General features: G+C 60.3%; 58 protein-coding genes and 1 tRNA gene (1 of these 59 running past the window's edge). 18 read left to right on the top strand and 41 right to left on the bottom strand.

The window, feature by feature from the left end; genetic code table 11:
- The 8 genes from NDJ10_RS12845 to NDJ10_RS12810 all read left to right on the top strand — a co-directional run.
- Positions 1–395 carry the 3' end of a tetratricopeptide repeat protein gene (locus NDJ10_RS12845; protein WP_296162871.1) on the top strand. 1342 nt of this gene lie to the left of the window's left edge, so the window shows 395 of its 1737 coding nt (coding positions 1343–1737); the start codon falls outside the window, past its left edge; it ends in the stop codon at positions 393–395.
- Positions 392–898: a lipoprotein insertase outer membrane protein LolB gene (locus tag NDJ10_RS12840; protein ID WP_296162869.1), complete on the top strand. Its 507-nt coding sequence runs from the start codon at positions 392–394 to the stop codon at positions 896–898. Before NDJ10_RS12845 ends, NDJ10_RS12840 begins: the two co-directional genes overlap by 4 nt.
- A 41-nt stretch (positions 899–939) precedes the next feature.
- Entirely contained in the window at positions 940–1773 is an 834-nt protein-coding gene (gene ispE / locus NDJ10_RS12835) for a 4-(cytidine 5'-diphospho)-2-C-methyl-D-erythritol kinase (RefSeq protein WP_296162867.1), read from the top strand.
- A gap of 41 nt (positions 1774–1814) precedes the next feature.
- Positions 1815–1891 (top strand) — tRNA-Gln (locus NDJ10_RS12830).
- A 63-nt stretch (positions 1892–1954) separates the two neighbouring features.
- Positions 1955–2932 carry a ribose-phosphate pyrophosphokinase gene (locus NDJ10_RS12825; protein WP_296162865.1) on the top strand — a complete coding sequence of 326 codons (978 nt, stop codon included), beginning with the start codon at positions 1955–1957 and terminating at the stop codon, positions 2930–2932.
- A gap of 92 nt (positions 2933–3024) precedes the next feature.
- On the top strand, positions 3025–3672 hold the full coding sequence (locus NDJ10_RS12820) for a 50S ribosomal protein L25/general stress protein Ctc (RefSeq protein ID WP_296162862.1): 648 nt from the start codon (positions 3025–3027) through the stop codon (positions 3670–3672).
- An 83-nt stretch (positions 3673–3755) separates the two neighbouring features.
- Positions 3756–4394, top strand: a complete 639-nt coding sequence (pth, locus tag NDJ10_RS12815; protein WP_296162861.1) for an aminoacyl-tRNA hydrolase — start codon at positions 3756–3758, stop codon at positions 4392–4394.
- Positions 4395–4470: 76 nt separating this feature from the next.
- Entirely contained in the window at positions 4471–4869 is a 399-nt protein-coding gene (locus tag NDJ10_RS12810) for a hypothetical protein (protein WP_296162858.1), read from the top strand.
- A gap of 12 nt (positions 4870–4881) precedes the next feature.
- Here NDJ10_RS12810 and NDJ10_RS12805 read toward each other — a convergent pair whose 3' ends face one another.
- Genes NDJ10_RS12805 through NDJ10_RS12780 form a run of 6 tightly spaced genes read right to left on the bottom strand, consistent with a single transcriptional unit; the run spans position 4882 to position 9728 of the window.
- On the bottom strand, positions 4882–5151 hold the full coding sequence (locus tag NDJ10_RS12805; RefSeq protein WP_296162857.1) for a YfhL family 4Fe-4S dicluster ferredoxin: 270 nt from the start codon (positions 5149–5151) through the stop codon (positions 4882–4884).
- Between the two features lie 48 nt (positions 5152–5199).
- Positions 5200–5655 carry a universal stress protein gene (locus tag NDJ10_RS12800; RefSeq protein ID WP_296162855.1) on the bottom strand — a complete coding sequence of 152 codons (456 nt, stop codon included), beginning with the start codon at positions 5653–5655 and terminating at the stop codon, positions 5200–5202.
- 15 nt (positions 5656–5670) lie between these two features.
- On the bottom strand, positions 5671–6177 hold the full coding sequence (coaD, locus tag NDJ10_RS12795; protein WP_296162853.1) for a pantetheine-phosphate adenylyltransferase: 507 nt from the start codon (positions 6175–6177) through the stop codon (positions 5671–5673).
- A gap of 33 nt (positions 6178–6210) precedes the next feature.
- Positions 6211–6852 (bottom strand): 16S rRNA (guanine(966)-N(2))-methyltransferase RsmD, encoded by a 642-nt coding sequence (gene rsmD / locus NDJ10_RS12790; RefSeq protein WP_296162850.1) that lies wholly within the window; start codon positions 6850–6852, stop codon positions 6211–6213.
- 51 nt (positions 6853–6903) lie between these two features.
- Complete coding sequence (locus NDJ10_RS12785) at positions 6904–8268, bottom strand: pitrilysin family protein (protein WP_296162848.1); 1365 nt, start codon at positions 8266–8268, stop codon at positions 6904–6906.
- Between the two features lie 20 nt (positions 8269–8288).
- The gene (locus NDJ10_RS12780) at positions 8289–9728 is read right to left on the bottom strand and encodes a pitrilysin family protein (protein WP_296162846.1); all 1440 of its coding nucleotides are present in this window, start codon (positions 9726–9728) and stop codon (positions 8289–8291) included.
- 29 nt (positions 9729–9757) lie between these two features.
- Between NDJ10_RS12780 and ftsY the strand changes: the two genes are divergently transcribed.
- From ftsY to NDJ10_RS12745, 7 genes are all read left to right on the top strand, one after another.
- Positions 9758–10879: a signal recognition particle-docking protein FtsY gene (gene ftsY, locus NDJ10_RS12775; protein WP_296162844.1), complete on the top strand. Its 1122-nt coding sequence runs from the start codon at positions 9758–9760 to the stop codon at positions 10877–10879.
- A gap of 32 nt (positions 10880–10911) precedes the next feature.
- Positions 10912–11592: a dienelactone hydrolase family protein gene (locus NDJ10_RS12770; RefSeq protein ID WP_296162843.1), complete on the top strand. Its 681-nt coding sequence runs from the start codon at positions 10912–10914 to the stop codon at positions 11590–11592.
- Between the two features lie 128 nt (positions 11593–11720).
- Entirely contained in the window at positions 11721–12938 is a 1218-nt protein-coding gene (locus tag NDJ10_RS12765; RefSeq protein WP_296162841.1) for a type II secretion system F family protein, read from the top strand.
- Entirely contained in the window at positions 12938–13780 is an 843-nt protein-coding gene (locus tag NDJ10_RS12760; protein WP_296162839.1) for an A24 family peptidase, read from the top strand. The genes NDJ10_RS12765 and NDJ10_RS12760 overlap by 1 nt, the downstream gene beginning before the upstream one ends.
- 3 nt (positions 13781–13783) lie before the next feature.
- The gene (gene coaE, locus NDJ10_RS12755; RefSeq protein ID WP_296162837.1) at positions 13784–14410 is read left to right on the top strand and encodes a dephospho-CoA kinase; all 627 of its coding nucleotides are present in this window, start codon (positions 13784–13786) and stop codon (positions 14408–14410) included.
- A gap of 13 nt (positions 14411–14423) precedes the next feature.
- Entirely contained in the window at positions 14424–15179 is a 756-nt protein-coding gene (zapD, locus tag NDJ10_RS12750; protein ID WP_296162835.1) for a cell division protein ZapD, read from the top strand.
- Positions 15176–15382 (top strand): DNA gyrase inhibitor YacG, encoded by a 207-nt coding sequence (locus tag NDJ10_RS12745; RefSeq protein WP_296162833.1) that lies wholly within the window; start codon positions 15176–15178, stop codon positions 15380–15382. The genes zapD and NDJ10_RS12745 overlap by 4 nt, the downstream gene beginning before the upstream one ends.
- A gap of 7 nt (positions 15383–15389) precedes the next feature.
- Here NDJ10_RS12745 and NDJ10_RS12740 read toward each other — a convergent pair whose 3' ends face one another.
- From NDJ10_RS12740 to secA, 4 genes are read right to left on the bottom strand one after another with little or no spacing between them, the layout of a single operon-like run.
- A complete protein-coding gene (locus NDJ10_RS12740; RefSeq protein ID WP_296162831.1) occupies positions 15390–15857 on the bottom strand; it encodes an NUDIX domain-containing protein in 468 nt (155 codons plus the stop codon).
- Positions 15854–16732, bottom strand: coding sequence for an ATP-binding protein (locus NDJ10_RS12735; protein ID WP_296162829.1), 879 nt, complete (start codon positions 16730–16732; stop codon positions 15854–15856). The genes NDJ10_RS12740 and NDJ10_RS12735 overlap by 4 nt, the downstream gene beginning before the upstream one ends.
- Positions 16729–17958, bottom strand: a complete 1230-nt coding sequence (argJ, locus tag NDJ10_RS12730; protein ID WP_296162827.1) for a bifunctional glutamate N-acetyltransferase/amino-acid acetyltransferase ArgJ — start codon at positions 17956–17958, stop codon at positions 16729–16731. The genes NDJ10_RS12735 and argJ overlap by 4 nt, the downstream gene beginning before the upstream one ends.
- Positions 17959–17972: 14 nt before the next feature.
- Entirely contained in the window at positions 17973–20717 is a 2745-nt protein-coding gene (gene secA / locus NDJ10_RS12725) for a preprotein translocase subunit SecA (protein ID WP_296162901.1), read from the bottom strand.
- A 271-nt stretch (positions 20718–20988) separates the two neighbouring features.
- Here secA and NDJ10_RS12720 point away from each other — a divergent pair, with 271 nt between their 5' ends.
- Positions 20989–21309: a hypothetical protein gene (locus NDJ10_RS12720; RefSeq protein WP_296162825.1), complete on the top strand. Its 321-nt coding sequence runs from the start codon at positions 20989–20991 to the stop codon at positions 21307–21309.
- Positions 21310–21334: 25 nt separating this feature from the next.
- On the opposite strand, the gene NDJ10_RS12715 is transcribed toward NDJ10_RS12720, so the two are convergent.
- The 16 genes from NDJ10_RS12715 to NDJ10_RS12640 form a co-directional block, all read right to left on the bottom strand.
- Positions 21335–22453 carry a DSD1 family PLP-dependent enzyme gene (locus NDJ10_RS12715; RefSeq protein ID WP_296162824.1) on the bottom strand — a complete coding sequence of 373 codons (1119 nt, stop codon included), beginning with the start codon at positions 22451–22453 and terminating at the stop codon, positions 21335–21337.
- A complete protein-coding gene (locus NDJ10_RS12710; RefSeq protein WP_296162821.1) occupies positions 22450–23211 on the bottom strand; it encodes an SDR family oxidoreductase in 762 nt (253 codons plus the stop codon). Before NDJ10_RS12710 ends, NDJ10_RS12715 begins: the two co-directional genes overlap by 4 nt.
- 49 nt (positions 23212–23260) lie before the next feature.
- Positions 23261–24694 carry an aldehyde dehydrogenase family protein gene (locus NDJ10_RS12705; RefSeq protein ID WP_296162819.1) on the bottom strand — a complete coding sequence of 478 codons (1434 nt, stop codon included), beginning with the start codon at positions 24692–24694 and terminating at the stop codon, positions 23261–23263.
- A 39-nt stretch (positions 24695–24733) separates the two neighbouring features.
- Positions 24734–25660, bottom strand: coding sequence for an NAD(P)-dependent oxidoreductase (locus tag NDJ10_RS12700; RefSeq protein ID WP_296162817.1), 927 nt, complete (start codon positions 25658–25660; stop codon positions 24734–24736).
- A 40-nt stretch (positions 25661–25700) separates the two neighbouring features.
- A complete protein-coding gene (gene otnI, locus NDJ10_RS12695; protein WP_296162815.1) occupies positions 25701–26495 on the bottom strand; it encodes a 2-oxo-tetronate isomerase in 795 nt (264 codons plus the stop codon).
- A 5-nt stretch (positions 26496–26500) separates the two neighbouring features.
- Positions 26501–27184, bottom strand: coding sequence for an aldolase (locus tag NDJ10_RS12690; RefSeq protein WP_296162813.1), 684 nt, complete (start codon positions 27182–27184; stop codon positions 26501–26503).
- A 46-nt stretch (positions 27185–27230) separates the two neighbouring features.
- Complete coding sequence (gene otnK / locus NDJ10_RS12685; protein WP_296162811.1) at positions 27231–28523, bottom strand: 3-oxo-tetronate kinase; 1293 nt, start codon at positions 28521–28523, stop codon at positions 27231–27233.
- Positions 28520–29410 (bottom strand): L-threonate dehydrogenase, encoded by an 891-nt coding sequence (gene ltnD / locus NDJ10_RS12680; RefSeq protein WP_296162806.1) that lies wholly within the window; start codon positions 29408–29410, stop codon positions 28520–28522. Before ltnD ends, otnK begins: the two co-directional genes overlap by 4 nt.
- Positions 29411–29437: 27 nt before the next feature.
- Positions 29438–30214 (bottom strand): FadR/GntR family transcriptional regulator, encoded by a 777-nt coding sequence (locus NDJ10_RS12675; RefSeq protein ID WP_296162803.1) that lies wholly within the window; start codon positions 30212–30214, stop codon positions 29438–29440.
- 25 nt (positions 30215–30239) lie between these two features.
- Complete coding sequence (locus NDJ10_RS12670; RefSeq protein ID WP_296162800.1) at positions 30240–31517, bottom strand: TRAP transporter large permease; 1278 nt, start codon at positions 31515–31517, stop codon at positions 30240–30242.
- Positions 31514–32008, bottom strand: coding sequence for a TRAP transporter small permease (locus NDJ10_RS12665; protein WP_296162797.1), 495 nt, complete (start codon positions 32006–32008; stop codon positions 31514–31516). The genes NDJ10_RS12670 and NDJ10_RS12665 overlap by 4 nt, the downstream gene beginning before the upstream one ends.
- A gap of 80 nt (positions 32009–32088) precedes the next feature.
- Positions 32089–33060, bottom strand: a complete 972-nt coding sequence (locus tag NDJ10_RS12660; RefSeq protein ID WP_296162791.1) for a TRAP transporter substrate-binding protein — start codon at positions 33058–33060, stop codon at positions 32089–32091.
- 55 nt (positions 33061–33115) lie between these two features.
- Positions 33116–34174 carry a D-erythronate dehydrogenase gene (gene denD / locus NDJ10_RS12655; protein WP_296162789.1) on the bottom strand — a complete coding sequence of 353 codons (1059 nt, stop codon included), beginning with the start codon at positions 34172–34174 and terminating at the stop codon, positions 33116–33118.
- Between the two features lie 22 nt (positions 34175–34196).
- A complete protein-coding gene (locus NDJ10_RS12650; RefSeq protein WP_296162899.1) occupies positions 34197–35633 on the bottom strand; it encodes an aldehyde dehydrogenase family protein in 1437 nt (478 codons plus the stop codon).
- 31 nt (positions 35634–35664) lie between these two features.
- The gene (locus NDJ10_RS12645) at positions 35665–36594 is read right to left on the bottom strand and encodes a dihydrodipicolinate synthase family protein (protein WP_296162786.1); all 930 of its coding nucleotides are present in this window, start codon (positions 36592–36594) and stop codon (positions 35665–35667) included.
- A gap of 25 nt (positions 36595–36619) precedes the next feature.
- Positions 36620–38368: an IlvD/Edd family dehydratase gene (locus NDJ10_RS12640; RefSeq protein WP_296162783.1), complete on the bottom strand. Its 1749-nt coding sequence runs from the start codon at positions 38366–38368 to the stop codon at positions 36620–36622.
- Between the two features lie 132 nt (positions 38369–38500).
- Between NDJ10_RS12640 and NDJ10_RS12635 the strand changes: the two genes are divergently transcribed.
- On the top strand, positions 38501–39448 hold the full coding sequence (locus tag NDJ10_RS12635) for a LysR family transcriptional regulator (protein WP_296162780.1): 948 nt from the start codon (positions 38501–38503) through the stop codon (positions 39446–39448).
- A 78-nt stretch (positions 39449–39526) separates the two neighbouring features.
- Here NDJ10_RS12635 and NDJ10_RS12630 read toward each other — a convergent pair whose 3' ends face one another.
- Both NDJ10_RS12630 and NDJ10_RS12625 read right to left on the bottom strand, forming a co-directional pair.
- Complete coding sequence (locus NDJ10_RS12630; protein WP_296162778.1) at positions 39527–43045, bottom strand: EAL domain-containing protein; 3519 nt, start codon at positions 43043–43045, stop codon at positions 39527–39529.
- A gap of 30 nt (positions 43046–43075) precedes the next feature.
- Complete coding sequence (locus NDJ10_RS12625) at positions 43076–44137, bottom strand: ABC transporter substrate-binding protein (protein ID WP_296162775.1); 1062 nt, start codon at positions 44135–44137, stop codon at positions 43076–43078.
- Between the two features lie 110 nt (positions 44138–44247).
- Here NDJ10_RS12625 and NDJ10_RS12620 point away from each other — a divergent pair, with 110 nt between their 5' ends.
- A complete protein-coding gene (locus NDJ10_RS12620) occupies positions 44248–44856 on the top strand; it encodes a DUF1499 domain-containing protein (protein ID WP_296162773.1) in 609 nt (202 codons plus the stop codon).
- A gap of 60 nt (positions 44857–44916) precedes the next feature.
- On the opposite strand, the gene NDJ10_RS12615 is transcribed toward NDJ10_RS12620, so the two are convergent.
- From NDJ10_RS12615 to NDJ10_RS12555, 13 genes are all read right to left on the bottom strand, one after another.
- Entirely contained in the window at positions 44917–46110 is a 1194-nt protein-coding gene (locus NDJ10_RS12615; RefSeq protein WP_296162771.1) for a phosphoglycerate kinase, read from the bottom strand.
- Between the two features lie 74 nt (positions 46111–46184).
- Positions 46185–46874: an HAD-IA family hydrolase gene (locus tag NDJ10_RS12610; RefSeq protein ID WP_296162769.1), complete on the bottom strand. Its 690-nt coding sequence runs from the start codon at positions 46872–46874 to the stop codon at positions 46185–46187.
- A complete protein-coding gene (gene rpe, locus NDJ10_RS12605; RefSeq protein ID WP_296162767.1) occupies positions 46874–47572 on the bottom strand; it encodes a ribulose-phosphate 3-epimerase in 699 nt (232 codons plus the stop codon). The genes NDJ10_RS12610 and rpe overlap by 1 nt, the downstream gene beginning before the upstream one ends.
- A gap of 126 nt (positions 47573–47698) precedes the next feature.
- Positions 47699–48172 (bottom strand): DsrE family protein, encoded by a 474-nt coding sequence (locus NDJ10_RS12600; RefSeq protein WP_296162765.1) that lies wholly within the window; start codon positions 48170–48172, stop codon positions 47699–47701.
- Positions 48169–48738, bottom strand: coding sequence for a rhodanese-like domain-containing protein (locus tag NDJ10_RS12595; protein WP_296162759.1), 570 nt, complete (start codon positions 48736–48738; stop codon positions 48169–48171). The genes NDJ10_RS12600 and NDJ10_RS12595 overlap by 4 nt, the downstream gene beginning before the upstream one ends.
- A gap of 4 nt (positions 48739–48742) precedes the next feature.
- Positions 48743–49792 (bottom strand): rhodanese-like domain-containing protein, encoded by a 1050-nt coding sequence (locus NDJ10_RS12590; protein WP_296162756.1) that lies wholly within the window; start codon positions 49790–49792, stop codon positions 48743–48745.
- A gap of 98 nt (positions 49793–49890) precedes the next feature.
- Positions 49891–50211, bottom strand: coding sequence for a hypothetical protein (locus NDJ10_RS12585; RefSeq protein ID WP_296162754.1), 321 nt, complete (start codon positions 50209–50211; stop codon positions 49891–49893).
- A gap of 37 nt (positions 50212–50248) precedes the next feature.
- Positions 50249–52060 (bottom strand): DUF3373 domain-containing protein, encoded by a 1812-nt coding sequence (locus NDJ10_RS12580; RefSeq protein WP_296162752.1) that lies wholly within the window; start codon positions 52058–52060, stop codon positions 50249–50251.
- Positions 52061–52104: 44 nt separating this feature from the next.
- Entirely contained in the window at positions 52105–52725 is a 621-nt protein-coding gene (locus NDJ10_RS12575) for a cytochrome b/b6 domain-containing protein (RefSeq protein ID WP_296162750.1), read from the bottom strand.
- 14 nt (positions 52726–52739) lie between these two features.
- Positions 52740–54338 carry a tetrathionate reductase family octaheme c-type cytochrome gene (locus NDJ10_RS12570; RefSeq protein ID WP_296162748.1) on the bottom strand — a complete coding sequence of 533 codons (1599 nt, stop codon included), beginning with the start codon at positions 54336–54338 and terminating at the stop codon, positions 52740–52742.
- Between the two features lie 264 nt (positions 54339–54602).
- Entirely contained in the window at positions 54603–55370 is a 768-nt protein-coding gene (locus NDJ10_RS12565; protein WP_296162746.1) for a ParA family protein, read from the bottom strand.
- A 95-nt stretch (positions 55371–55465) separates the two neighbouring features.
- Positions 55466–56104, bottom strand: coding sequence for a Rieske 2Fe-2S domain-containing protein (locus NDJ10_RS12560; protein ID WP_296162743.1), 639 nt, complete (start codon positions 56102–56104; stop codon positions 55466–55468).
- Between the two features lie 181 nt (positions 56105–56285).
- Positions 56286–56456 (bottom strand): NAD(P)H-dependent oxidoreductase (locus NDJ10_RS12555; RefSeq protein ID WP_296162897.1); only part of this gene is annotated, 171 nt, incomplete at its 5' end.

The following is a 56456-nucleotide window of genomic DNA, read 5'->3' as shown; positions in this document are numbered from 1 at the left end:
TGGAACGACTGTTGCGTCAACTGATGACACTCAAACCGGAAGACCCCCAGGCTTACAACGCCCTGGGTTACGCGCTGGCAGACCGTGGCGAGCGCTTGCCCGAGGCCCGACAACTGATTGAAAAAGCACTGACGCTCTCGCCCGGCGATCCCTTCATCATGGACAGCCTGGCCTGGGTCGCATTTCGCATGGGACAAAACGAAGAAGCTTTGCGCTTGCTGCACAACGCCTTCAAGCAGAAACCAGATGCCGAAATCGCAGCCCATCTGGGCGAGGTATTGTGGGTCACAGCGCAACCCGACGAGGCCAGGAAAATCTGGCGGGAAGGCCTTCAGATCAACCCTGATAACGACACCCTGAAAGCAACGTTGCAACGTCTGCGTGTTGAATTGTGAACAAGCGGCTTGCGTCATCACTGCTGAGCCTGTGCTTGTTATTTGCCGTGGCCGGCTGTGCTGTGCCCAGCCGTATCTCCGAGGAAAAAGCCGCACAGACAGCACGCTGGATTGGCCGCCTGTCGGTGCGGGTCGAGGCCTCTCCGGCGCAAGGCCCCCAGGCCTTTTCGTCAAGCTTTGAACTGCAAGGCGGACCCGCGCAAGGGCAGCTGCTCTTTTTCACCCCCTTGGGCAGTACCGCTGCCGCCATTTCCTGGTCACCCCAACAGGCTCACATGCAATCAGGAACGCAAACGCATGCTTTCAACAGCATCACCGAATTGATCGAGCGCGTCCTGGGCACGCCGGTACCGGTGGCTGCACTGTTCGCCTGGCTCGCGGGCGAACCCTTGAGCCTGGACGGCTGGCAGGTGGATCAGTCGCAATTTGCCGATGGCAAAATTACCGCACGACGCATCAGCCCTTCGCCCAGTGCGGAAATTCGTGTCGTCCTTGAACCCTGAACAGCGGCCTTGGGAGCCCCTACCAAACCTATCACGTCTTGATGAAATCCTTGTTTGACATCCCGGCTCCCGCCAAACTCAACCTTTTTTTACACATTGTTGGCCGTCGACCCGATGGCTACCATCTGCTGGAATCGGTGTTCATGCTGATCGACTTGTGTGACACCCTGCACTTTGAGCTGCGCGCCAACGGCGCCATCAGCCGGGAAGACCTGAACAAGGCACTGCCAACCGACGACCTGATTGTTCGCGCCGCACGCGCCCTGCAAAACCTCAGTGGCACTGCGCAGGGGGTACACATCAGCGTCACCAAATCCATCCCGGAACAGGCCGGCCTCGGGGGGGGCTCCTCGGATGCCGCCTCGACCCTGCTGGCGCTCAACCGTTTATGGGGGCTTGGTCTGAGTCTGTCGCAGCTCCAGCGCATTGGCCTGCAACTGGGCGCCGATGTCCCCTTCTTTTTGAGCGGGCATAACGCCTGGGTCAGTGGCATTGGCGAACACATCACGCCAATTACATTGGCACCGGCCCGCTTCGTCGTGGTCAAACCAGCCGACGGCTTGCAAACACAGCGAATTTTTTCACATCCGGACTTAAAAAGGGATACAAAATCCGCTACAATTTCTGACTTCGCTGCAGACGCATACGGCTTTGGCCACAACGACTTGCAGCCTGTCGCGCAGGCACTTTGCCCCGCCGTCACACAGGCACTTAACTGGTGCAGTGATCGCGGTCTCAATGCCAGAATGTCGGGCTCTGGAAGTTCAGTGTTTGCGCAGGTTGCGGAAAATTTTGAGGCTGGTGATCATGCCGGTTTTCTGGTGAGACAATGCCGCAATCTTGCAGCTCATCCTCTTCAAGGTTGGACTGCTTAGTAAGAGTTATCGGTGGGTCATGTTTCATGATCCACCCGTGTAGGGGAGTCGCCAAGCTGGTTAAGGCACTGGATTTTGATTCCAGCATGCGAAGGTTCGAATCCTTCCTCCCCTGCCAAATTTTCACACATGTCTACTTGAGACATGAATCTGCCACAGCGACTCATAAGTTGGGATTTCCATGCAAGCCGATCAAACCCCTGATTTCATGGTTTTTACAGGCAATGCCAATCCCGCGCTGGCCAACGACATTGCGCATTACCTTCACATTGGTTTGGGTAATGCCGAGGTGGGTCGATTTTCTGATGGTGAAGTGACTGTTGAGATCAAACAAAACGTGCGTGCGCGCGACGTTTTTGTAGTGCAAAGCACCTGTGCTCCCACCAACGAGAACCTGATGGAACTGCTGATCATGGTGGATGCACTCAAGCGTGCCTCCGCCGAACGCATCAGCGCCGTGATTCCCTACTTTGGCTATGCGCGGCAAGACCGCCGTCCGCGCTCCAGCCGCGTACCGATTTCGGCCAAAGTGGTCGCCAACATGCTGCAAGCCGTGGGGGTGGCCCGTGTTTTGACCATGGACCTGCATGCCGACCAGATCCAGGGCTTTTTTGACATTCCCGTGGACAACATTTACGCCTCGCCCGTTTTGCTCGGTGACTTGCGGCAAAAAAACTACGACGATCTGATCGTGGTCTCGCCCGATGTCGGCGGCGTGGTGCGTGCCCGCGCGCTGGCCAAGCAACTGAACTGTGATCTGGCCATTATCGACAAACGCCGCCCCAAGGCCAATGTCAGTGAAGTCATGCATGTGATCGGTGAAATTGATGGCCGCAACTGCGTCATCATGGACGACATGATCGACACTGCGGGCACCCTGGTCAAGGCGGCCGAAGTGCTGAAGGAGCGTGGCGCCAAAAAGGTCTACGCCTATTGCACCCACCCCATTTTTTCGGGTCCGGCCATCGAGCGTATCACCACTGGTGCGGCACTCGATGAAGTGGTCGTGACCAACACCATTCCACTCACAGCCGCAGCCCTGGCCTGCCCCAAGATTCGTCAGCTCAGTGTGGCACCGCTCATTGGCGAGACCATCCAGCGCATCGCCAAGGGCAAATCGGTGATGAGTTTTTTTTCTGATCAGGAAAACCTTTTCTGATCGGATTTCAAGCCGCCGGTGTCGCCGTCAAAAGTGCCCGGCTTTTTTAATCAGGGTCCCACTGGTCGCGGTGGACCCTTCCAGGAGTTTTTATGAAATTTACCGCTTTTGAGCGTCCCAAGCAGGGCACGGGTGCGAGCCGCCGTCTCCGCATCACCGGTCGTACGCCCGGTATTGTCTATGGTGGCACTACGCCCCCCCAAGCGATTGAAATCGATCACAACGCCCTGTGGCATGCGCTGAAAAAAGAAGCCTTTCACTCCAGCGTTCTGACCATGGAAATTGGCGACAGCAGCAGCCCGGTGTTGTTGCGCGACGTGCAGGTTCACCCTTTCAAACAGCTCATCCTGCACGTGGATTTCCAGCGTGTTGACGCCTCCACCAAGCTGCACGCCAAAGTGCCATTGCACTTCTTCGGCGACGAAAATTCGCCTGCCATCAAGACCGAAGGCTGCATTGCCAACCACGTGATCAGCGAAATTGACGTGCTGTGCCTGCCTGCTGACCTGCCCGAATTCATCAAGGTGGACTTGAGCGGCCTGAAGAAAGGCTCCTCCCTGCACCTCGCTGAAATCGCCTTGCCCAAGGGCGTCACAGCCGTCAAGCACGGCAGCGACAAAAACCCGGTGGTGGTTTCCGTGGTCGCTGTTGCCGGCGCCGAGCCAGTCGCTGCTGCCGAACCGGCTGCTGACGCCGCCGCCAAACCGGCTGCCAAGCCAGCCGCCAAAGCCAAGAAATAAGCCTCGCCGCTTATTCAAAGGGCTCACCCAAGGTGAGCCCTTTTTTTTAGCTGAAGACATTCGACAATTCGGATAATAGCGACATGATCAGACTTTTTGTAGGACTGGGCAACCCCGGGCCCGAATACGAACAGACCCGCCATAACGCCGGTTGCTGGTGGCTGGACGCGTTGGCGCGTGAGCTCAAGGTCAATTTGACAGCTGACAAAAGTTACCATGGCCTGGTCGCACGAACCAGCGTTCAGGGCCAATCGGTCTGGCTGCTGGCGCCCCAGACCTTCATGAACCTGAGCGGCAAGTCGGTGGCGGCACTGGCCAATTTTTTCAAGATACCGCCGCAAGAGATCCTGGTCGCCCACGATGACCTGGACATTGCCCCCGGCGAAGCCAAACTCAAGCTGGGCGGCAGCCATGCGGGCCACAATGGCCTGCGTGACATCCACGCCCAATTGGGCACCGACCAGTACTGGCGCCTGCGCTTGGGCATTGGCCACCCTGGCAATCGGGCCGAGGTGCTGCACTGGGTGCTTAAAAAGCCCGTGCTGGACCACCGCATCGCCATTGACCAGGCGATTGACCGGACCCTCAAGGCCCTGCCCCAATTTTTGTCGGGTGATATGGAACAAGCCACGCGCCTGGTGCACACCAGCAAACCGCCGCGCCCCGGCAAGCCCAAACCCGTCACCACTCCAGCCCAGCCACCAGCGGCCAACAACACGTGATACGCTTGGGCCTTGCGCCACGATGCCGGGCGCAGGGGAGATTCAGGTGCAAAAAGTTCACATTCGAGCTGCGTTTATGCTGGTCGGGGCCACACTGGCGTTGGGCGTTCAAGCCCAAACCATTTACCGCTGTGGCAATTTTTACAGTCAGGTACCCTGCCCGGGTGCTGAACCCCTGCAGCTGAGTGACCCACGCCAGCCAGAGCAAAAACAGCAGACAGATGCAGCCTCTGAACAGACGGCCAGGCTGGCACAAACCATGGCGCAAACACGCATCGCAGAAGAAAAACATTTGCTCGCCAGCCAGCAAGCCATCACTGCAACGACACCAGAGAAGCCAGAACCCGGCACCCCCAGGACCACCATCCTGACACCCAAACGGATGCAGCCAAAACACAAAAAACCGGCAGCATTTATTGCAGAAGTGCCGGGCTCCGAAAAGCGAGGGGGGCAGAAAAAGAAACTCAGGCCCTGACCCGGCTGCAGGTCAGGCCGGTGGAACCGACAGACTTTGCGCGTGCAGGCGCCGGTACTTTTGCCACAGGGTTTCCTGGTCTTCGACAAAGTCCGGATTGACTGGAATACAGTTCACCGGGCATACCTGCACACATTGCGGTTCATCAAAGTGGCCCACACACTCGGTACATTTGGCGGGGTCGATCTCATAGATGTCCTGCCCCATGTAAATCGCGTCATTGGGACATTCCGGCTCGCAAACATCGCAGTTGATGCATTCGTCGGTGATTAACAGGGCCATAAACGCAATCAGACAAAAGTAAGTAGGCCCTGATTTTAAAAGTTTGGCTTATTCCGCGGTGTCAACATTGTCTTGCTCGGCACCCTTGACAATCATCACTGGCACCCCAGCAGCATGCAACACCTCATTGGACACCGAACCCAACAGGGCGCTGCGCAGGGCACTGGTGCCACTGGCGCCCATCACCACCAGATCGCAGCCGTAGTTTTCAAGAATGTCCACCAGCGTATGCGCCGGGTCACCCGAGGCCACCTCCTCCTCGTAACCCAGTCTGGCTTCATCCAGCAGTACCCGCGCGGCCTGCAAGGTGTTGGTCCCGGCCGCCGCGCTGACCTGCCCAATCACCTCCGGGTCGTGCGCTACCATTAATTCATACAGGCTGGCAGGCTCCTGAACATTGGCCAGCACCACACTGGTGTCAAGGCCATCTGCAGCCATGCGAATGACGAAACGCACCGCCTCCAGGGCGACAGCAGAGCCATCAAAAGGCAAAAGGATTTTCATGTTTTCTCCAAAAATTCAAAGGGGCCTGCCAGCCAGGCGACTTACTTTTTCCAGCAACCGCTGGTTGACGGCAGGTGAGACAAATTTATCCACTTCACCACCCAGGGTGGCAATTTCACGCACAAAGGTGCTGGAAATAAACTGGTACTTGTCGCCAGGAGTTAAAAATACGGTTTCAACGTCTGGCATCAGGCTGCGGTTCATGCCTGCCAATTGGAATTCGTAATCAAAATCGGTCACGGCGCGCAGGCCGCGCACCATCGCCTTGGCGCCACATGAAACCACAAAGTCACGCATCAATCCATCGAAACTTGCCACTTGCACGCCAGGGTAGGGCTTGACCGCCTCGCGCGCCATGTCGAGTCGTTCCTCAAGTGAAAACATGGCCTTTTTGTGGTGCCCTGCCGCCACCGCCACAATCACATGGCCGAACAATTGGGCCGCGCGGCGCACCACGTCCTCATGTCCCAGGGTGATCGGATCAAAGGTACCCGGATAAACGGCAATCAGATCATTGGCCATGGCGAATAGTGAGTTTCAGTAAGCATGCGGCCATTATGAACCCGCTGGCGCTGCGAGTGGTTCGATGCGCTTGAGCAAATGTGCGTGCACCATGCCCGCCTTCAGATGGCGATGCAGCTGCAAACCCAGCGCCTGCAACTGCTCGTCAGACCAGCGTTTGGACGCTTCCAGATACAAGAAACCATTGGCTGCCAGCGCCGGCGCAGCAACCTGCACAGCGACTTCAAACAGCTCCGAGTCAAAGGGTGGATCCAGAAAGATCAGATCCAGGCTGCCCGCGGATGCATGGCGCAGTGCCGCCACCGCATCGCCCCGGACCACCTGAACCACCTCCGCCTTCAACTGGCTTTGCACGCGTTTGAGTTGCGCCACCAGGGCTGCGTCCTGTTCGACCAGCAACACCTGCGCGGCACCGCGCGACGCCGCCTCAAAGCCCAGGGCGCCCGTGCCGGCAAAAGCATCCAGACAGCGCCAGCCGCCCAGGTCCTGCCCCAACCAGTTGAACAGGGTTTCACGTACCCGGTCTGGCGTGGGGCGCAAGCCCGGCTTGTCGGCCACCTGCAGTTTGCTGCGTTTGTACTGGCCGCCGATGATACGTATTTCATGGCTTTGCACAGCACGCGGACGCGGTGCCCGGGGGGGACGATCTTTAGGTTCGGAGGGGGCTCGTTTCATACCCAGCATCTTACCCGCGGAGGCCCGCCCGGCAGACTCACTGGGACGCGTCTACTGTCCCCCCAGCACCACGGTCACCATCTTCCCGGGCTGGAGCTTGCGCTGGAACGCCGCCTTGATATCAGCCCGCGTGATGCTCTGAACGCGCTGCGCCCAGGCGTCAAGATAATCGAGCGGCAAGTTGTTCCAGGCGATATTGGCCACGTTGTCAAGCAGTTTGCGGTTGCTGTCCAGGCGCAGGGCAAAGCCACCAATCAGGTTGTCCTTGGCGGCCTGAAGCTCGGTCTCGGTCGGGCCTTCGGCCACAAAGCGGGCCAGCACATCGCGTGACACCTGCAAGGCCTGATCGGCCTGGTCGGGACGGGTTTGCAAGCCGATGGTGAAAGCGCCCGCATGCAGCCCGGGTTGAAAGTAGCTGTAGACGCTGTAACTCAAGCCCCGTTTTTCCCGCACCTCATGCGTCAGGCGCGAAACAAAACCACCGCCCCCCAGGATGTAATTCCCCACCAGCATGGCAAAAAAATCAGGGTCGTTGCGTTTGTAGCCAGGCTGACCCAGCAGCACATGGGCCTGGGCCGAGTCAAAAGCGATACGCTGTTCGCTGGCCTGCGTCAAAGGCGCCACTTCAGCCAGCACAGGCAGCGCCGGGCAGGACGCTGCCGCTGCTGTCTCGGGCGCCGCCAGCCTGGCAAGCAGTTGTGTCACCAGCGTGTCGGCCTGCGCACGCGTCAAGGCGCCCACCAGCGTGACCTTGGCGCAACAAGGTTGAATCGACTGCCGATAAAGGAGCGCCATGTGCGAGGTCTCGATGCGCTGCAAACTGGCCTCGGTGGTGTCATACCCATAAGGGTGCGAACCGTAGACAGCCTGGTCGAACGCGCGCTGGGCCAGTGTGGCCGGGCGGGTATTGGCCTCCTTGATGGCTGCGATCATGGTTTCACGCTCACGTTGCCAGACATTTTGGGGGAAAGCCGGCTCAGCGAGTTGCCGCGCCGCCAGTTGCACCGCGCGGGCCAGCAGATCGGGGTAGGTCAGCGAGCGCAGCGTAAAGCTCATGCGGTCATTGCCGGCATGGCCGCCAAAGCTGGCGCCCAGGTCGGCCCAGGCCTCACCCAGCGCGTTTTCGTCCAGCGCCGCTTCGCCCCGCGCCGGGTTGGCCAGCACGCCCATGCCGCTCAGACTGGCGGTCACACTGGCCAGTCCGGCTTGCCCGGCCGGATCGCGGCGGCTGCCGGCGTCAAAGTCAAGTTGCACATCGACCATCGGAATCGCGTGGCTTTGCACCAGGTAGACCTGGGCGCCGCTGGGTTGGGTCCAGTGTTCAATGGCAATACCGGCCATGGCGGCCTGCATATACAGAAGACTGACCAAGGAGGTCAATACCGCGTGGAGCGTTATTTTTTTGAGCGTGATCATGGCGTCAATCTGGAATTGTTTTAATGTCTGCTGCCGGCTGGTACGGTGCGTGGCTTGCCGGTTTTGTTCAGTGGCTGTGGCAACAACTGGGCCACGGTCAACTGGTCGTCGCCAAAGTATTTTCCTGCCACCGCCTTGACCTGTTCCGCCGTCACGGCGCGCAGGCGCTCGATCAAACGCTCATGGGCATCCAGCGGCTGGCCCTGCACCCAACTGGTGCCCAATTCACGCGCCTGGTTAAAGACCGAATCAAGCTTGTACACCGCGCTGGCCACCCACTGGGTTTTGACCCGGGCCAACTCTGATTCGGAGACGCCTTCGGTGGCAATGCGCGTCACCTCGGCGCGCAGGGCGGCCTCCACCTGCCCGGCCGTCTTGCCTTGGGCTGGCACCCCCGATAACACGAACAACTGCGGGCCACGCCCCCACAAACCGTTGTCGGCGCCGGCGCTGTCGGCCACCCGGGCCGGTCCCTGGGTCAGGGCGCGTTCCAGACGGGCGCCGCTGTAGCCGTCCAGCACCGCAGACAACACCGTTAGTGCCAACGCATCGGCATCGTCTGTGCCCCCATCAAATGATTGAAAGCTGGGCACCTTGAACGCCAGCGTCACCATGGCCTGCTCGGCCGGCGCTTTGATGGCGATGCGTTTGAGGCCTGTTTGTGCAGGTTCGACACGTGGTTTGCGCTCGGGCACCGCCCGAGCGGGAATGTGCCCATAGTATTTTTCAGCCAGGCGGCGCACCTCAGCCACATCTACATCACCCGCCACCACCACGGCGGCATTGGCCGGCACATACCAGCGCTGGTAAAAAGCACGGGCATCCCCGGGCGTCAGGGACTCCAGGTCACTCATCCAGCCAACAATCGGGCGGCGATACGGTGAAGCCACGAAAACAGCCGCCTGCAAGGCTTCATTCATGAGCGCCCGCGGGTTGTCTTCGGTACGCATGCGACGCTCTTCCTTGACCACTTCGAGCTCTTTTTTGAATTCCTCGTCAGACCACTGGTTATTCGCAAAACGATCGGCTTCAAGCGCCATCACATCGGCCAGCCGGGCAGCAGGGATTTGCTGGTAATAACCGGTGTAGTCCAGGCTGGTGAACGCGTTGTCGCGCCCGCCCAGGGCTGCCACACGGCGGGAAAACTCCCCGACCGGAACGCTGGGCGTGCCTTTGAACAACATGTGCTCCAGCACGTGCGCCACGCCCGAGCTGCCATCTACTTCGTCCATTGATCCGGCGCGCAGCCACAGCATGTGCACGGCCGTGGGGGCGCGCCGATCGGGTTTGACGATCAAGCTCATGCCGTTGGCCAGCGTGAACTGCTGTGCCTGGACAGGGGGCGACGCGGGCGCAACAGGTGCCTGGGCACTGGCCGTCGAGAGGGTGGCCCAGACCAGCCAGGCAGCGCCGAAACGGGTCAAACCAGGGGGTATCAAAGTAGGTGCGTTGTGTTTCATAGAATGCAGTGATACCACGAACCAACAAAATGTTCAGCTTCTTCAGAAAAAAGCCCCCTGCCCCACACCCTGTCGTCGCCAGCGCTATCCCGGATGCGCTGCCCCAACCCGCCACGACTCCGGTGCCTGATGCCATGTCAACGCCACCGGTTGCGGCACCCGGCCAAGCGTTCACCTCAGAACCGGCGCCAGCCCTTGAACGCCAATCCTGGATCGACAAGCTCAAGGCAGGTTTGCGCAAAACCGGCAATAGCATTGCCACCGTCTTCACCGGTACACAGATTGACGATGCCCTTTATGAAGATCTGGAAACGGCCCTGCTGATGGCCGACACCGGCGTCAAGGCCACCGGGCATTTGCTGCAAGACCTGAAACGCCGCGTCAAGGAAAGCAAAACCACCGACCCGGCTGCCGTCAAGAGCCTGCTGGTGGCGTCCCTCACCGACCTGCTCACGCCTTTGCAGAAATCACTGGTGATTGGTCGCTTCAAACCGACCGTGATCATGGTCGTCGGTGTCAATGGCGCGGGCAAAACCACCTCCATTGGCAAGCTCACACGGCATCTGGCCGTCAACAATGCCAGCGTCCTGCTGGCCGCTGCCGATACCTTCCGGGCGGCGGCGCGCGAGCAATTGGGCGTCTGGGCTGACCGCACGGCAGTGGACATCATCAGCCAGGAAGGCGGCGACCCGGCGGCGGTAGCCTTTGATGCGGTGAGCGCGGGCAAAGCTCGCGGCCGCGACGTGGTGCTGGTGGACACCGCCGGACGTCTGCCCACCCAGTTGCATTTGATGCAGGAACTGGTCAAGATCAAACGCGTGATCCAGAAAGCCGGTCCAACGCTGGACAACCTGAGCGCAGCCGCCAGCACGGCCGATGAAATCGCCATCACCATACCGCCCCACGAGGTGCTGCTGGTGATTGACGGCAACACCGGGCAGAACGCACTCACACAGGTCAAGGCCTTTGACGACGCGCTGGGTCTGACCGGCCTGATCGTGACCAAGCTCGACGGTACGGCCAAGGGCGGCGTGCTGGCCGCCATTGCCCGTGAACGCCCCATCCCCGTGTATTTCATCGGTGTCGGTGAAAAACTGGAAGACCTGGAAACCTTCAACGCCCGTGAATTTGCCCAGGCACTGCTGTCCTAGCGCCTGCGCTGAACCCGCCACACCCAGACCCCATGACGACACTGCTCCCCCATATCCAGATCGACACAGCCCCCAATCCCGACGCCGCCGTAATCTGGCTGCATGGCCTGGGCGCTGATGGCAATGACTTTGCCGGCCTGGTGCCCGAGCTTGACCTCACTGGCTGCCCTGGCATCCGTTTCATTTTCCCGCATGCCCCGGAGATCCCCGTCACCATCAACGGCGGCTATGTGATGCCTGCCTGGTACGACCTGCTCGGCACCGACATGATCAGTCGCCAGGACGCAGCAGGCATTGGTGCATCAGAAAAGGCGATTACGGCACTGATCGAGCGGGAAATCGCACGCGGCATTTCGGCCAAGCGCATTGTGCTGGCCGGTTTCTCGCAAGGCTGTGCCATGGCGCTGCACACCGGGCTACGCTTTCCCCAGGCACTGGCCGGTATCATGGCCTTGTCAGGCTACCTGCCGCTGGCAGAGCGCTTTGCTGCAGAACGCGCTGCGGCCAACGCCCACACCCCGATCTTCATGGCACACGGCAACCAAGACCCGGTGGTGCTCCCCGCCCGTGGCGAAGCGAGTCGCGACCAGCTAAGCAGTCTGGGTTACCCGGTGCAATGGCACAGCTACCCCATGCCGCACAGCCTGCACCCGCGCGAAGTGGTCGATATTTCCATTTTTCTGCGTCAGGTCCTGGCCCCTGAAGTGGCCTGAAAACAAGCTCTTTTTGCCGGCTTCAACAAGTTTCACAAGTGGGACTTGAAAAAAGTGAAAATAGCGCTTGCTTTGCTGAAACGCGGCTGCTCCTGCAGCAACCCTTAACCCAAGCTTTCAATAACTTTATGGCAACCGAAAAAACAAAAGCCGCCAAGGAATTTGTCTTTGAGTGGGAGGGCAAGGACCGCAATGGCAAACAGGTTCGAGGGGAAACCCGCGCCGGGGGCGAAAACCAGGTGCAATCGTCGTTGCGGCGCCAGGGCATCATGCCGCTCAAGATCAAGAAGCGGCGCATGAGCGCCGGCAAGGCTATCAAACCCAAGGACATGGCGATCTTTACCCGCCAGTTGGCCACCATGATGAAAGCCGGTGTGCCGCTGCTGCAGGCCTTTGACATTGTCGGCCGCGGCAACCCCAATCCGAGCGTGACCCGACTGCTCAACGACATCCGCAACGATGTGGAAACCGGTACCTCGCTGAGTGTGGCGTTTCGCAAATACCCGCTCTACTTTGACAACCTGTACTGCAACCTCGTCGAGGCTGGCGAGGCCGCCGGTATTCTGGACCAGTTGCTGGATCGGCTGGCGGTTTACATGGAAAAAACCGAGGCCATGAAATCCAAGATCAAATCCGCCCTGATGTACCCCATCTCGGTGCTGGTCGTGGCTTTTGTCGTGACTGCCGTGATCATGATTTTTGTGGTGCCGGCGTTCAAGGAGGTGTTTTCCAATTTTGGCGCCGACCTGCCCGGGCCGACTCTGGCGGTGATCGCCATGAGCGAGATTTTTGTTCAGTACTGGTGGCTGATTTTTGGCGGCATCGGCGGCACGCTTTATTTTTTCATGCAAGCCTGGCGGCGCAACAAGAAAATGCAGGTCATCATGGACCGCCTCATGCTGAAATTGCCCATTTTCGGGGTTCTGGTGGAAAAATCCTGCATTGCCCGCTGGACCCGAACCCTGTCCACCATGTTTGCCGCCGGCGTACCACTGGTCGAGGCGCTGGACTCGGTAGGGGGTGCCGCGGGCAACTCGGTCTACGAATTGGCCACCGTCAAAATCCAGCAGGAGGTTTCCACCGGCACGGCGCTCACACAGGCCATGACCAACGCCAACCTGTTCCCCTCGATGGTGCTGCAAATGTGTGCTATCGGCGAAGAGTCGGGCTCCATCGACCACATGCTGGGCAAGTCAGCCGACTTCTATGAAGCGGAAGTAGACGATATGGTGGCGGGCATATCCAGCCTGATGGAACCCATCATCATTGTGATCCTGGGTACCGTCATTGGCGGCATTGTGGTGGCCATGTACCTGCCCATCTTCAAGCTCGGTCAGGTGGTCTGATGATAGACATACAAGGACTGGAGGCCAGCCTGCTGGGTCTTCTGGGTCTGCTGATCGGCAGCTTTCTCAATGTCGTCATTTACCGCCTGCCGGTGATGCTCGAAACCCAGTGGCAAGCCGAATGCGCCGACATGCAGGGAAAAAACCAGCCGGAAAGAGCGCCCTTCAGCCTGGTCGTGCCGCGCTCACGCTGCCAAAGTTGCGGTCACCAGCTGGCCTGGTTTGAAAACATTCCGGTGCTGAGTTACCTGGTGCTGCGCGGGCGCTGCGGCCATTGCCAGGCGGGCATCAGCCTGCGCTACCCACTGGTTGAACTGGTCACCGGTCTGCTCTTCCTGTGGTGTGGCTGGCAATGGGGGGCGACGGCGACCGCCCTGATCTGGAGTGGTTTCTGTGCTGCCCTGGTGGCGCTCGGCATGATTGACTGGGACACGACCTTGTTGCCCGACGACATCACGCTGCCGCTGCTGTGGGCCGGCCTGGCAGTTGCCGCCCTGAAATTGGGCAACGTCCATCTGAACGATGCCTTCTGGGGTGCGGTGTGTGGCTACCTGTCGCTCTGGCTGGTGTACTGGGCTTTCAAGCTGGTCACCGGCAAAGAGGGCATGGGTTATGGCGACTTCAAGCTGTTTGCTGCGCTGGGTGCCTGGTTTGGCTGGCAGGCGCTGATTCCCATCATCCTGATGGCATCGGTGATTGGAGCAGCCGTAGGGATCGGCCTGAAATTTTCGAAAAATCTGCGCGAAGGGGGCTATGTGCCCTTTGGTCCGTTTTTGGCGGCTGCCGGACTGACCGCCCTGCTGGCAGGCCCCAATGCCATGCTCAAGGCCGTGGGCTTGTAAAACGTGCACGCACCGTTTCATGTCGGTTTGACAGGGGGCATTGGCAGCGGCAAAAGCACCGTGGCGGCCCTGCTCGCCCAATTGGGTGCCGCCATCATGGATGCCGATGCCATCGCCCGCCAGCTCACCGCACCCGGTGGTTTGGCCATGCCCGCCATTGCGCGGCGTTTTGGCGCCGACTTCGTCACCGCCGAGGGAGCGCTGGACCGCGACCGCATGCGCGACCTGGCCTTCAAAGACCCCGGCGCCAAACTGAACCTGGAAGCCATCATCCATCCACTGGTCGCTGAAGAAACCCGGCGCCAGGTCGGCGCTGCCGAGCACGCTGGCTACCACTGCCTGGTGTTTGATGTGCCCTTGCTGGTGGAGTCAGCCAGCTGGCGACAAAAAGTGGACCATGTGCTGGTGGTGGATTGCCTGGAAGAAACCCAGATCGCGCGGGTGAAGGCACGCAATGGGTTCAAGCGTGCGGCAGTCGAGGCCATCATCGCCGCCCAAAGCAGCCGTCTGCGCCGTTTGCAGGCAGCTGACAGCGTGATTTTCAACGAGGGTCTGACGCGTGAGGGTTTACGCGCCGAAGTGACAGCCCTGGCGCCCCGCTTCAAGCTATCATTAGTCCCAGCAAACTGATCGATTGAATAGCGTGATCCTTTACGAATACCCATTGCAAGAACGCATTCGCACTTATTTGCGTCTGGAACATCTTTTTATCCAATTGCAGCAATTGTTGCCGCGCGTGGCGGCTATGGACCACCACTTTGCGCTGGCAAGCATGTTCGAGATCCTCGAAGTCAGCACGCGCGCCGACCTCAAGTCCGATCTGCTCAAAGACCTCGACAGGCAAAAACATACCCTTGACAGTTACCGCGGCAATCCGGCCATTGCCGAGGCAGCGCTTGATGAAGTGATCCAGCAACTGGACCAGTGCTTTGAAACCCTGAACAACCTGCCTGGCAAAGTGGGGCAGACCCTGACCGAAAACGACTGGCTCATGGCCATTCGCAGTCGCGTCGTCATTCCGGGTGGCACCTGCGGCTTTGATCTGCCCGCCTACCACGCCTGGCAGCACAGGCCCCCTGCTTTTCGGCAAGCCCAGCTACAGCAATGGGCTCTGTCGCTGAAGCCCATGGCCGATGCCGTGCACATCTTGCTCAAGCTGTTGCGCGGCTCCGGTGCACCGCAAAAAGTCATCGTCAACAACGGTCAGATGCAGCAAAGTCTGCCCCAGGGACGCACCTTTTTGCTGTTGCGGCTGGCGCTCGATGACAGCCTGGAACTGGTGCCTGAAATCAGCGGCAACCGGCTGATGGTATCGGTGCGACTGCTGCACCAGGACGAAGACCATCGGCTGCAAGCCATCACCGAAGATGTCAGCCTGGAGCTGGCCTTGTGCGCATGAACGAGCCCACCAAGCAGGCCACTAGCATCCCGGTCAAAATCGTGACCTGTCCGGGCTGTGGGGGTGCCAGCGTCTATGCGGCAAGCAACCCTTATCGCCCTTTCTGCAGCGAACGCTGCAAACAGATTGACCTCGGGGCCTGGGCCAGCGAACAGTTTGCCGTGCCTGCCGTGGCGCCGCCTGAAGATTTTGCGCCGGACTAAACCCGGCCTAAACGCCGCGTTCCTCAGCCAGCCACTGCAACACCGGCAGCGTGCCGGGCAGCACCGGGTTCACCGACACCGGCAGGCGTTGCCAGGCAAACGACTGGGCCTCGCGCATTTGCAGCTCACCCGACCAATGCCAGACCTTGCAGAAATGCAGGCGCACCAGCGCATGCGGGTAGTCCACCAACTCTTGCCGCCAGGGTTCGATCTGGTCAATGTGAATACCGAGTTCTTCCTGCAGTTCGCGTTGCAGCGCCTGCTGCACCGACTCGCCCGGCTCGAACTTGCCACCGGGAAACTCCCAGTAACCGGCGTAGACCTTGTCAGCCGGGCGCGACGTCAGCAAAAAATCACCGTCCGACCGGATCAACACACCCACCGCCACATCGACCACGGCACGGTCGGCACCACCGACCCGTGGCAACGCGCCGTCGGCCACCAGCGCAGTGGCTGCCCTGCCCTGCTGGCTCATGTGGTGACAGCGTGCTGACCGGCGTAGTCCAGGGCAAACTGGTAGGCGACACGACCGCTGCGCGAACCCCGCTCCAGCGCCCAGACCAGGGCCTGAGCGCGTGCCGCCTCAATGGCCGCTGCCGACACCCCCATGGCACCCAGCCACTGGGCCACGATGGTGAGGTACTCGTCCTGAGAAAACGGGTAAAAGCTCACCCACAGGCCAAAACGCTCCGAAAGCGATATTTTCTCCTCCACGCCTTCACCCGGATGCACCTCGCCATCAGGGGTGTGGGTGTAGCTGAGGTTTTCCTTCATGTATTCGGGCAACAGATGGCGCCGGTTGCTGGTGGCGTAAATCAGCACATTGGCGGTGGTGGCGGCCACCGAGCCGTCCAAGATCGACTTGAGCGCCTTGTAGCCGGACTCGCCTTCATCAAAGCTCAGGTCATCGCAAAACACGATGAATTTGTACGGCTCGTCCGATACCAGGTCAATGATGTCGGGCAAGTCGGTCAGGTCGGCCTTGTCAACTTCGATCAGACGCAGGCCCTGAGCGGCAAATTCATTGAGGCAGGCGCGAATCAGCGACGATTTTCCCGTGCCTCGGGCGCCGGTCAGCAGCACGTTGTTGGCCCGTTGGCCGTGCACGAACTGGCGCGTGTTGCGGTAAATCTTTTCCTTTTGCGGCTCGATTTCTTTCAGGTCGGCCAGGGCCATGGCGCCGACATGGCGCACCGGCTCCAGCGTGGCCCGGCCGGAACTGCGCTTGCGGTAGCGAAAGGCGCTTGATGCGGTCCAGTCGGTTTGCGCCACGGCTTGCGGCAGCACCGCCTCAATGCGGGTGATGAGCTGCTCGGCACGCAGCAGCAAATGCTCGAAACTCGCGTTCATGAACGGTAATCGGCGTTGATCGAGACATAGTCATGGCTCAGGTCACAGGTCCACACGGTGTCCGCCGCATCACCCCGGCCCAGCACCACGCGCACCGTGATCTCGGCCTGCTTCATGACCCGCTGGCCATCTTCCTCACGGTAGTCGGGGTTGCGCCCGCCCTTGAACGCGACCAGCACCTCGTCTAGGTACAAGTCAATGCCGGTCTGGTCCAGGTCGGTGATGCCGGCATACCCGACGGCGGCCAGGATGCGGCCGAGGTTGGGGTCGCTGGCGAAAAATGCGGTCTTGACCAACGGCGAGTGCGCAATGGCATAGGCTGCCTGGCGGCACTCGGCCTGGGTCTTGCCACCCTCGACCTGGATGGTGATGAACTTGGTGGCGCCTTCGCCGTCGCGCACAATGGCTTGCGCCAGTTGGCGCGCGACACCCAGCATGGCGGCCTTGAGCGCCTGGCCGGCCGGGCTGTCCAGCGAAGTGATCGGGGCATGGGCCGCCTGGTTGGTGGCAATGACCACGAAGGAGTCGTTGGTCGAGGTGTCGCCATCCACCGTGACCCGGTTGAACGAACCCTCAGCCAGCTCGGTGGCCAGTTGTTTCATGAGTCCTGGACTGACGCAGGCGTCGGTGGCCATGAAACCCAGCATGGTCGCCATATTGGGGCGGATCATGCCGGCACCCTTGCTGATGCCGGAGATGCTGACCCGTGTGCCGTCAATCATGAGCTGCACGCCAAACGCCTTGGGCACGGTGTCGGTGGTCATGATGGCCTCGGCGGCGCGCAACCAGTGGTCGGCACTGGCATTCTGAATGGCGGCGTCCAGTCCGGCCTCGATACGCTCGCTGGGCAGGGTTTCCATAATGACCCCGGTCGAAAACGGCAGCACCTGCTGTTTGGACACACCCAGCCGCCCGGCCAGCGCCTGGCAGGTGCTGGAGGCCCGCGCCAGCCCGTCTGCACCGGTGCCGGCGTTGGCGTTGCCGGTGTTGATCAGCATGGCGCGGATGCCCTGGCCCGTGGCCAGATGCTCGCGGCAAAGCTGTACCGGTGCTGCGCAAAAACGGTTTTGCGTAAAGACCCCGGCCACCGAAGCGCCCTCGTCGATCAGCACCACGGTCAGGTCCTTGCGGTTGGCCTTGCGAATGCCGGCTTCGGTGACACCGATGCGCACACCGGCAATCGGAAACAATTCAGCGGGATTTGGGTGTAACAAATGAACAGACATGGGGGGGTGCTTTCTCAGGCCAGCTTGCCGTGGCAATGCTTGTACTTCTTGCCGCTGCCGCAGGGACAGAGCTCGTTACGCCCCACGCGTGCAACCTGAACCGGCACCGTGGCTTCGTCCACCAGTGTTTGCACTTCGCCGGTTTCGGTGGGTGCGCTGTAAGTGACGTTGCTGATGCGCTCGGCGCGGTTTTCCATTTCGACGGCTGCAGCAGCAGCTTCTTCATTCGACTGGATACGCACCGTCATCAACAATTTGGTGACTTCGTTCTTGACCGCATCGAGCATCTGGCCAAAAAGCTCGAAGGCCTCGCGTTTGTACTCCTGCTTGGGTTGCTTCTGCGCATAGCCGCGCAGGTGGATGCCCTGGCGCAGGTAGTCGAGCGAACTCAGGTGGTCACGCCAGTTGCTGTCGATGCTTTGCAATAGCACCATGCGCTCGAACTGGGTGAAGTTTTCATTGCCCACCAAAGCCACTTTTTCATCAAACACGGTGTTGGCATGGTGGCGCACGGTGTCCAGAATGTCGTGATCAGTGATGGCACTGGCGGCGTTCACCTGGTGCTGCAAAGCCAGAGTCATCTGCCACTCATCCGACAGAACGCGCTCCAGCGCCGGCAGATCCCACTGCTCTTCCACCGACTCGGCGGGCACATACTGGCGAACGACGTCTTCAAAGCAGCCTTCGCGCAGCGACTGGATTTGCGCCGACAGGTCGGTCGCGTCCAGAATCTCGTTGCGCTGCTGGTAGATTACCTTGCGCTGGTCGTTGGCGACGTCGTCGTATTCGAGCAATTGCTTGCGCATGTCGAAGTTGCGCGCCTCCACCTTGCGCTGGGCGCTCTCGATCGAGCGGGTCACCATGCCCGCCTCGATCGCCTCACCCTCTGGCATCTTGAGGCGGTCCATGATGGCCTTGACGCGCTCACCGGCAAAAATGCGCATCAGCGAGTCGTCCAGGCTCAGGTAAAAGCGAGATGAACCTGGGTCGCCCTGGCGGCCCGAGCGGCCGCGCAACTGGTTGTCAATGCGGCGCGACTCATGGCGCTCGGTGGCGATGATGCGCAAACCGCCCAGCGCCGTCACTTGCGCATGGTCCTTGGCCCACTGTGCATTCACGGCATCAAGCTGCTGCTGCTTCTGCCCCGCATCGAGTGATTCGTCGTTCTCGATCGCCTCAATGATCTTGCTGATGTTGCCACCCAGCACGATGTCGGTGCCGCGACCGGCCATGTTGGTGGCAATGGTGATCATCTTGGGACGGCCGGCCTGCGCCACGATATCTGCCTCGCGGGCGTGCTGCTTGGCATTGAGCACCTGGTGTGGCAGCTTTTCCTTTTCCAGCAACTCGGCGATGATCTCGGAATTCTCGATCGAGGTGGTGCCCACCAGCACGGGCTGGCCGCGCTCATAACACTCGCGGATGTCCTGAATGGCGGCGTCGTACTTTTCCTTGGTGGTCTTGTAGACACGGTCCAGCTGGTCGTCGCGGCGGCTGGGTCGATTGGGCGGAATAACCACCGTTTCCAGGCCATAAATCTCCTGGAACTCATAGGCCTCGGTGTCGGCGGTACCGGTCATACCGGCCAGCTTGCCATAGAGCCTGAAGTAATTCTGGAACGTGATCGACGCCATGGTCTGGTTTTCTGGCTGGATCGCCACGCCTTCCTTGGCTTCCACCGCCTGGTGCAGACCTTCGCTCCAGCGCCGGCCGCTCATCAGGCGCCCGGTGAACTCGTCCACGATCACCACCTCGCCGGCCTGCACCACGTAATGCTGGTCGCGCAGGTACAGATGGTTGGCCCGCAGCGCGGCGTACAAATGGTGCATCAGCGTGATGTTGGCCGGGTCGTACAGGCTGGCGCCTTCGGCAATCAGGCCCATCTCGAACAGGATACGTTCGGCGTTTTCGTGTCCGCGCTCGGTCAGAAACACCTGGCGGGTTTTTTCGTCAAGCGTGAAATCGCCCACCTTGGTGATGCCTTCGCCGGTGTGCGGATCGGCCTCGCCCTCCTGTTTTTCCAGTTGCGGCACGATGCGGTTGATCGCCACATACAAGTCGGTCTGGTCTTCGGCCTGGCCGCTGATGATGAGCGGGGTGCGCGCTTCGTCAATCAGGATCGAGTCCACCTCGTCCACGATGGCATAGTTCAGGCCGCGCTGCACCCGGTCAGCGGCCTCATAGACCATGTTGTCGCGCAGGTAATCAAAGCCGTACTCGTTGTTGGTGCCGTAGGTGATGTCGGCGCGGTAAGCGGCCTGCTTTTCTTCCCGTGGCATGTTGGGCAGGTTGATGCCCACCGACAGGCCCAGAAAGTTGTACAGCTTGCCCATCCACTGGGCATCACGGTTGGCCAGATAGTCATTGACCGTGACCACATGCACCCCTTTGCCGGACAAGGCATTCAGGTACACAGGCAGGGTGGCGGTCAGGGTTTTACCTTCACCAGTCCCCATTTCCGAGATTTTGCCGTTGTGCAGTGACATGCCGCCAAGCAACTGCACGTCAAACGGACGCATTTTCATGACCCGCTTGGAACCCTCGCGCACCACGGCAAAGGCCTCGGGCAACAGCGCGTCGAGCGTTTCACCCTTGGCCAGCCGGTCCTTGAAGGTTTCGGTCTTGGCGCGCAGATCGGCGTCGGAGAGCTTCTCGAAGCCGGCTTCCAGGGCGTTGATCTTGGCCACGGTGTGGCGGTACTTCTTGAGCAGGCGGTCGTTGCGGCTGCCGAAAATTTTGGTGAGGAACGTGATGGCCATGAATACGGGGCGAACAGCCTGACCCACAGGGTCAAACATGCGGCGCAATCCTTTTTTTTACGATCTGACTTGAATGGGGGAACAGCGCTACGAAAGTCAAATGTCGCCAAACACTGTCCTACTGTCTTAATTTTACCCGCGCCGCGAGCAAGCTCGCCAGCCGCGTGACAACCGGGTCAACGGGTGAACGTGCGCCGGGTAAATGCCTGCCGGTCAATTGGGTCTGTCAGGCATCCGTGATAATCATCTGTATCTGCCATCAGCCTTAAAAATGAACCGACGCCAGCCCTCAGTAACCTTGCTGCAAGCCAGTCAGAACCATGCCAGCCTGGCAAAACTGATGGAACTGAACCGCGCCTCCAAGATGCGCCTTGACGCCATCACCGCGCTGATTCCGGAAACACTGCGAGACCAGGTAACCGCAGGCCCCTTGAGCGAAGGGGTCTGGTGCCTGTTGCTCAGCAACACCACCACGGCGGCCAAACTGCGTCAGCTGCTTCCCGCTTTTGAGGCGCATCTGCGCGTGCACCAGCTGGAGGTCAAAAGCATCCGTCTCAAAGTCAGTGCTGCCAGTGGCTCAGGGCGGTATTGACGGCAACTTTCAAGTACCAATGAACCTAAAGCAAGGCGCCACGCGCGGCGATCGGCCAGATCGCCTCGACGCGGTCACCACGGATGCACACCAGTTCATCGTAGAGGTTGACGGTGGGGTCGCAATGCCCAGGCACCAGCATCAGCGCATCACCCAGGGCCAGCGACGCATCGGCCGGGACCTCCAGCACACCATGGTCGTCGGCAGCCTTCACGTACCTGAGTTCGGGACGTTGCCAGACCGTGGGCATGCCTGAATCAACGCTGGAGGCCTTCAGGCCCGCGTCGATCACCGCCCGCGTCGGCTGGGTGCGACTGAGCACGGCACTGCGGACAAACAGCGCATGCTCGAAACGCACGTCCTGGGCCCCTGGCTGGTTGTCGCCATAGTCACGATCCATGAAGATATAAGAGCCCGCCTGGATTTCGTTGAAGACGCCGGAATCGCGTTCCAGCAGGAAAGTGCCAGTACCAGCGCCGGTGATGCGTTCGACCTGCAGGCCGTCGGCCTCGATCAGCGCGCGGCTGAGCCGGGCCGCCTCCACCGCCTGCGCAATGGCCTGCTCGCGTTCAAGCGGCGTGCGCTTGTGCTGGGCCGGACCGTGGTAACACTGCAAGCCGGCAAAGCGCAGCGGCGGCCGGTCGGCAACCAGGCGCGCCAGCTGGGCGGCGGCCGCGCCAGGCGTGACGCCACAACGGCGGCCACCCACATCCACTTCCACATAGACATCGATCGACACGCCCTGGCTGTGGGCCACATCGGCCAGCGCCAGCACCTGCAGCGGGTCATCCACCAGCACACCCATGCGCGCACGCCGGGCCAGGTCGGCCAGATGCAGCAGCTTGGTCGCACCCACCAGCTGATTGGTCAGCAGCACGTCCTTGATGCCGGCGTCAACAAAAACAGCGGCTTCACTGACCTTCTGACAGCACACGCCAACCGCTCCCAGCGCGATCTGGCGGCGCGCTATCTCGGGGCATTTATGGCTTTTGGCATGGGCGCGCAGCCGCACCGAATGGCCCTTGAGCGCAGCCATCATACGCTGCAGATTGCGCTCGAAGGCATCGAGATCGAGCACCAGCGCGGGGGTGTCAATGGCACTGACAAGGTCGCCAGGGTAGGCGGCCTTCCAGGGCAGCCTCACACGCAGCGCCCGCCGTCCACTTCGATGCAGACACCGCTGATAAAGGCTGCTTCATCGCTGGCCAGGTAGAGCGCCGCGTTGGCGACATCGAGCGCGGTGGAAAACCGGCCCAGCGGAATCGTGGCGCGGAATTTGGCCATGCGTTCATCGGTCAGCGGGCCGCCGGCAAATTCGGCGGAAAGTCCGGTCTCGGGGTTGAACACCGGGTTGATGCAGTTGACCCGGATGTTGTCGGGGCCGAGCTCGGCCGCCAGCGATTTGGACGTGATGATCACCGCGCCCTTGGAGCCGTTGTACCAGGTCAGTCCGGGGCGCGGGCGCACACCCGCGGTCGATGCAATGTTGATGAAGCAGCCGCCGCCCTGCGCGCGAAACACCGGTGTGGCATGCACCGTGGCCAGGTAGACGCTCTTGACGTTGACGGCATAACACTTGTCGAACTCGTCCTCGGGGACCTCCAGCGCTGGCCGGTTGCGGTGCGTCCAGCCAGCGTTGTTGACCATCACGTCAAGCCGACCATAGCGCTGCACGGCAGCCGCCACCAGGGCCTTGACCTGTTCCGTGCTGGTCACATCGGCGGCGACAAAAGACGCCGCCCCGCCCGCCTGGACGATTTCCTGCACCACCGCTTCGCCCAGCGCTGGGTTGATGTCATTGACGATCACGTTCGCCCCTTCGGCGGCGAGCCGCAGCGCGATGCCCTTGCCGATGCCCTGGCCGGCGCCGGTGACGATGATGGATTTGTCCTGAACTCGCATGAGAGACACCTTTGAAATGTGTTTAAAAAATACCTTGCCCTGGCAAGGGTCAGCCGTGCCGAATGGCCACCGTCTTGAGGGTGGTGAAGCCCTGCAGTGCTTCAAAGCCTTTTTCACGGCCATAGCCCGACGACTTGACGCCGCCAAAGGGCAATTCAACACCGCCGCCAGCTCCATAGTTGTTGATAAAGACTTGACCGCTGCGGATGCGCCGCGCCATGCGGAACTGGCGCGCACCGTCCGCCGTCCAGACCCCAGCCACCAAGCCGAACTGGGTGGCATTGGCCAGCGCTACCGCATGGTCTTCGTCGCGGAAGGCCATGGCGCACAGCACCGGGCCAAAGATTTCCTGCTGCGCCAGCCGGTGCTGCACCGGCACATCCCGCAGCAAGGTGGGGGCCTGGTAAAAACCGGACTCGGGCGCTTCATCGACCACGCTGCCCTGCGCCACCATGCTGATGTTGTCGGCCTGGGCGTCGCTTAAAAAGTCCCAGACGCGCTGCTGCTGGCTCTGGCGAATCAGCGGCCCCAGGTCCAGGTCCATGCTGGCCGGGCCGGCGCGCAATTTTTCAAACATCGCGCCCAGGCGCTCCAGCAGCGGCTCGTAAATGGCCTGCTCCACCAGCAGGCGCGAGCCAGCCGAACAGGTTTGCCCGGCGTTTTGCACGATGGCGTTGACGATGGCCGGCAGGGCAGCGTCCAGATCCGCGTCAGCAAACACGATTTGCGGGCTCTTGCCGCCGAGCTCCAGCGTCACCGGGCAGTGCCGCTGCGCCGCCACCTGCTGGATCAGGGTGCCCACCGACGGGCTGCCGGTAAAGCTGATGTGATCGATGCCGGGGTGGCGCGCCAGGGCGTCGCCGACCTCGTGGCCGTAACCCGTGACGATGTTGAGCGCACCCGCCGGGAAACCCACCTCGGCGGCCATTTGCGCGACGCGGATCAACGACAGGCAGGCATCTTCGGCCGGCTTGACCACACAGGCATTGCCGGCCGCCAGGGCGCCGCCGATGCTGCGGCCAAAAATCTGCATCGGGTAATTCCACGGGATGACGTGCCCGGTGACGCCGTGCGGCTCGTGCCAGGTCAGCACGCTGTAGCCGTCCAGATAGGGAATGGTGTCGCCGTGCAGCTTGTCGCAGGCGCCGGCATAAAACTCGAAATAACGCGCCAACGCCACCGCATCGGCGCGCGCCTGGCGCGTCGGTTTGCCACAGTCACGCTGCTCCAGCGCGGTCAGCTCGTCGACACCCTGGGCCACCCGGGCCGACAGGCGCATCAGCAGGCGGCCGCGTTCAGCCGCCGGGGTTTTGCACCAGACCGTGTCAAAACACTGGCGCGCGGCACGCACGGCGTCGTCAATGTCTTGCGCGTTGCTGCGCTGGATGTGGTCAAAAACCTGACCATCGGAGGGGTCCAGCATGGCGATCGTCAGACCGGAAGAAGAGACCTGGGAGGCATTGCCAATAAAGTTGAATTGCATGGAATGGGCTCGCTGCGAAGTGGGAATGGCTGGGCGGTTTCAGTCTTTTTTCTGCGCGGCTGGCGTGCCGTTGAGCGTGTTCAGGCTGTTGATCAGATGCGGGATGAACTGCGGTGTGTAGCCCTGGTTGGTGGCCACCGTGTAGGTGTTGTGCACGGCGTCGCCCAGGTAGGACACGGCCCGGGCCTCGCCTGTCATACGCGCGTAGTAACGCATGTCCTTGTGGGCGTTGCCGATCGAAAAACGGAACATCTGGTCGTTGCCTTCCAGCACATAGGGGCGCAGGCGCTGGAACGCCGTGCTGTTGGCACCCCCCGAATCAATCACGTCACACAACACGGCCAGATCGACGCCGGTCTTGCTGGCGCAGGAAAACGCCTCGGCCAGAATGGCGGAATTGCCCAGCACCACAAACTGGTGCAGCAGCTTGGTGGTGTGCCCGGCTCCCACCGCGCCGCAGTAAAAAATGTTCTTGGCGAACGACTCAAACACCGGCCTCACCCGCTCCAGCACGGCCGGGTCACCGCCCACCAGCAGATTGAGCTGGCCCTCCTCGGCATGTTTGGGCGTGCCGGTCAGGGCCGCATCCAGAAACAGCGCACCCTTGGCGGCCAGGGCGGCTGCCAGCTGGCACGTGGAATCGGGCTGGGAGGTCGAGCAGTCCACCACCACCGCGCCCGGGCGGATGCCCTCAATCACGCCGTGCCGGCCCAGCACCACGTCTTCGACTTCGGGCGAGCCGGTCACACAGATGATGAGCACGTCGGCCATGGCCGCCACTTCGGCCGAGCTGGCCAGGCTGCGGGCACCCGCTGCCAACAAGTCGGCACAACGCGTGGCACTCTCCTGGGAGCGCAGCAGCAGCCCGACCGCATGCCCCTTGGCCAGCACATGCCCGGCCATACCGCGGCCCATCATGCCCAGGCCGATGAAACCGACAGTGAGCGGGCTGGAAGCATCTTTCATGTTTTGTTCCCTGGTGGATGAAGTTGTGATGACCGCGCGGTCACAGGTAGGGTTTGAGCCAGCCCAGGCCGGCCGACGTGCCGCCCGCCTGCGTGTTGGCGGGACGGTACTCGCAGCCGATCCAGCCGCTGTAACCCAGCTCGTCGAGCAGCGCAAACAGGTAGCTGTGGTTGATCTCGCCCAGGTCCGGCTCATGGCGCTGCGGCACCCCGGCCACCTGGAGGTGATCGACATTGCCGGTGGCCAGGTACTTGCGGATTTTCATGGCCAGGTCACCTTCGACAATCTGGCAGTGGTACAGGTCCATCTGCACCTTGAGGTTGGGCGCGCCGACGTCCGCCAGCACAGCGTGCGCCACGTCCTGGCGGTTCAGGTAAAAGCCCGGAATGTCACGCGTGTTGATGGGTTCGATCAGCACATCGACGCCCTGTTTGGCGGCCTCTTGTGCGGCCCAGCGCAGGTTGCCGATGTAGGTGGGGTACAGCGCTTCATGCTTGCTGCCCGCCGGCAGCAAGCCAGCCATCACATGAACCCGCGGGCAGGCCAGCGTGGCCGCGTAATCCAGCGCTTTGACCATGCCGGCGCGAAACTCGTCCTCGCGTCCCGGCAGGCAGGCCAGGCCGCGCTCACCCGCGTCCCAGTTGCCCGGCGGTGCATTGAACAGCACCTGCTGCAGGCCATGGGCCTGCAGGCGCGCGGCAATGTCTTCCTTGGCAAAGGCGTAGGGAAACAGGTACTCCACCGCCTTGAAGCCGTCTTTGGCGGCGGCTTCAAAACGGTCCAGAAACGCGTGTTCCTGGTAGAGCATGGACAGGTTGGCAGCAAATTTTGGCATGGGGTTCACCATCGGGCGCCGAAGGTCTGACGCAGTTCGTTGATTTGGGAATCGGCCAGTGGCACGGGCGCGTCGGCGCTCAGGCACATCAGCCGGGCGGTTTCTTCAAGTTCTTCCAGGGTAGCCATGGCAGCGGCGGGTGAGTCGTGCCAGACATTGGGACCCAGGCGCGCCAGCATGACCGCGCGGATCGGGGTGCCAGCGGCACCGTAACGGGTGATGGTCTCGGCAACACGCTGCGCCGCCGCGGGGTCACCGGGGCGGTGGTAATCAATGAGGGGCACATGGCCCACCTTCATGACAAAGTAGGGCGTGAGTGCCGGCAACAACTCGGTTGACGCAAGCCATTGAGCGCGCAGTGTGAGCGCGACACAGTGGGTGCTGTGGGTGTGGATGACACAGCACGTCCGGGCGTCAAAGGCGCTGGCCGCCCGGTAAATCTGGCCGTGCAGGGCAATGGTTTTGCTGGCCTTGTCGCCGCTGAGTTGTCGGGCCTGGTCGTCCAGCCGAGCGAGGCGGGCGGGCTCCAGGTAACCCAGACAGGCGTCGGTCGGGGTGATCAAAAAACCACCGCCCTCGGCGTCATCCAGGCGCACGCTGATGTTGCCTGCCGTGGCATGCACATAGCCGCGCTCAAACAGGCTGCGGCCCACGCGGCAGATTTCCTCACGGGCTTCGCTCTCGTTCATGGCATGTGCTGTTCCAGGTGCTGCACCAGGCTGCTCGATGCAAGCATCACTTCAAGCAGTCAAAAGATTTGATGAAGAAGTCGTCGGTACCAAAGTTGCCTGACTTCAGGGTGAGGTGGAGACCGCCGTCCGGCGCGGCATCACTTTGGGCATGGCACCAGGGCACGCCGGGGTCAATTTGCGGGCCGATTTTCATTTGCGAAATGGCCAGCGCCTGCACGCAGGCACCCGAGGTCTCACCTCCGGCCACCACCAATTGACGCACCCCCAGACCCACCAGACCGCGCGCAATGGCGGCCAGGGTGTGCTCCACCAGGTCGCCCGCCGCCTGTACACCGAGCCGAGCCTGGACCGCCTTCACAGCATCCGGGATGGCTGACGAATAAATCAGCACCGGCCCCTGCGACAGCAGATCTTTGGCCCAGGACAGGGCCTGCGCCACAGTGGCGGCACCACCGTCAGCGGCGTCCAGCTTCAAAGGGTCGATGGCCAAGGCGGGACGCCCTGCCTGAACGAAGGTGGCCACCTGCCGATTGGTCGCCAGCGAGCAGCTGCCCGACACCACCGCCTGAAATCCGGCGGCGGACGGCAAGGCGCTGGCCGTGTTGCTTGGTGCAATACCAAAGTTGGCCGGCAGGCCAATCGCCACACCGGAGCCCGCCGTCACCAGCGGCAAACCCTTGAGGGCCGGACCCAAGCGGTACAGATCGTCGTTGGAGACGGCATCCACCACCGCCAGGCTCACACCCTCAGCACGCAACTGGTCGATGCGCATCTGAATGGCTGCGGCCCCCTGTGCCACCACCTTGTAATCAATCAAGCCAACCTTGCGGCTGCATTGGCTTTGCAGCACGCGCACCAGGTTGGCGTCGGTCATGGGCGTGAGCGGGTGGTTTTGCATGCCGCTCTCATTGAGCAGCACGTCACCCACAAACAGATGCCCCTTGAACACCGTGCGTCCATTGTCAGGAAACGCCGGCGTGGCGATGCTGAAGTCGGCGCCCGGCTGATCGGCCAGTGCGTCCATCAGAGCTTCCGTGACCGGGCCGATATTGCCCTGCGCCGTGCTGTCAAAGGTAGAGCAATATTTGAAGTAAATCTGCTGCGCTCCCTGGGCCTGCAACCAGCGCAAGGCCGCCAGCGACTGCTGCACCGCGTCCTCTGCCGGCACCGTACGCGATTTGAGGGCCACCACCACCGCATCCGCCTCCGCATCGAGTGACTGCGTAGGCACACCCATCGCTTGCACCACGCGCATGCCGGCGCGCACCAGGTTGTTGGCCAGATCGGTGGCGCCAGTGAAATCGTCGGCGATACAACCTAAGACAATTTTTTTCATGATTTTTTGGGCAACTCAATGCCAGGGAATATCTTGATGACCGCGCTATCGTCCTCGCGCGCAAAACCCGATGTCGACGCCTGCATGAACATCTGGTGCGCCGTGCTGGAAAGCGGCAGCGGAAATTTGCTGGCGCGCGCCACATCCAGCACCAGCCCGAGGTCCTTGACGAAGATATCGACGGCCGACAAGGGCGTGTAGTCGCCCGCCAGCACATGCGCCATACGGTTCTCGAACATCCAGCTGTTGCCCGCGCTGTGGGTGATCACGTCATACAGGGCGGCGGCATCCACGCCTTCGCGCAGGCCCAGCGCCATGGCCTCGGCCGCGGCCGCAATGTGCACCCCGGCGAGCAACTGGTTGATGATCTTGACCTTGCTGCCGGCCCCGGCCTTGTCGCCCAAGCGGTAGACATTGGCGGCCATGACGTCGAGCAAAGGACCGACAGCCGCGTAGGCTTCGGGCGTGGCCGCTGTCATCATGGTCATCTGGCCACTGGCGGCCTTGGCGGCACCGCCCGAAATGGGGGCATCAACATACAGAATGCCCAGCTTGGCCAAGCGCGCCTCCAGGGCGATGGACCAGTTGGGGTCCACCGTGGAACACATCACAAACACACTGCCGGGCTGCATGGCGGCGGCGCAGCCCTGGTCGCCAAACAGCACGGCCTCGGTCTGGGCGGCATTGACGACCACCGACACAATCACCTTGCAGTGTGCTGCGAGTTCAGCAGGCGAACCACAGGCCACCCCGCCCTGCGCAGCAAAGGCGTGCACCGACTCGGGGCGGACATCAAATACGTGCACTTGGCAGTCATGGCGGCGCAGAGACGCCGCCATGCCGCTGCCCATGGCACCCAGGCCGATCAGACCGACATTACTTTCCATTCAATTTCTCCAGTTCCTTCAAATAAGTCAAAACGACGCCGGCAAGCCGTGCACCAGGGTGCTGGCCAACTCATCACCGGTTTGTTGCCAGAACGCCGGATCGGCTTTCTCAATGCGCGCAATGGCGTTGTCCATGTGCGAAGTGGCGGCCTTGCGCGCGGCCTCAGCGTCACCGGCCTCGATGGCCTGGCCAATCAATGCATGCTCCTCGCGTACCTGACGTTCAAAATCAGCCCGCCGGGCTTCGTTGGCGCGGGTCACCCGCGTAGCGCCCTGCAAAAACTGCCCCAGGTATTGCAGGGTACCCATCAAAAAGGGATTGCGTGCAGCCTCGGCAATGGCCAGGTGGTATTGCACGTCTTCATCCACGCCATCACCACCGGCCAGCACGGCCTTGTCCAGGTTGGCAATCGACTTGTGAATATGTTTGATATCTGCCTTGGTGCGGCGTTGTGCGGCCAGTGCGGCAACCTCGGCTTCCAGGGCGCGGCGAACTTCGACCATCTGGATCACGGCTTGCCGCGACGCCACCGACTTGGCAGCAAAATTCAACGGGGAAAATCCAATTTCCTTGACAAACACACCACTGCCCTGCTTCGACTCGACCAGGCCAAGCGATTTGAGTCGTGACAAAGCTTCTCGCACCACGGTGCGGCTGACCGAAAACTGGTCCACCAAAGTGGCTTCGGTGGGCAGTTTGTCACCCGCAACCAGGTGCCCTGCCCGGATCTTGGCAGCCATCACATCGGCCACCTGATCGGACAGGTAGGCACCAGGCAGGACGGGTTTGAAAGGCGCAAGCATGATCGGGCTTGTCAGACTGTTTGCTTTATCTGGCGTAGACCAAATCACGCAAGGTGAGAGACAGCGCCGGCACGTAGGAAATCACCATCAGGCAGGCCAACACCACCAGCACAAACGGAATCAGGTCCTTGATCATGCGGTCCAGTGAAATACGCGCCACCGTACACGCAGCAAACAGGTTGACACCAAACGGCGGCGTAATCATGCCGAGCGCCAGGTTCACCACCATGATCAGGCCGAAGTGCACCGGGTCAATGCCAAAGTGCATGGCCACGGGTGCCAGAATGGGCGCCAGCACAATGATGGCAGCGCCGGTCTCAATGAACATGCCAATGATGAACAAGGCGGCATTGACACCCAGTAGGAAGTAGACCGGGGATTGAAGAACTTCCTGCAACCAGATGCCAATGGCTTCGGGAACACCAGCACGTGTGATCAAAAATGCAAACAACCCGGCGTTGGCAATGATGAACATGATCACCGCCGACGACAACACCGATTTGCGCAGAATGGTGTAGAGGTCGGGTAGCTTGATTTCACGGTAAATCACCAGGCCCACGATCAGGGCATAGAACACCGCCACCGCGGAGGCCTCGGTCGGCGTAAAGATACCACCGTAAATACCTCCCAGAATGATGACCGGCATCAGCAGCGCCCAACCGGCTTTCCAGGTGGCCTTGCCGACCGACAGCCGGCCATCGCCGTCGTTCTTGCCCCAGCCCTTGTACTTGCAATAGGCCCAGACAAACAGCATCAGCGTACCGCTGATGAACAGGCCCGGACCAAAGCCGGCAATGAACAGTTCACCAATCGAGACCTCGGCGGCCACGCCGTACAGAATCAGCGGAATCGACGGGGGAATGATGACACCCAGTTCGGCGCTGGTGGCCTGCAGCGAAGCCGCCCAGGTGGTGGGGTAACCGTGCTTCAGCAGCGCCGGGATCAGGATGGTGCCAATGGCAAAGGTGGTGGCCACCGACGAACCCGAGACCGAGGCAAAGATCATGCAGGTCAGCACGCAGGTCATGGGCAGGCCGCCCTGCACGCCACCTACCAGGCTCTTGGCAAAATCGACCAGGCGGCGCGAAATGCCGCCGGTCTCCATGATGTTGCCGGCCAGAATGAAAAAGGGAATGGCCGCCAGCGGAAATTTATTGATCGAGTTGAACATCTCCTTGACCGAGATGAGCATGTTGATTTCTGCCACCTGGATACCCAGGACGGCGGCCAGGCCAATAGAGACGGCAACCGACACGGTGAGTGCAAAGCACAACACCATGGTGATGAGCATGGCGGTGGTCATTGTGCGGTCTCCAATTCAAGACGCTGGGGATCCAGCAGATTGCCAATGATGCTGATGACGCTGAAGACACCGCCCACCGGCATGGCCAGGTAAGCCCAGAACATCGACAACTCTTCGAGCCCGGCCATGGTTTGTACCTTGCCGCGTTGGGTGTAATCCCAACCCCACCAGATGATGACGAAGATCAGTGCGAGCGCCGCCAGGCAAACCACCCAGTCGAGCAAGCGGCGCAGGCGTGCCGGGCTCCAGCGGTACAGCACGTCCACGCTGACCATGGCGCCCTGCCGAAAGGCCATGGGAATACCCAGAAAGACCATCCAGATCAGGCTGAACCGAATCAGCACCTCGGTCCATTCGGCCGGCCTTTCCAGCACAAAGCGGGTGATGATCTGGAACATGCCCAAACTGGCCGCCACCAGCAGCATGGCACAGGCCGTGACCAGTGCAATGCGACTGGTCCAGTGCTCCAAGCGCAAAAATTTGTCTCTCATAGCGTTCTCCGCCGGCAATCAAAGTCAAAAAAACGCCCGAGAGTGGATCACTGCCGGGCGCTCAAACTCAAAAGGGTTGATTACTTGGTGTTGCGGATCTTGTCCATGTTGTCTTTGCCGAACTGCTTCTCAAATTCGGCGTACACCGGTGCCAGCGTCGCGACAAACTTGGACTTGTCCAGGTTTTCCGTGACGGTCATGCCCTTGCCGCGCAGGTAGGTCACACCCATGGCGTCGTCAGCATCCACACGGTCACGATTGACCTTGACGGCGGTCTTGGCTGCTTCCAGAAATACTTTCTGGTCTGCCGGGGTGAGCTTGTCGAATGCTGCCTTGTTCATCAGGAAAATAGCGGGCGAATAGACATGGCCAGTCAGCGACACGTGTTTTTGCACCTGGTCCAGCTTGGCAGCCATGATCACCGACAGCGGGTTTTCCTGACCGTCCACGGTACCCTGTTGCAGCGCGGTAAACACCTCAGCCATGGCCATGGGCGTGGTCACAATGCCCAGACCCTTGTAGGCTGCCACGTGGACCGGGTTTTCCATGGTGCGCAGCTTCAGGCCTTTCAGGTCTTCAGGTGTATTGACGGCGCGCTTGTTGTTGGTCACGTTGCGCATGCCGTTCTCGCCCCAGGCCAAGGCCTTGAAGCCCTTGGAGTCAAACTTGGTCAGCATGTCCTGGCCGATGGGGCCATCAAGCACCAGGCGGGCGTGCGCCTTGTCACGGAACAGGAAAGGAATGTCCAGAATCTTGGCTTCCGGCACGAAGTTGGGCACGGGGCCGGTGGAGGTGAAGGTCAGCTCTTGGGTGCCGAGCTGAACCGACTCGATCGACTCACGCTCGCTGCCCAGCGATGCGTTGTAAAAGGTCTGGATCTTGTAGCGGCCTGCGGTGTTCTTTTCGACTTCCTTGGCAAAAGTGTCAATGGCCACACCCTGGTGCGAATTCTGGGCGATGGCAATGTTGATCTTCATGTTGGTCTGCGCTGCAGCCGTGGCCACCAGGCCGACAGCAAGGGAAAGACCCATAAACAGTTTGCTCAATTTCATGCAATGTCTCCTAAATGTAAAAATTAACGACCGAAAAGTTGTATGACAAGTTTGATTATGCTGCGCTTGCCGACTTGATGGCATCAGTGTTTTCCCTGATGTACTCCCTGACGATTTCTTCAAAGCTGGTGTCGGGCAACAGCCCCAGACCGGCCGCGCGCCGGGCGTTGATGCGCGCCGGCCAGGTTTTCACAATGTTGTGAATGGCGGCGTCGGGCACCCAGTCAATCAACGCCGCTACCGCCGGCCCAGCCACCTGCTGCAACGCTGCCGCCATTTCGGCGGGTGTCGTGGTCAGCGCGGGTAAAGTCAGTGCGGTGCGCGGCCCCCAGGTTTGCGCACTGGCCTGTGCCGCGCCGATCAGACCGGCAATGGTACGTGCTGGCGACGACAAGGCCACCGGGGTGTCTGCCGGGACCGGACAAATGGCGCGAATACCCGCCAGCGGCTCGCGCAACATGCCACTCAAAAAACTCGATGCCGCGCCGTTGGGCTTGCCCGGGCGCACGCTCACCGTCATCAGACGCACACTGCGACCCTGGATGAAACCCTTGCGGCTGAAGTCTGCCACCAGTTGTTCTCCAATGAATTTCTGGATGCCGTAGCTGCTTTGTGGTGTGGGCAGGGTGCTGTCTTCGATCACCGGCGGCAGCGGCACGCCTGGCGCGTCGCCAAACACCGCCAGCGAGCTGGCAAACACCACGATCGGCTGGGTCTTCAGGGCACGGCAGTTCTCCAGCAGGGTCAACGTGGCGGCAAAATTGCTGCGCATGCCAAGGTCAAAATCAGCCTCGCATTCACCGCTGACCGCAGCCGCCAGATGAAAAACGACGGCGGTCTGTGCTGTCACCACTGGCGCCGCCAGTTCTTTGGCTTCCAGCAGGGCATTGAGGTCGCCGATCAACGCGGTCACACGATCGTCGGCCAGCAGGTCGGCGGGCGGTGCCGCGCGGTCCACCAGCGTGATGCGGTCGATGTCCACCGGCGCGGCGCCAGCCAGCGACAACTTGCCCTGCGCCAGCAGGGCGCGCGCCAGGCGCACGCCCAGAAAGCCGGCGCCGCCGGTGATGACGACCTGACAGGATCCCTGAATCGGGGTGGTGTTATTCGACATGGTCTTTGCTCCAGATAAGTTTTCAGTTGCCAACATAAACGGTCTTCACCGTGGTGAAGAACTCCTGCGCATAACGGCCCTGCTCGCGCGAGCCGTAGCTGGAGCCCTTGCGTCCGCCAAACGGCACATGGTAGTCGACCCCAGCAGTGGGCAGGTTCACCATCACCATGCCAGCCTGGCTGTGGCGCTTGAAATGCGTGGCGTATTTCAGCGAGCTGGTGGCAATGCCGGCCGACAGGCCAAACGGCGTGTTGTTGGCCTCTGCCAGCGCTTCCTCATAGCCTTTGACGCGGATGATGCTGGCCACCGGGCCGAACACTTCTTCACGGTTGATGCGCATGGCGCTGCTGGTGTCGCTCAGCAGGGCGGGCGCCATGTAGAAGCCTTCGGTGCTGCCTTGCAGGCGTTGGCCACCCGCCACCAGCACGGCGCCTTCGGCCTGCCCGATGGCTACATAGTCAAGGTCCTGTTCGAGCTGGGAAAGCGACGAGACCGGTCCGATGTCAGTGCCGACGGCCAGGGCGTCACCGACCTTGAGGCTGGCCATGCGCTGTTGCATGGCCTGCAGAAACCGGGGGTAGATGGCGTCGGTGACGATCAGCCGGCTCGACGCCGTGCAGCGCTGGCCGGTCGAGAAGAAGGCGCTTTGCACGCTGAGCTCCACCGCTTGCGCCAGGTCAGCATCGTCCAGGATGACTTGCGGATTCTTGCCGCCCATTTCCAGCTGCACTTTCTTGAGGTGGACGGCACAGAGTTGGGCAATACGCCCACCCACGCCCTGGGAACCGGTGAAGCTGATGGCGTTGATGCCAGGGTGGTTCACCAACGGGTCGCCAATGACGCTGCCGCGGCCCATCACCAGGTTGAAGACACCCGCCGGGATGCCGCTGCGACTGATGATCTCAGTCAGCGCCCAGGCGCAGCCGGGCACCAGATCGGCTGGCTTGAGCACCACGCAGTTGCCGTAAGCCAGCGCCGGTGCGATTTTCCAGGCGGGGATGGCGATGGGAAAGTTCCAGGGGGTGATCAGGCCGACCACACCCACCGGCTCGCGGGTGATTTCGACGCTGACGCCGGAGCGCACCGAAGGGACGATTTCACCGCTCAGGCGCAGGCATTCGCCGGCGAAAAACTTGAAGATATTGCCGGCGCGGGTGGCCTCGCCGATGCCTTCCGGTTTGGTCTTGCCTTCTTCGCGCGCCAGCAGGGTGCCGAGTTCTTCGCGGCGGGCCAGGATCTCGGTGCCGATCCTGTCCAGCGCATCGGCTCGGGCCTGGATGTTGCCGTTGGCCCAGGCGGGAAATGCCGCCTGGGCGGCCTGCACGGCGGCGTCGAGCTGGGCAGCATCGGCCTGGGCGTAATCGCCGATGACATCGCCCAGGTTGGACGGGTTGATGTTGGGTGCGTACTTGGCTCCCGCCACCCATTGGCCGTTGATCAGGTTGTCGTGTTTTTGAATGCTCATGGTCGTAGGTTCTCGTTTGGTGGATTTACTTGCCCCAGCGCAGCACCATCGGGTTCAGGCGCTGCGCCACTTCGATCAGCCCGGCGCGCACCGCCGGGTGCATGGCGGGCCAGGGATGGCGCGGCGCTTCGCAGGCGATCACACCGCCCGCTTTCATCAGCGCCTTGGCGCTCAGGATGCCGCCCTGGCGGTTTTCATAGTTGATCAGCGGCAGCCATTGCTGGTACAGGCCAATAGCGTCCTCACGCCGACCCGCAGTGTAGGCGTCCATGATCAGGCGGATGCCATCGGGGTAGCCGCCGCCGGTCATGGCGCCGGTGGCGCCAGCGTCCAGGTCGGGCAGCAGGGTGATGGCTTCCTCGCCATCCCACGGGCCCTCAACAGCATCACCACCCAGGCGAATCAGTTCGCGCAGTTTGGAGGCCGCCCCCGGGGTCTCGATCTTGAAGTAGGCCACCTGTTCGATTTCCCTGGCCATGCGGGCCAGAAAGGTGGCAGACAGCGGCGTGCCGCTGGCGGGCGCGTCCTGGATCATGATGGGGATGTCGATGGCCTCGGACAAGCCGGCGTAGAACTCGTAAATTTTCTCCTCGGAGACCCGGAACGTGGCGCCGTGGTAAGGCGGCATGACCATCACCATGGCGGCGCCCTGCTCCTGCGCACGCCGGCTGCGCTGCGCGCAGACCCGGGTGCTGAAGTGGGTGGTGGTGACAATCACCGGCACCCGGCCGGCGACGTGCTCAAGGATGCTGCGGGTCAGCAGCTCGCGCTCGTCGTCCGACAGCAGGAATTGCTCGGAGAAGTTGGCCAGGATGCACAGGCCGTTGGAGCCGGCGTCGATCATGAAATCGACGCAGCGCTTCTGGCTGGACAGGTCCAGTTCGCCGTTCTCAAGAAAAGTGGTCGGAACGACCGGGAAAACGCCCTGGTAGCGGGCCGGGATCTTTGTTGTCATGCGGTGTACCCTTCAAATGCTCATGTCAATGCGAATGCCTGGGCACTTCGGCGCCACGGCAACCCACCAGAAAATCAAAATCACAGCCTTCATCAGCCTGCAGCACGCGGTCAATGTAGAGCTGCTGGTAGCCGCTTTTGGGCGCCGCCGGCGCGCTTGCCTGCTGCGCTTGCCGCGCTGCGAAGCGCAGGGCGATCTCGGCATCGCTCACTTCAAGCTCCAGCTTGCCGGCGTAGCTGTCGAGGGCGATCCAGTCACCGTCCTGCACAATCGCCAGCGGGCCGCCGGCGGCGGCTTCGGGTGCCACATGCAGCACCACCGTGCCGTAGGCGGTGCCGCTCATGCGGGCGTCCGAGATGCGCACCATGTCGGTGATGCCCTGCTCCAGCAGCTTGGGCGGCAAGCCCATGTTGCCGACCTCGGCCATGCCGGGGTAGCCCTTGGGGCCACAATTTTTCATCACCAGCACCGAATTGGCATCGACCACCAGATCGGGGTCGCCAATGCGTGCCTTGTAGTGGTCAAAGTCCTCAAACACCACGGCCTGGCCGCGGTGTTTCATCAGCGCGGGCGTGGCTGCAGACGGTTTGAGCACGGCCCCGCGCGGCGCCAGATTGCCGCGCAAAATGCACAGGCTGCCGTCCTTGACCAGCGGCTTGTCCAGCGGACGAATGACTTCGGCGTTGTGGATGGGTGCGTCCAGCACGTTGTCCCAAATCGACTTGCCGTTCACCGTCAGGGCATTCTTGTGGGGCAGCAAACCGCCCTCGCCCATGCGACGCAACACCGCCGGCAGACCGCCCGCATAGTAAAAATCTTCCATCAAAAAGCGCCCCGAAGGCTGCAAGTCCACCAGCGTCGGCGTGCCCCGGCCAATGGTGGTCCAGTCGTCGAGCTCCAGCGGTACCCCCATGCGCCCGGCAATGGCCTTGAGGTGAATGGCGGCATTGGTGGAGCCGCCCACGGCGGCGTTGACACGGATGGCATTCTCGAAGGCTTCGCGGGTCAGGATTTTGGACAGCTTGAGGTCTTCCCAGACCATGTCCACAATGCGCATGCCCGACATGTGCGCCAGCACATAACGGCGCGCATCCACGGCCGGAATGGCGGCGTTATGCGGCAGCGAGGTGCCCAGTGCCTCGGCCATGCAAGCCATGGTGGAAGCCGTGCCCATGGTGTTGCAGGTGCCCGCCGAGCGCGACATGCCGGCTTCGGCCGACATGAACTCATTGAGCGTGATTTTGCCGGCCTTGACGGCCTCGTGCAGTTGCCAGACCACGGTGCCGGAGCCGATGTCGCGGCCCTCGTGCTTGCCATTGAGCATAGGGCCACCGGTAACGACAATGGTGGGAATGTCGCAACTGGCCGCGCCCATCAGCAGCGCCGGCGTGGTCTTGTCGCAGCCCACCAGCAGAACCACGGCGTCCATCGGGTTGCCGCGAATGGATTCTTCCACGTCCATGCTGGCCAGGTTGCGCGTCAGCATCGCTGTCGGTCGCAGGTTGGACTCGCCGTTGGAAAACACCGGGAACTCGACCGGGAAGCCGCCAGCCTCGGAAATACCGCGCTTCACATGCTCGGCGATCTTGCGAAAGTGGGCGTTGCAGGGCGTCAATTCGGACCAGGTGTTGCAGATGCCGATGATCGGCTTGCCCTGGAATTCATGGTCAGGAATGCCCTGATTTTTCATCCAGCTGCGGTACATGAAGCCGTTTTTGTCGGCAGTACCGAACCAGGCAGCGGAACGCAGGGGTTTTTTGGGTGTCGGGGACATGGGGCGTCTTTCATTCAGGGTGAATCACAAGTGGCCGCATCGTAGGCGTTTGATGCATACAAAACAAGTGAATATTTCTGATCTTTTGATATACTTTTTTATATCAATCATCACCGCCTGGACACGCCTGCCATGGAAGACAGCCAGCTCGCACGGCGACCCCGCCACCAACTCAAGACCCGCCAGATGGCCTTGCTGATGGCGATCGACGCATCGCGCAACCTGCATCAGGCCGCACTGGCGTCGCACATGAGCCAGCCCGCCGCGTCCAAGATGCTCAAGGACATGGAGGAACTGTTTGGCGTGGCCTTGTTTGAGCGGCTGCCCAGAGGCATGCGGCCGACCATCTATGGCGACACCCTCATTCGCCATGTCCGCATGGCACTGGACAACCTGGCGCAGGGCCAGAGCGCCATGGCCACGCTGCAAGCCGGCTTGTCCGGGCAGGTCAATCTGGGCGTCATCCTGACGCCGTCGATGACGCTGGTCCCTCAGGCCATCGCCGCGACCAAAACCGAGGCGCCGCATTTGAGCATCGGCGTCGAAGTGGCGACCAGTGACGTGCTGCTGGAGCAACTGAAACGCGGTCGGCTCGATTTTTTGATTGCGCGTATTCCGGCAGAAGAAGAGGACCTCAAACTGGTCTACGAAGACCTGTCCGAAGAGACCGAATGCGCGGTGGTGCGGGTTGGCCACCCCATGCTGCAACGCAGTGACCTCACGCTGCAGGACCTCGTCGCCAGTGGCTGGATCCTGTCGCCCAGAGGAAGCATCCTGCGCCATCAGTTCGACATGCTGTTTCGTCGCCATGGCCTGCCCGCCCCCACCAACGTGATCGAAAGCACCGCCATGGCAATGATCAAGGCGCTGCTGCAACAGACCGACTTTTTGCACGTGATGCCCGTGGAAGTGGCCCGTTATTACGTGGCCTCCGGCGAGTTGGCGATGCTGCCGGTGGCACTGCCCTGCAACATGGACAGCTATGGCCTCATCATGCGCTCGGACCATGTCTTGTCGCCCAGCGCCAACCTGTTGCTCAGGCATATCCGCAGGGTGGCCTCAGGGATGTACCCGCAATAGTCCACCACGAACCCTCAGCCCATGCTGGCATGGGCCATGCGTTCCTTTGTGACGCTCTCCCTGCCTCCGCAACGGTGGTCAAGCCCGCGCCAGCAATGCCTCGAATTCCAGCAACGGAAGCGGCCGGCTGAACAGATAGCCCTGATAAGCGTGACAGCCCAGCTCAGCCAGAAAATCGCGCTGCGCTTCGGTTTCCACCCCTTCCGCAATGACGGCCAAGCCCATACTGTCGGCCAGGGCGACCACCATTTTGGCAATGGCTGCGTCATTGGCGTCAACCAGAATGTCGTGCACGAAGCCTTGGTCGATCTTGAGTTGATCCAGCGGCAAACGTTTGAGGTAGGACAAAGACGAATAGCCGGTGCCAAAGTCATCAAGCGAGAAACCGATGCCTCTGTCCTTGAGTGCATTCATCTTGGCGATGACGTCGTCGACGTTGTGGATCAGCAGGCTTTCTGTGAGTTCGAGCTTGAGCCGACTTGCCTTGGCGCCACTTCGGTCCAGTGTCGCCAGGACCTGTTCAACGAAATCGTTCTGGTGAAACTGCCGTGCGCTGACATTCACAGAAAGGGTGAGGTGTGCCATGTCGGACCGGGTCGCCCAACGCGCCAACTGGGTGCACGCGGTCGCCAGAACCCATTGGCCGATCGGCAGGATCATGCCGGTTTCTTCAGCCAGATGAATGAACTCGGCTGGCGGCACCATGCCGCGCCGAGGCTCGTTCCAGCGCAGCAGCACTTCCACGCCGGTGATCTGGCCCTGCCGAGTAACCTGGGCCTGGTAAAGCAGGAGGAATTGATTTTTTTCCAGGGCCTCGTGCAAGCCCGCCTCCAATTCGGCACGGGCCGTTACCACGGCCTGCATCTGTGGATCAAAAAAGCGTAGGGTGTTGCGGCCCGCCAGCTTGGCTTGGTACATGGCCATATCGGCGCGTCGCAAAGGCGCGTCAGAGCTCTCCCGCTGGCCGTCACCAAAGAGGGCGACACCAATGCTGGCGGTGCTGTGCTGCGCCGAACTGCCGAGTTGGTAGGGTCGGTTGAGAACGGCAATGATTTTTTTGGCAACCGCTTCAGCCTGGGTGGCCGCCTCCTGTGCGCTTTGACTCAGGTCTTTGAGCAGCACCACAAATTCATCGCCACCAACGCGGGCCACCGTGTCACCTTCGCGCACGCAGGTCAGCAGCCTTTGGGAGATCTGGCGCAGCAAAACGTCGCCCTGGTCATGGCCCAAGGTGTCGTTGATGGTTTTGAAGTCATCCACATCAATGAACAGCAGCGCAGCCTGGCGCTGGTGGCGAGTGACGGCGGTCAGCGCTTGTTCCAGCCGGTCCAGCAAAAGTCGGCGGTTGGGCAGCCCCGTCAGCGCATCGGAGAAGGCCAGACGCTGGATCTGCTCCTGTGCCGCTTTACGTACCGTGATGTCACGAATGGCCACCTGGATCGCTGGTTCTCCGCCGTAAACGATGGCGGCACTTTGCACCTCCACGTCGATGGGCGTGCCGTCGAGCCTAAGAAATTTCTCTTCGAGCATCGGGACGGCAGTGCCGTCTTCGCTTATTTTTCTTATTCGATCCAGCACCACCTGATGAAAGTCCGGGTGCACCAACTCCAGAAACGGTTTGCCAATCAGGTCCTGGTCCGACTTTGCGCCAAATATCGCCAGGGCCACGGGATTGACGTAGCGCACCACTCCACTGCAAACGACAACGACGGGTTCAGGCGACCATTCAATCAGGGTACGAAAACGCTCTTCACTCTCCTTCAATGCCTTTTCGGTTCTGTTGCGCTCAGTGATGTCGCGGATGACACCGATGTAGCCCAACAGGGTGCCATCGGCAGTTCTGATCGATGTTCCCAGTGTCTCCCCCGGAAATATCTCGCCATCTTTCTTGCGGTAACTGACGATGTAAGGACGCGCCAGCTCGGTGGCCGTGGCATTGAAACGCAAGCTGCCTTGCCGCTCGAATTCTTGCTGGCTCTCGTAAAAAAACGAGGTCGGCTTCCCTGCCAGATCATCGATATTGAATCCGAAGATGGAAGAAAACGCAGGATTGATGTTGACCACTTCCCGTTTCACGTTGGCATAGACGATGGCGTCCGGAATACCGCTGAAGATGGCTTCAAACAAGGCCTTGCCGTACGCCAGCTCGTCTTCGGCGCGTTTGCGCTCGCTGATGTCAAAAAAACTGCCAATGTAGTGGGTAATGGCTCCGTGGTGATCACGCACGGCAGTAATCGCCAGTAGTTCGGGAAAGACCTCACCATTCTTGCGTCGATTCCAGATTTCACCGCGCCAGAAACCTGTGCGCTCGATGCTGTCCCACATGCGGCGATAAAAGTCCTCGTCATGGACCGCCGAACTCAACACAGAGGGTTTCTGACCGACCAGTTCATCGACTGAGTAGCCGGTGATGCTGACCATCGCCGGGTTGGCCGATATGATGCGGCGCTGCGCATCAGTGATCAGTATGCCTTCGGCCGTCGATTCAAAAATGGTGGCGGCCAGTTGCAAACGGTCTTCACGCTGCAGCACCGCATCCGCCATCCGGCGCAAGTTTTCGGCCAGCGTCTCGATCTCGTCGGTCGCCGAAGGCGCAATGGTGGCCCGGTAATCCCCATCTGCAATCGCCTGCATCTGGCGGCCGAAATCAGCCACCCTGCGTGTCATGCGCCGGCTCATCCAAAACGCCGAGGCCAGGGCCAGCACTAACGCCAGCGCACTGGCAGTCGCCAAGGCCAGCAGGGTCGAGCGAACCGTTGCAAATGCAGTTTCGACCGGTTGCGCCACCAGCACCGTCCAGCCCTGACCCGGGATCGGGGTCGTACTCCCGATATAGTCGATCCCGCCAAGCCGGAACCGCGCCGTCTGCGATGTCGTCAGGCTTGACCCTTGCAGCAAGGGCAGGTGGCTGATATTTTCCTGACGCAAGCTGCGGCTGGCATCCGGGTGACCCACAATCTGACCGCTTCGATCAACAATGATCGGCAACACATCCCCAGTTTGTCCGATGCGGCGTATATGGTCCGATATTTCCTCCAGGCCGAACTCCCCAACCAACACACTCGGCAAGACCTTTCCTCGTTCGTCAGTCAAGGTCAACGGCACGGCCAACCCCACCACAATCCGGCCACGCTGCGACAAATAGGTATCAGACCAAACCTGATGTCCGGTTTGTTGAGCCAACTGGACAAAAGCGTAGCCAGAAAAATCGGTGCCCACCAGATTCCCTCGCTGCCCGCGACGCTTTTGGGGCAAACCAACTTCCACAACGCGACCCGTTTCATCAAGCAGATAGCTGGCTTCAAGATGTTGGTCGGCATTGACGACCGTATCCAGCATCAGGTGCATTCGATCCATTGCCAGCACAGAACGCCCGGTCATGTCCTGTGCCAGGCTTTCAAATGCGCTCTGCGCATTAGCCAGAAAGTTCTCAACCTGACCTGCCACCGTGTCACCAAGGGACCGATTTCTGGCCTCGACCTCGGCATTCAGGCGTGGCAGCAGCACCCACAACAGGGCCGCAACCACCATCGCCATAGCCATGGCCAGGAAGGTCGAAAAACTCAGTGAAAGCCAGAATCGCAGGGAACGTGACATAGATCGATGCGATGAGATCAGGTGCGCAAGCTATTGCAACCGCACAAAAGCACCATGACGAACGGTCGTCAGATAAGTGTCGCGTACCGCATCGCCGTAGGCGTCAAAGCTTATCCGTGACTGGGCACCGGCGAACTCCCGGCGCGCCAAAATCGCTTGCTTGAGCGTTTGACCAGAAGTTTGGGCTGCCAGCCCGTCGAGCACCACGTTGGTGGCATCAAAGGCGAGCAATCCCGCAAAGCCAGGCTCACGCTTGAAACGCGCCAGATACGCTTTTTTGAAAGCCATATAGGAAGCTTGCTGGCTTTCACGATCAATGAACTGGGCGATCACAATCCCTTCGACAGCCTTGCCACCGAGTTCGATCAGGCGCTCGGTGGCGCTCCACTCACTGGCATTGATGTGGACCACGGCATCCCGCTTGCGCACTTGTTGGGCCAGCATGGCGGTATCAACCGAGTTGGCCAAAATCAGCACACCGTCAGGGCGCGGCTGAAGCAGCCGCTGCGCCAGCGCTGAAAAGTTGGAGTCATCGCTGGAACTGAATGGCACAACCGCCACGAGGGCACCCCCTGCAGCTTCAAATTCCTTGCGGTAATCGTTCAGCCAACTTTCAGCATAGGCCTGGTTGCGCAAGTCGTAAGTCACGGAGATACGACGACTGCCCTGCTCAGCAAAATGGTAATTGGCACTTTTGCTTGCATAGTTGGTGGTCGAATTGATGACCCGCAAGAAGTAATCATCCATACCAGCCAAATCAGTGGTGGTAACCGTAGGACTGAGCATCAACAATTGGGCCGTGTTGGCCAATGGCACCGTGGCGACCGCCATGGCACTGGTCATCGGCCCGATGATGGCCGTTACTTTGTTGTCAATCAGCCGCGCCACCGCCTGCCTGGCGATGTCAGTCGCCTGCTGGTCGTCTTCGGCGATCAACTCAAGCTGCCGGCCGCCAACGCCGCCCGATGTGTTGCGCAACTCAACGGCCAGCAGGGCACCATCGCGCCCACCGATGCCAAGATCAGCAACGCGCCCGGAAAGCCCGCCTATAAAACCCAGACGGATGGGTTCACGCGTATGGCAGGCGGCCAAAAGACTCGAAATGACCAAGCTTAGAAGCAACGCACCAACATGTTTACTACCCGAGAAAAGCTTGGGATTCACATAAACCTTTGAAGTATTGTGGAATTATAGAAGTCAACATGGCTCGGCAGTTCGAAATTCAGTGGCCACCTTTAGCGCGCCGCCATCGCATCAATGGCGAACTGGGCTACCCACGCTGGCGCAATGGACACGCGCCTGACGCAAAATACGGCAAACACATGACAAGCCCACGCATGAACCACCCTGCCATCTTGAGCCCCAGCGCACGCCTGATGAGCACCCGCATGCTGCTGCTCGCACTCCTGCTTGCCGCTTGTTCGGTGCAGGAGGCCGGTCCAGAAATCAGGCTTGGACCTGAGGCACACCCCGCCGACCTGCGCTGCCCGCGCAGCAGCAACTGCGTGAATTCGCTGGAAGGCAGCGGCCTGCCTGCGCTGCGTTATGCCGGCAGTGCGGCCCAAGGCATGGCCTTGCTGCGCACCACCCTGGCCAGTCATCCTGAGGCAACCATCGTGCGCAGCAGCCCGCTTTGGCTGGAGGTGATTTTCACCACGCCATTGGGCTTTCGGGACCAGGTCGATTTTGTGCTGGACGCCGAGTCCGGCCAGATCAATTTCCGCTCGCAATCCTTATTGGGGCGCTACGATTTTGGCAAGAACCGCGCACGCATGACGGCGTTCTCGGTGCGCTTTGGCAGTGCCCGCTGAAAACGCGCACGGCCCGGGGGAACCAGCACCCAAAACGCACCAGCGGCCGCTTGCGCCAACTTAGCCCGCGGCGCGCTTTTGCAGGATCTCGAAGGCCGGCAGGGTCTTGCCTTCCAGCACCTCAAGGAATGCGCCGCCGCCGGTGCTGATGTAGCCCACGTCTTTCTCTATGCCGTACTTGGCAATGGCCGCCAGCGTGTCGCCGCCGCCGGCAATGCTGAAAGCCGGGGACTCGGCAATGGCGTGCGCAATGACCTTGGTACCGTTCTCGAAGGCGGCAAATTCGAACACCCCCACCGGGCCGTTCCAGACGATGCTGCCGGCCGCCTTGAGTTGCTGCGCCAGCTTGGCGGCCGTGACCGGGCCAATGTCCAGAATCAGGTCATCGTCGGCGACTTCGGTGGCTGGCTTGACGGTGGCCACGGCATCGGCGGCAAAGGTTTTGGCGGTCACCACGTCGGTGGGAATGGGCACTTCGGCGCCACGTGCCTTCATGGCGTCGATCACGGCCTTGGCATCGCCCACCAGACTCGGTTCGGCCAGACTCTTGCCGATGCTCAGGCCCGAGGCCAGCATGAAGGTGTTGGCAATGCCACCACCCACAATGAGCTGGTCCACGTTTTTGGCCAGCGCCTGCAAAATGGTCAGCTTGCTCGACACCTTGGAGCCGGCCACAATGGCCACCAGCGGGCGTTTGGGGTTGGCCAGGGCCAGGTTGATGGCGTCAATCTCGGCGGCCAGCAAGGGGCCGGCGCAGGCGATGGGGGCGAACTGGGCAATGCCGTAGGTGGTGCCTTCAGCGCGGTGCGCGGTGCCAAAGGCGTCGTGCACAAACACATCACACAGGGCAGCCAGCTTTTTGGCCAGCTCGGGCGCATTTTTCTTTTCACCGACATTGACCCGGCAGTTTTCCAGCAGCACGAGCTGACCGGGTTGCACCGCCACGCCGTCGACCCAGTTGGCCACCAGGGGCACCTCGCGGCCCAACAGTTCGCCCAGGCGTTTGGCCACCGGCGCCAAAGAGTCTTCAGGTTTGAAGGCTCCTTCGGTCGGGCGGCCCAGGTGGCTGGTGACCATCACCGCAGCGCCGGCATCGAGCGCCATCCGGATGCAGGGCACGCTGGCGCGGATGCGGGTGTCTTCGGTGATGTTGCCTGCGTCGTCCTGCGGCACATTGAGGTCGGCGCGGATAAACACCCGTTTGCCCTTGGCAAAGCCGCTGGCGATCACATCAGCAAAACGTAAAACTTTCATGCTTTCTTTACTCCTTGTTGAGTGCCTATTTTCAGTCCAAAATCAATCACGGATCAGCTTCAGGCGGCTATTTATCAAACCTGAATAGCAAGGGGATTCAGCAATGATGAAAAGTCTGCAATCACCCGGTCGGGCGCACAGGCCCCGATCGGCTCACCCATGTTGTAGCCATAGGGCAGCAGCCACACCGTCACCCCCGCGTTGCGTGCGGTGGCCGCATCGATGCTGGAGTCGCCAACAAACAGGGTGCGCCCCCTGGCCATGCCGAATTGCGCCAGGCAATGCACCACACCCACCGGATCAGGTTTTTTGGTGGGAAAGGTGTCGCCACTGACCACTTCGTCAAACAGGAGGCCGAGCTGGTGCACAGCCAGCACCACCTGGGTGTAGCGACTTTCCTTGTTGGTCACCACTGCCAGCTTGACGCCCTGGGCGCGCAAGGCTTGCAAGGTTTCACGCACCTGCGGGTAGAGATGGCTGCGGGTGCCGCAGCGCTGCTGGTAAAAACCATCGTAGATCGGCACCATCTGGCGCAGCAGTTCGCTGCTGCGCGCCACCTCGATCGTCATGCCGCTGCGATCAGCCAGCGCCTGCGCCAGCAACGCCAGGGTGCCGTGACCGATCCAGTCATTGACCTGCTGCTGGGTCACCGGCGACAACTTGAACCGGTCCAGGGTGTCATTCACCGCGTCCATGATTTCAGGCGCGGTCTCCACCAGCGTGCCATCCAGGTCAAACAGGATCAGGTCAAAAGTGCGTTCCATCATTGCGGATGGGCAGCCTGTCGCAACGCCTGCATCACGTTCTTGTAGCCGCCGTCGGCATCGGGCGCGCCAAACACGGCACTGCCAGCCACGCAGGTGTCAGCACCAGCGGCCACAATCTCGGCAATGTTGTCGGTCTTGACACCGCCGTCCACTTCGAGCCAGATCGGCTGACCGCCAGCGGCCACATGGGCGTCAATTTTTGCCCGCACCTGGCGCAACTTGGACAGCGTGGAAGGAATGAATTTCTGGCCGCCAAAACCGGGGTTGACGCTCATCAGCAAAATCATGTCGAGCTTGTCCATGACATGGTCGAGCCAGTCTACCGGTGTGGCGGGGTTGAGTACCAGGCCGGCCTTGCAACCCAGCTCGCGAATCATCGACAGGCTGCGGTCCACATGCCTGGAGGCTTCGGGGTGAAACGTGATGATGTTCGCACCGGCCTTGGCAAACAGCGGAATGATGGCATCGACCGGCTCCACCATCAAATGCACGTCGATCGGGATGCGCACATGCGGACGAATCGCCTCGCACACCAGTGGCCCGATGGTCAGGTTGGGCACGTAGTGGTTGTCCATCACGTCAAAGTGCACCAGGTCGCAACCGGCCGCTTCGATGGCGCGGACTTCTTCGCCCAGACGGGCAAAGTCAGCCGACAAGATGCTGGGGGCCAAACGCAAGATGGGGACAAAACTCATGGCAGGGGCTTTCTGTAAATTTGGGAAAGCTCGAGAGTAATATAGTTTCAGCGCAATTTGACGCCCCTTCTGAACGGAAAAATGCGCACGTCCACCGTGCATGAACTTGAAGCGCCAGGCGGCACCTCAGTTGATGGCAATCAGGGCATAGCCCTTGGTCTGGTAACCAATCATTGAATTGAAGACATTGCCGACCAGCTTGACCCCCGGGATCAGGAGCGCCGGATCAGCCTTGAAAATACGCATCGCGACGGAACAGACCTCAAATCGCACGCCCCGGGCTGTGAGCGCCTTGAAAAGTTCATGGGCCTCGGCATCGGGTGCTGCACTGGCCAACAGATGAACGCCCGGGCCACGAAAAGCCACCACCATGCTGGGTTTGACCCCCTGGGCAACCAGACCGTCATACGTCTCGTTGATCAAGCCCAAATTGAAAACCAGCTTGTCGATGTCGGGCGCGCGCACGTCGAACACCACCTTGGCAGATGTCAGGCCTCGCAGCGCATCGCGGTCGTCGGGCTGGTCTGCCGCATACAGGGCCGGTGCGAATGCCATCCAGAAAAAAGCTATCATCCAGACGAATCTGATACTTATTTTCATGGCCGACTCCCCTTCACCGTTGTCAAACCCAGTGCTTCCCAGTCCATCATGCCGCCACGGTAATAGGAGATTTTTTCTACCGGGTAACCCATGTGGACGAGATTTCTGATGCCGGCCGGACTTTGCAAGCACATGGGACCATAACAAAACGCGATGATGTTGACGGCAGCAGAACAGTCCCACGACTTGTCTGCGCGACGTCCGCACCCCAGTTGGTCCAGCCGGTCCTCAATCTCGTTGTACGGAATGTGAAATGTGTTGGGAATGGTGGCTTTCAGCGGTTCGTCTTCGTCACGCATATCAATCACCATGACCGAAGGATTGTTGAGCGCATGCAGCACCTCAATTTCGGTCACTGGGGTGACTCCGGGCAAGGGCACCAGCGGCTGCAAAACCCCTTTCGGATAGGCGCAGGCTGTCTTGCTGCGGGTGATGGTGACAGGGCCAGCGGCCGTCTGAACAATGAACTGCTGCGCCTGCCCCATCAGCCGTAGCAGCTCCGGTTCGCCAGCCCATGCTGGCGTCAGCAACACAGACGACAGCATGAGCAGCCGGGCCGACCGCATCAGCTCACTCCTTGATGACGCAGGCTTCACCCTTGCAGGAGATTTCGGCATCCAGGTAGGCAATGTTGGTGTAACCCTTGCGGCCCAGAATGTCATAGGTCTTGGTGCTCTTGGCACCGGTGGCGCAGTTGACAAACACGGGAACGTCTTTGGGGATCTTGGCAAAGTCCTTTTCCATGTCCTCAATGGGCAGGTTCACCGCGCCTTTGAAGTGACCCCGGGCAAAGTCCGCAGCCGGGCGCACATCCAGGATGAACTTGCCAGCCATCACCGCCTCTTCAAAGACTTTCGGTGCCACTTGACCGGGCGCATAAATGGGTGCCCAGCTCACTTGCGTGAGGGCGGGTGCAGCGCCAAGAGAACCCTTCCACGCACTGATCGGGAAGTAAGCCAGACGGCGAAAATCGTATTCGCGCAGCATGTCCAACGCCTCATTGGCCGCCGTCATGTTTCCCCGCTCCAGCACCACCAAGGGCGCATTTTTGGATAATTTCGCGAGCGCGCCCTGACCCTTGCTGTCCTTGAGGTCGGCCAGCGAGAGTTGCAGTGTCTGGTTATTGGCACTGACGATGGTGCTTTGCCCTGGTGCGGTATCGAGCAGGATCAGGTTGCCTTTTTTCAGGAAGGCTTCAGTTGCCATCAGGGGTTGGGCTTTCTGGTTCCAGCCCGGAACGCCGTTGCGGTAAACCCAGACATCGGTATAGCCCATTGCCCTGAACACGGCAGCCGAGTCCACCGACAAAGTGCACTCGCGGCCGGCGCAGTAAAAGACCAGCTTGCCGGTCTTTGGAATGGCCAGTTTTTCGACGCTGGCCGCCGGGTCTTTTTTCAGCACATCCAGCGGCAGGTTGATCGCTCCCGGAATGTGCCCTGCGATAAATTTGCCAGGCGGTCGACTGTCCAGCACCCAGACTGTTTTACCAATGGCGCCTTGCTCATAAAAGCTCACCATCTGGTCATTGACCACTTCGTCGGCCTCAACCTTGACATCTGCTGCCAACGCGCTGAAAGCCAGCGCGCCCGACAGGGCCAATGTCCACAACATGCGTTTCATGACATCACTCCTTGGAATTCAGACACTTGTCTCCCTTTTAAGAAGTCAGTACACCACCGGTCAGGAGACGCAACCGGCGGTGTCTTGCCTGGCGCAGATCAGCAGCCAGCGGTCTTTTTGAATGACTTGCTGGTGTTTTTGCCATCTTTTTCATAGCGTGCCCGGATTTCATCACCTTCCACAATGCGCTTGTCCTTGAATTTATCCAGGGTCAGGTCATCGGTGATGGTGATGGTGACAGATGCGCCAGCCTTGGTATCCTTCAGAACGGCGGTGGCCGACTTGCCGTCGGCAGCCATCGTGATCTTGGTAATCGGCCCAACCAACTTGCCCTCTTCGGCAAAAGCATTGGCAGTGAAGGCCGCACCGGAAAAGCCGAGCACGGCAGTAACGATCAGGGTTGAGAATTTGATTTTCATGATGAGACTCCTGCTAAAAAAATGAGATAAAAAACGATCAGAACTTGACTTCAAAGGTGGCGTAAACGTTGGTGGCATTCTCCAGCGGCGTCAAGGTCGACATCTGGCCATTGACATCACCGATGCTTACCGGGGCACCGACCCAGTTGTTGCTGCCGGTGTAGTCGAAGTTGTAGCGCTGCACACCCAGGCGGAAGAAAGCTTTGCTGAAGAAGGAGGAAATCGGCGCCAGATCGAGATCCTTGATGTAGTAGGCCTCGACCACGCTGCCTCGGGTACCGGCCTTGGCGGTCCACATGTCGTCAGCCGCGGGCGAGAATGGAATCCAGTTCTTGGAGCCGTGGTTGTATTCGAAACCGAATTTATCCTTCGACGGCAGGTCGTAGCGCACGCCCAGGGCGATGCCGGTACCGGTCTTGTCCGACGGCGCTTCAGGATTGAAGAAGCCGCCGGTCAGCAGACCCTGGAAGCCGTTTTGCGCCGAGACATTGTTGTTGGGGTGTGTCTTGCTCACCGCCACTTCGCCAAACACATGCAGCATGCCGGAACCCACGTTCTTGTACGTGCTCATGAAGCCTGCACCCAACCAGTCAATGTCGCCCAGGTCGGCCTTGCTGGCGGTGTCGCCGAAGTAGGTGTTGTTCATGGTCGGCGCATCGAAGATGTGCGTGCCACGGTTCCATTGCAGCCAGACGCGCAGCGGATCGGTGTCGATCGGGACTACCGAGATACCCACCATGTCGGTGTCGGCCAGCGAATTGCCTGCAACATTGCTGTAACCACTCTCGAAACCGCGACCATAACAAAACTTGGCATAGGCGCCTGGCAATGAATCGATTTCAGGTGCATAACCCAGGGTCAGGCCGTCGAAGGCATAGTCCACCAGAAGGGAAGGTACGCCGCCTGTGCCCGGGCGCGGCTTGTTCAGTTTGAGGTTGCTGGGGGCGCCTTCGGTTGATGGACGACGACCGACCGAGAACCAGATTTCCTTGTCGGCAATATTGCTCCAGGTCGCATAGATGCGGTCGACATTGAGATCGCTGGTCGATGGTACATGGCTCAGCGTGCCGTCAAAGACACCGGTACGGTCGGCAAAGAACGGGGCCGAGCCGGCGTTCATGACGGCACCGTCGTTTTGCGAACCAAACACCTTGTACATGGCCAGGCGCGCAGTCACGCTGACGTCCTGCGTGGCCTTGGCGTTGAGGTCAAGGTTGAAGCGGTTCGTCATCAAGCTGGTGTTCTTGGGCTTGTAGGCGGGAACGGTCTTGGCAAACGCACCCATGGCGCCAACCATGCCGGCGTTCATCGGATCGACCAGGAAGGCCGCCGCCTGTTCGTAAGTGCCCACGGCGTTCATGCCTTGGGCGAAGCCCATCAGCCCGGACAGGGCTTGCGCCGAAGTCCATCCCGGGTTGAGGCTGGAAGCCGCAGCCGGGTTGGCGAAGAACTCGGTTTGCAACTGGTTCTGCGCATTGGCAAAGGTGCCCGCCACATCGGTGAAGGTTTTGGTCTGGCCCTCCAGGTAGTCGTAACGGAAGCGGTAGTCGCCACCCACCGTCAGCCATTTACCGAGCGACTTGCCTTCAAGCTGCTTGACCTGGCTTTTGAGCGCCTCGATCGCCGCATCATTGTTGGCCACCACTGGCGCAACAGGTGCGGCTGCCTTGGCCTCATTGGCCTGTACCTGTCCCTTGAGCGCCTGCAATTGCTGCGCCAGCAGTTCATTTTGCTGCGCCAGCGCTTCAATTTTTTTCAACAGATCTGCCTCGGAGGCGTAAGCCGCCATCGGCATCAACATGCCGGCAATCAATGCAACCAACAGTTTTTTCTGAAACCTCTTGTCCATGGATAGCTCCTAAAGATTGAAACAACAAAGATTTGCTTGCTGCGTTAATGTTTTTTGCCAGGTGCAGCGTCGTCCCCCAGGTCTTCCCAACCGGTAATCATGGCCATGACCTGCGAGGTGATCTTGTGGCCGGTGGTGGCCAGATACAGGTGCGAAATCAGAAAAGCCAGCATCAAAAAGGCGCCCAGCGTGTGGCCGGTGGCGACCCATTGCAGGCTCAGGCCGCTCAGGCCCAGCCGGGGCCAATCGGCATAGAACAGATACAAGCCGCCGGTGACCCAGATCAAGGGACTCAGCAGCGTCAGCACGGCCAGGTAGGTCAGGCGTTGCAGCGGGTTGTGCTTTTTGCCCGGCGTCGGTTTGTAGGGATGCTCTTCTCCCTTGAAGATGCCAGACGAGTAGTAGCTGGCCACCGCCAGCATTTTTTGCGTGGTGGGGATGTACTGCCGCCACTCACCGGTCGTGATATGCCAGAAGATGGCAAAAATCCACAGGCCCACCAGGGTCCAGGCGGCAAGGGTGTGGTAGTCCACCGCCTTGCCAAAGCCAAACAGCTGGTACGTGCCGTGCACTTCAAAACCAGTCACCAGCATGGTGATAATGAGTGCCGCTTGCGCCCAGTGCCAGAACCGCTCAAAGGGTTTAAAGAGATAAACGCGTGCCATGATGGTTCTCCGGTTTAGTTTTTGCGAGTAAGGATGCGAATCAGGCCATGGCCTGTGACACCGAGCAGGGTCAGTGCGGCCAGCAACCAGCCACCGATTTCAAGCCAGGGTGCGTGGTCGCGGCCACGACCAGGCATATAGATGCCATCGACTTTTTCCAGACGGCCGTTGCTGACGTGGCAGTCGGCGCAACCCAGGGCCTTGTCCTTGGGCGCGACCATGTGGGTGATCGGCCAGATGCTCTCGGTCTCGATGAAATCCACCTGACCGGAAAACTTCACACCGCCTTTGGCCATGCCCACCTCGACGGCCTTGACCCAGTTCAGGTTTTTCCAGTAGGCGGTGTCGTCGTTGCCCGCCAGGTGGGTAATCACCAGCGATTTGTTCACGGGGTCGTATTGCTGTTTGCCGCGGAACACCTTGACTGGCCAGATCATCGACTTGCCATCGGTGGCACTGCCTTCGAAGCGGTTGATCTGAATCGGCTCGTTGGCCTTCTCGATCTTGTCACCCATCAGCGTGTAGTTGACCGTGCCGTTGAACCAGACGTATTCAGGCGTGACGTTCTCTGCCCACTTGAAATCCCCCTTGATGGTCATGTAAGTGTCGTAATCGTTTTCGTCACGCAGCGTCTGGAACTTGCCGTCCTTATCGAGCTTGCCTGCGGTTGACCAGTCCCAAGTCATTTTGGTGGGTTGCCCGCCACGGGCATACGCCGGGATATGGCAGGTCTGGCAAGCCAGCTTGTTGGTATGGTCGTTGACCAGGGCCACCTTGTGCGGTGCCTGACCATGGCAGGACTGGCAGGTGGCCGGATTGCTGGTGTCGGCCTTGCCACGCAGATGGGCTGGCGCCTTGTCCTGGGCCGTTGGCGCATAGCGGCTGCCTGGCACCTGGTGGCCTTCGGTTTTGTGGCAGGTCGAGCAACTGAAGTTGTTGCCATCCACGTCCATGTGCACATCCAGTTCCTTGTCTGGCGCTTCCAGCGAGGTATCCAGATCACCGTGCTTCACGCCATCACCGCCGCCGCCATTGAAGTGGCATGACCCACAGGTTGTGCGCTTTGTGGCACCCACCTTTTGGGCAATCTCGGCCAGATTGATGCCACGGATGATCTTGCCCGAGCCAGGTGGAAACTCGGTGTCTTTGGCCACCGGGTTGCCGGCAAAGCCTGATGGCTTTTTGTACTTGCCTGTGGCATCGTGACACGCCAGGCAGTCCACATTTTCTTCGGACGCAAAATCAAACGTATCGTCTTTCCAGCCATACCCGATGTGACAGCTGTTGCACGCAGCTTCGTTGGACCTGACCGAGGTGCAGAAGTTGTTGACGACGTGTTTTTTGCCTAGCAGCTGGCCGGTTTTGGGGTTTTTGTATTCCCATTTCCAGTGCTGTGTTTGATGGATTTGCCTGGACGCCTCGGTGTGACAGCTCAGACAGGCTTTGGTGACGGCCGGGCCGGAATCAAAGGGGCCCGCCAATGCTGAAAACTTGCTGTGATCGGCGGTGGACCTGGCCTCTGTTGCGGCGCTCGTGTCTGTCGCCGCTTGCACCAGGGCACCGGCGAACAGCATCGCGACAAAAACCGTTTTCAAAAAATGATGGAGTGACATTGCCTTTCCCTCGTAAAGGAACGGCCTGTGCGCATCCAATCTTCAATACACAATGCCGTTCAAAAGTCGTAACGGCATTGTTGAGGCATTAGTGGAAACCCTAATTGATTTAAATCAGTAAATCCAAATATTCAAAAATATAAACATTTGAATTGATGATGGTCTGACAGCGATTGAAGGAGGACAACATCCTCTGCCTTGCCAGGCATCAGTACGCCGCGCTGGTACGGCATGAAATGTCGGCAACAAGCACAGAACTGCCCTCTAAGCCCGCAGACCGTCGTGCAACTCCACCAGTGCCAAGGTAATTTTGTGGCTCGGATCCAGGTGGATCATGGGCAGTGACTGCTCATGTGACTCGCGAATCCGCACTGACGAAGGTAAATACGGTTGCAGTACCGGCAGGCCTTCTTCGATCAGTTCGGCCACCATGCGCTGGGGCAGGTTGGCGCGGGCCTGGAATTGGTTCACCACAATGCCGTCAATCTGGAGATCGGGGTTGTGGTCAGCACGGATTTCCTGCACGTTGTCCATCAGTGCATAGAGCGCCTGGCGTGAGAAGCTGTCGCAATCAAACGGGATCAGGCAGCCGGTGGCGCCAATCAGCGCGGCCCGGGTAAAGAAATTCAGCGCCGGTGGCGTGTCGATGTAGATGCGGTCGTAAGTCTGGGCCAGTTGCACCAGGGCTTCGCGCAGTTTGTAGATTTTCTGACGTGATTCCAGTTTGACCAGCAGTTCATTGAGCGCCGGACTGGACGGCATCACATCAAGGTTTTCAAATGGTGTTTCAACCACAAAGTCCGTCGCTGGCACGTTGCGAAAACTGTAGCTCAGGGTTTGCTCAAAAAAACCGGCCACGCTGGGCTGCCCGTCGACGGCCGTGTCGCCCAGCAAGTAGCTTGTGGAGTTGCCCTGCGGATCGAGGTCGATGACCAGGGTGCGCAGACCCTGGCTGGCGCTGATGGCCGCCAGATTGCAGGTAATGGTGGACTTGCCCACCCCCCCTTTTTGATTGAACACAACGATCGGCATGAATCAACTCCTTTGAGGCAACTGAACAGTCAGCGTGAATAGGCGCGATTGTCCGTGACTTTGGTTGCTCGCCTGGCAACCGGCACGACTCCGATTTACCAAAATGCCAGCAAACGACCTTTGACCACTTTGGATTCGATGCGCTGGAGCGAGGTCTTGCCTTTTTTGATGCAGTCGCCGCTTTTGGCATCAAATTGCCATTGGTGCTTGGGACAGGTCATGGTCGTGCCCGTGACGGCCAACTGGGTGATGTCGGTGTTCTGATGCGGACAGTGGCTGTCATAGACTTTGTACATCTTGGTGTTACGGTAGATGAACAGGCCGCGCCCCTGGCACTCGGTACGTGTGACCTCGCCGTCAGCGACGTCCTTGGCCGCCATGACATCGCGCCACTCCCCTGGCGCTGGTACCAATTGGGTGATGACCTCAGGTGCAAAACCCGGGATGTTCATGTCGAGAATGATGTTCACAGCCCAGATGATCTTGGCCAGTCCGAGCGCCGGGAATGCCATCAGCAGCGCATCGAGCACCTCCATCGGGCTGCAGCCCTCGCGCAGGGCGCGACCCAGATACTGGCGAAAACCACGGTCAGTCTGGGCGTGGACCTTGGTAATGACCGAAATCAGGTTGCGGGTTTTGGGATCGAGGTACTTGCCACTGTCTTTCAGAAAAGCAAAATAATGGCCCATGGTTTCGGGCCGTGCCTTAAGCAAATAGTTCAGTGCGTCACTCACGATGAAACTCCTCGGGTCGTTGAAAATCAGGTTTTAAAACCAATAGTACATGCCGTCAACGGACTCCAATACGGGTGCACAGATGCTGGTGTGGCGAGATGGTTTTTTTTGGTTGACAGCACATAAAAAAAGAGGTCGACCCCAGCGGGTGGACCTCTTTGCATCAACTGGAACAGGCGTTTTAAACCGTAGCGAGTTCCAAATCGGCACGAGCGGCGCTCAACGCAGCGGCCTTGGGCGCATCCCCCATGGCCAGACCCTCGGCGCGCACAATGCGCACATCGGTGACGCCAAAGAAACCAAACACCACCTTGAGATAGCTCTCCTGGTGCTCCATGGCCTGACCGCCCTC

The sequence above is a fragment of the Rhodoferax sp. genome (genome assembly GCF_023700745.1).
Classification (GTDB): domain Bacteria; phylum Pseudomonadota; class Gammaproteobacteria; order Burkholderiales; family Burkholderiaceae_C; genus Rhodoferax.
Note: the sequence above shows the minus strand (reverse complement) of the source record. Positions and strands in the feature narration are given on the sequence as shown.

Coding starts and splice junctions, on each gene's coding strand:
- NDJ10_RS12735 (WP_296162829.1), bottom strand. CDS start 16,732: ATGAACGCGAGTTTCGAGCATTTGCTGCTGCGTGCCGAGCAGCTCATC.
- NDJ10_RS12620 (WP_296162773.1), top strand. CDS start 44,248: ATGGCTCGGCAGTTCGAAATTCAGTGGCCACCTTTAGCGCGCCGCCAT.
- NDJ10_RS12665 (WP_296162797.1), bottom strand. CDS start 32,008: ATGAGAGACAAATTTTTGCGCTTGGAGCACTGGACCAGTCGCATTGCA.
- denD (WP_296162789.1), bottom strand. CDS start 34,174: ATGTCGAATAACACCACCCCGATTCAGGGATCCTGTCAGGTCGTCATC.
- NDJ10_RS12785 (WP_296162848.1), bottom strand. CDS start 8,268: ATGATCACGCTCAAAAAAATAACGCTCCACGCGGTATTGACCTCCTTG.
- NDJ10_RS12800 (WP_296162855.1), bottom strand. CDS start 5,655: ATGAAAATCCTTTTGCCTTTTGATGGCTCTGCTGTCGCCCTGGAGGCG.
- coaD (WP_296162853.1), bottom strand. CDS start 6,177: ATGGCCAATGATCTGATTGCCGTTTATCCGGGTACCTTTGATCCGATC.
- ltnD (WP_296162806.1), bottom strand. CDS start 29,410: ATGGAAAGTAATGTCGGTCTGATCGGCCTGGGTGCCATGGGCAGCGGC.
- NDJ10_RS12780 (WP_296162846.1), bottom strand. CDS start 9,728: ATGAAACACAACGCACCTACTTTGATACCCCCTGGTTTGACCCGTTTC.
- NDJ10_RS12825 (WP_296162865.1), top strand. CDS start 1,955: ATGCAAGCCGATCAAACCCCTGATTTCATGGTTTTTACAGGCAATGCC.
- pth (WP_296162861.1), top strand. CDS start 3,756: ATGATCAGACTTTTTGTAGGACTGGGCAACCCCGGGCCCGAATACGAA.
- NDJ10_RS12805 (WP_296162857.1), bottom strand. CDS start 5,151: ATGGCCCTGTTAATCACCGACGAATGCATCAACTGCGATGTTTGCGAG.
- NDJ10_RS12700 (WP_296162817.1), bottom strand. CDS start 25,660: ATGAAAGATGCTTCCAGCCCGCTCACTGTCGGTTTCATCGGCCTGGGC.
- NDJ10_RS12710 (WP_296162821.1), bottom strand. CDS start 23,211: ATGCGAGTTCAGGACAAATCCATCATCGTCACCGGCGCCGGCCAGGGC.
- NDJ10_RS12595 (WP_296162759.1), bottom strand. CDS start 48,738: ATGCGGTCGGCCCGGCTGCTCATGCTGTCGTCTGTGTTGCTGACGCCA.
- NDJ10_RS12635 (WP_296162780.1), top strand. CDS start 38,501: ATGGAAGACAGCCAGCTCGCACGGCGACCCCGCCACCAACTCAAGACC.
- NDJ10_RS12645 (WP_296162786.1), bottom strand. CDS start 36,594: ATGACAACAAAGATCCCGGCCCGCTACCAGGGCGTTTTCCCGGTCGTT.
- NDJ10_RS12630 (WP_296162778.1), bottom strand. CDS start 43,045: ATGTCACGTTCCCTGCGATTCTGGCTTTCACTGAGTTTTTCGACCTTC.
- NDJ10_RS12640 (WP_296162783.1), bottom strand. CDS start 38,368: ATGTCCCCGACACCCAAAAAACCCCTGCGTTCCGCTGCCTGGTTCGGT.
- NDJ10_RS12820 (WP_296162862.1), top strand. CDS start 3,025: ATGAAATTTACCGCTTTTGAGCGTCCCAAGCAGGGCACGGGTGCGAGC.
- NDJ10_RS12810 (WP_296162858.1), top strand. CDS start 4,471: ATGCTGGTCGGGGCCACACTGGCGTTGGGCGTTCAAGCCCAAACCATT.
- NDJ10_RS12705 (WP_296162819.1), bottom strand. CDS start 24,694: ATGCAATTCAACTTTATTGGCAATGCCTCCCAGGTCTCTTCTTCCGGT.
- NDJ10_RS12580 (WP_296162752.1), bottom strand. CDS start 52,060: ATGGACAAGAGGTTTCAGAAAAAACTGTTGGTTGCATTGATTGCCGGC.
- ispE (WP_296162867.1), top strand. CDS start 940: ATGAAATCCTTGTTTGACATCCCGGCTCCCGCCAAACTCAACCTTTTT.
- otnK (WP_296162811.1), bottom strand. CDS start 28,523: ATGAAAAAAATTGTCTTAGGTTGTATCGCCGACGATTTCACTGGCGCC.
- NDJ10_RS12575 (WP_296162750.1), bottom strand. CDS start 52,725: ATGGCACGCGTTTATCTCTTTAAACCCTTTGAGCGGTTCTGGCACTGG.
- NDJ10_RS12745 (WP_296162833.1), top strand. CDS start 15,176: ATGAACGAGCCCACCAAGCAGGCCACTAGCATCCCGGTCAAAATCGTG.
- rsmD (WP_296162850.1), bottom strand. CDS start 6,852: ATGAAACGAGCCCCCTCCGAACCTAAAGATCGTCCCCCCCGGGCACCG.
- NDJ10_RS12585 (WP_296162754.1), bottom strand. CDS start 50,211: ATGAAAATCAAATTCTCAACCCTGATCGTTACTGCCGTGCTCGGCTTT.
- argJ (WP_296162827.1), bottom strand. CDS start 17,958: ATGTCTGTTCATTTGTTACACCCAAATCCCGCTGAATTGTTTCCGATT.
- NDJ10_RS12660 (WP_296162791.1), bottom strand. CDS start 33,060: ATGAAATTGAGCAAACTGTTTATGGGTCTTTCCCTTGCTGTCGGCCTG.
- ftsY (WP_296162844.1), top strand. CDS start 9,758: ATGTTCAGCTTCTTCAGAAAAAAGCCCCCTGCCCCACACCCTGTCGTC.
- NDJ10_RS12675 (WP_296162803.1), bottom strand. CDS start 30,214: ATGCTTGCGCCTTTCAAACCCGTCCTGCCTGGTGCCTACCTGTCCGAT.
- NDJ10_RS12600 (WP_296162765.1), bottom strand. CDS start 48,172: ATGAAAATAAGTATCAGATTCGTCTGGATGATAGCTTTTTTCTGGATG.
- NDJ10_RS12760 (WP_296162839.1), top strand. CDS start 12,938: ATGATAGACATACAAGGACTGGAGGCCAGCCTGCTGGGTCTTCTGGGT.
- secA (WP_296162901.1), bottom strand. CDS start 20,717: ATGGCCATCACGTTCCTCACCAAAATTTTCGGCAGCCGCAACGACCGC.
- NDJ10_RS12720 (WP_296162825.1), top strand. CDS start 20,989: ATGAACCGACGCCAGCCCTCAGTAACCTTGCTGCAAGCCAGTCAGAAC.
- rpe (WP_296162767.1), bottom strand. CDS start 47,572: ATGAGTTTTGTCCCCATCTTGCGTTTGGCCCCCAGCATCTTGTCGGCT.
- otnI (WP_296162815.1), bottom strand. CDS start 26,495: ATGCCAAAATTTGCTGCCAACCTGTCCATGCTCTACCAGGAACACGCG.
- NDJ10_RS12570 (WP_296162748.1), bottom strand. CDS start 54,338: ATGTCACTCCATCATTTTTTGAAAACGGTTTTTGTCGCGATGCTGTTC.
- NDJ10_RS12765 (WP_296162841.1), top strand. CDS start 11,721: ATGGCAACCGAAAAAACAAAAGCCGCCAAGGAATTTGTCTTTGAGTGG.
- NDJ10_RS12770 (WP_296162843.1), top strand. CDS start 10,912: ATGACGACACTGCTCCCCCATATCCAGATCGACACAGCCCCCAATCCC.
- NDJ10_RS12590 (WP_296162756.1), bottom strand. CDS start 49,792: ATGAAACGCATGTTGTGGACATTGGCCCTGTCGGGCGCGCTGGCTTTC.
- NDJ10_RS12670 (WP_296162800.1), bottom strand. CDS start 31,517: ATGACCACCGCCATGCTCATCACCATGGTGTTGTGCTTTGCACTCACC.
- NDJ10_RS12690 (WP_296162813.1), bottom strand. CDS start 27,184: ATGAACGAGAGCGAAGCCCGTGAGGAAATCTGCCGCGTGGGCCGCAGC.
- NDJ10_RS12565 (WP_296162746.1), bottom strand. CDS start 55,370: ATGCCGATCGTTGTGTTCAATCAAAAAGGGGGGGTGGGCAAGTCCACC.
- NDJ10_RS12740 (WP_296162831.1), bottom strand. CDS start 15,857: ATGAGCCAGCAGGGCAGGGCAGCCACTGCGCTGGTGGCCGACGGCGCG.
- NDJ10_RS12610 (WP_296162769.1), bottom strand. CDS start 46,874: ATGGAACGCACTTTTGACCTGATCCTGTTTGACCTGGATGGCACGCTG.
- NDJ10_RS12615 (WP_296162771.1), bottom strand. CDS start 46,110: ATGAAAGTTTTACGTTTTGCTGATGTGATCGCCAGCGGCTTTGCCAAG.